The organism is Amycolatopsis sp. A1MSW2902, assembly GCF_017312175.1.
Taxonomy (GTDB): Bacteria; Actinomycetota; Actinomycetes; order Mycobacteriales; family Pseudonocardiaceae; genus Amycolatopsis; species Amycolatopsis nivea.
The window spans coordinates 3,428,157-3,485,827 of record NZ_QJPO01000001.1 but is presented as its reverse complement, the minus strand read 5'-3'; the positions used below and the strand labels follow the sequence as shown (position 1 = coordinate 3,485,827).

The 57,671-nt window shown below is 69.8% G+C and carries 42 protein-coding genes and 1 pseudogene (2 of these 43 cut by a window edge); 21 read left to right on the top strand and 22 right to left on the bottom strand.

The window, feature by feature from the left end:
* Positions 1–2,089 carry the 5' portion of a DUF6541 family protein gene (locus DMP23_RS15960; protein WP_337821517.1) on the bottom strand. The gene continues 14 nt to the left of window position 1, outside the view, so only the first 2,089 of its 2,103 coding nucleotides appear in the window; its start codon is at positions 2,087–2,089; the stop codon falls past the left edge of the window.
* 286 nt (positions 2,090–2,375) lie between these two features.
* A complete protein-coding gene (locus tag DMP23_RS15955) occupies positions 2,376–5,357 on the bottom strand; it encodes an arabinosyltransferase domain-containing protein (protein ID WP_337821516.1) in 2,982 nt (993 codons plus the stop codon).
* Between the two features lie 391 nt (positions 5,358–5,748).
* On the opposite strand from DMP23_RS15955, the gene DMP23_RS15950 reads away from it, so the two are divergent.
* A complete protein-coding gene (locus DMP23_RS15950; protein WP_037805885.1) occupies positions 5,749–7,140 on the top strand; it encodes an amino acid permease in 1,392 nt (463 codons plus the stop codon).
* A gap of 91 nt (positions 7,141–7,231) precedes the next feature.
* Here the strand turns inward: DMP23_RS15950 and DMP23_RS15945 are convergent, their stop codons facing one another.
* Complete coding sequence (locus DMP23_RS15945; protein ID WP_337821515.1) at positions 7,232–7,693, bottom strand: nuclear transport factor 2 family protein; 462 nt, start codon at positions 7,691–7,693, stop codon at positions 7,232–7,234.
* A 13-nt stretch (positions 7,694–7,706) separates the two neighbouring features.
* Entirely contained in the window at positions 7,707–8,615 is a 909-nt protein-coding gene (locus tag DMP23_RS15940) for a pyridoxamine 5'-phosphate oxidase family protein (protein ID WP_337821514.1), read from the bottom strand.
* Between the two features lie 104 nt (positions 8,616–8,719).
* Here DMP23_RS15940 and DMP23_RS15935 point away from each other — a divergent pair, with 104 nt between their 5' ends.
* Positions 8,720–9,283: a CGNR zinc finger domain-containing protein gene (locus DMP23_RS15935; protein WP_337821513.1), complete on the top strand. Its 564-nt coding sequence runs from the start codon at positions 8,720–8,722 to the stop codon at positions 9,281–9,283.
* Positions 9,284–9,287: 4 nt separating this feature from the next.
* Here the strand turns inward: DMP23_RS15935 and DMP23_RS15930 are convergent, their stop codons facing one another.
* Positions 9,288–9,848 (bottom strand): TetR/AcrR family transcriptional regulator, encoded by a 561-nt coding sequence (locus DMP23_RS15930; RefSeq protein ID WP_337821512.1) that lies wholly within the window; start codon positions 9,846–9,848, stop codon positions 9,288–9,290.
* A 36-nt stretch (positions 9,849–9,884) separates the two neighbouring features.
* Between DMP23_RS15930 and DMP23_RS15925 the strand changes: the two are divergent.
* Positions 9,885–10,706: pseudogene (locus tag DMP23_RS15925) on the top strand (DMT family transporter); the annotation flags it as partial.
* A 22-nt stretch (positions 10,707–10,728) separates the two neighbouring features.
* Here DMP23_RS15925 and DMP23_RS15920 read toward each other — a convergent pair.
* Positions 10,729–12,996 (bottom strand): glycoside hydrolase family 15 protein, encoded by a 2,268-nt coding sequence (locus DMP23_RS15920; RefSeq protein WP_443111271.1) that lies wholly within the window; start codon positions 12,994–12,996, stop codon positions 10,729–10,731.
* A 387-nt stretch (positions 12,997–13,383) separates the two neighbouring features.
* Here DMP23_RS15920 and DMP23_RS15915 point away from each other — a divergent pair, with 387 nt between their 5' ends.
* Positions 13,384–13,842, top strand: coding sequence for a single-stranded DNA-binding protein (locus DMP23_RS15915; protein WP_337821510.1), 459 nt, complete (start codon positions 13,384–13,386; stop codon positions 13,840–13,842).
* Positions 13,843–14,340: 498 nt separating this feature from the next.
* Positions 14,341–15,012 (top strand): hypothetical protein, encoded by a 672-nt coding sequence (locus DMP23_RS15910; RefSeq protein WP_337821509.1) that lies wholly within the window; start codon positions 14,341–14,343, stop codon positions 15,010–15,012.
* Positions 15,013–15,016: 4 nt separating this feature from the next.
* Here DMP23_RS15910 and DMP23_RS15905 read toward each other — a convergent pair whose 3' ends face one another.
* The 3 genes from DMP23_RS15905 to cmtR all read right to left on the bottom strand — a co-directional run bounded on the left by DMP23_RS15905 (position 15,017) and on the right by cmtR (position 17,043).
* The gene (locus DMP23_RS15905) at positions 15,017–15,757 is read right to left on the bottom strand and encodes an SDR family oxidoreductase (RefSeq protein WP_337821508.1); all 741 of its coding nucleotides are present in this window, start codon (positions 15,755–15,757) and stop codon (positions 15,017–15,019) included.
* Between the two features lie 285 nt (positions 15,758–16,042).
* A complete protein-coding gene (locus DMP23_RS15900) occupies positions 16,043–16,714 on the bottom strand; it encodes a cation transporter (protein ID WP_337821507.1) in 672 nt (223 codons plus the stop codon).
* On the bottom strand, positions 16,711–17,043 hold the full coding sequence (gene cmtR / locus DMP23_RS15895) for a Cd(II)/Pb(II)-sensing metalloregulatory transcriptional regulator CmtR (RefSeq protein WP_037805875.1): 333 nt from the start codon (positions 17,041–17,043) through the stop codon (positions 16,711–16,713). The genes DMP23_RS15900 and cmtR overlap by 4 nt, the downstream gene beginning before the upstream one ends.
* A gap of 44 nt (positions 17,044–17,087) precedes the next feature.
* On the opposite strand from cmtR, the gene DMP23_RS15890 reads away from it, so the two are divergent.
* Positions 17,088–17,894, top strand: a complete 807-nt coding sequence (locus DMP23_RS15890; protein ID WP_337821506.1) for a helix-turn-helix transcriptional regulator — start codon at positions 17,088–17,090, stop codon at positions 17,892–17,894.
* 46 nt (positions 17,895–17,940) lie between these two features.
* On the opposite strand, the gene gcl is transcribed toward DMP23_RS15890, so the two are convergent.
* From gcl to DMP23_RS15850, 8 genes are all read right to left on the bottom strand, one after another.
* On the bottom strand, positions 17,941–19,635 hold the full coding sequence (gene gcl, locus DMP23_RS15885; RefSeq protein ID WP_134727537.1) for a glyoxylate carboligase: 1,695 nt from the start codon (positions 19,633–19,635) through the stop codon (positions 17,941–17,943).
* Between the two features lie 2 nt (positions 19,636–19,637).
* The gene (locus DMP23_RS15880) at positions 19,638–20,528 is read right to left on the bottom strand and encodes a 2-hydroxy-3-oxopropionate reductase (protein WP_337821505.1); all 891 of its coding nucleotides are present in this window, start codon (positions 20,526–20,528) and stop codon (positions 19,638–19,640) included.
* Positions 20,528–21,352, bottom strand: coding sequence for a hydroxypyruvate isomerase family protein (locus tag DMP23_RS15875; protein ID WP_337821504.1), 825 nt, complete (start codon positions 21,350–21,352; stop codon positions 20,528–20,530). Before DMP23_RS15875 ends, DMP23_RS15880 begins: the two co-directional genes overlap by 1 nt.
* 255 nt (positions 21,353–21,607) lie before the next feature.
* Entirely contained in the window at positions 21,608–22,588 is a 981-nt protein-coding gene (locus DMP23_RS15870; RefSeq protein ID WP_337821503.1) for a 2-dehydropantoate 2-reductase, read from the bottom strand.
* A gap of 602 nt (positions 22,589–23,190) precedes the next feature.
* On the bottom strand, positions 23,191–24,138 hold the full coding sequence (locus tag DMP23_RS15865; RefSeq protein WP_337821502.1) for a sucrase ferredoxin: 948 nt from the start codon (positions 24,136–24,138) through the stop codon (positions 23,191–23,193).
* Between the two features lie 416 nt (positions 24,139–24,554).
* Positions 24,555–25,742 carry a cupin domain-containing protein gene (locus DMP23_RS15860; RefSeq protein ID WP_337821501.1) on the bottom strand — a complete coding sequence of 396 codons (1,188 nt, stop codon included), beginning with the start codon at positions 25,740–25,742 and terminating at the stop codon, positions 24,555–24,557.
* 270 nt (positions 25,743–26,012) lie between these two features.
* Complete coding sequence (locus tag DMP23_RS15855; RefSeq protein ID WP_337821500.1) at positions 26,013–26,375, bottom strand: hypothetical protein; 363 nt, start codon at positions 26,373–26,375, stop codon at positions 26,013–26,015.
* 79 nt (positions 26,376–26,454) lie between these two features.
* Entirely contained in the window at positions 26,455–28,125 is a 1,671-nt protein-coding gene (locus tag DMP23_RS15850) for a transposase family protein (RefSeq protein ID WP_337821499.1), read from the bottom strand.
* 399 nt (positions 28,126–28,524) lie between these two features.
* Between DMP23_RS15850 and DMP23_RS15845 the strand changes: the two genes are divergently transcribed.
* Positions 28,525–29,259, top strand: a complete 735-nt coding sequence (locus DMP23_RS15845; RefSeq protein WP_037805865.1) for a GntR family transcriptional regulator — start codon at positions 28,525–28,527, stop codon at positions 29,257–29,259.
* Positions 29,260–29,372: 113 nt separating this feature from the next.
* Here DMP23_RS15845 and DMP23_RS15840 read toward each other — a convergent pair whose 3' ends face one another.
* The 4 genes from DMP23_RS15840 to DMP23_RS15825 all read right to left on the bottom strand — a co-directional run bounded on the left by DMP23_RS15840 (position 29,373) and on the right by DMP23_RS15825 (position 36,344).
* Positions 29,373–30,767 (bottom strand): MFS transporter, encoded by a 1,395-nt coding sequence (locus DMP23_RS15840; protein WP_037805863.1) that lies wholly within the window; start codon positions 30,765–30,767, stop codon positions 29,373–29,375.
* A 159-nt stretch (positions 30,768–30,926) separates the two neighbouring features.
* A complete protein-coding gene (locus tag DMP23_RS15835) occupies positions 30,927–33,065 on the bottom strand; it encodes an acetate--CoA ligase family protein (RefSeq protein WP_337821498.1) in 2,139 nt (712 codons plus the stop codon).
* A 2-nt stretch (positions 33,066–33,067) separates the two neighbouring features.
* Positions 33,068–34,297: a formyl-CoA transferase gene (frc, locus tag DMP23_RS15830; protein WP_337821497.1), complete on the bottom strand. Its 1,230-nt coding sequence runs from the start codon at positions 34,295–34,297 to the stop codon at positions 33,068–33,070.
* 16 nt (positions 34,298–34,313) lie between these two features.
* Positions 34,314–36,344, bottom strand: a complete 2,031-nt coding sequence (locus DMP23_RS15825; RefSeq protein WP_337821496.1) for a thiamine pyrophosphate-binding protein — start codon at positions 36,342–36,344, stop codon at positions 34,314–34,316.
* A gap of 884 nt (positions 36,345–37,228) precedes the next feature.
* On the opposite strand from DMP23_RS15825, the gene sucC reads away from it, so the two are divergent.
* From sucC to DMP23_RS15810, 3 genes are read left to right on the top strand one after another with little or no spacing between them, the layout of a single operon-like run.
* Positions 37,229–38,389 carry an ADP-forming succinate--CoA ligase subunit beta gene (gene sucC / locus DMP23_RS15820; RefSeq protein ID WP_337821495.1) on the top strand — a complete coding sequence of 387 codons (1,161 nt, stop codon included), beginning with the start codon at positions 37,229–37,231 and terminating at the stop codon, positions 38,387–38,389.
* A 3-nt stretch (positions 38,390–38,392) separates the two neighbouring features.
* A complete protein-coding gene (gene sucD / locus DMP23_RS15815; RefSeq protein WP_037805855.1) occupies positions 38,393–39,280 on the top strand; it encodes a succinate--CoA ligase subunit alpha in 888 nt (295 codons plus the stop codon).
* Between the two features lie 51 nt (positions 39,281–39,331).
* Positions 39,332–40,186: a LysR family transcriptional regulator gene (locus DMP23_RS15810; RefSeq protein ID WP_337821494.1), complete on the top strand. Its 855-nt coding sequence runs from the start codon at positions 39,332–39,334 to the stop codon at positions 40,184–40,186.
* A gap of 16 nt (positions 40,187–40,202) precedes the next feature.
* Here DMP23_RS15810 and DMP23_RS15805 read toward each other — a convergent pair whose 3' ends face one another.
* On the bottom strand, positions 40,203–40,844 hold the full coding sequence (locus tag DMP23_RS15805) for a GntR family transcriptional regulator (RefSeq protein ID WP_337821493.1): 642 nt from the start codon (positions 40,842–40,844) through the stop codon (positions 40,203–40,205).
* A 93-nt stretch (positions 40,845–40,937) separates the two neighbouring features.
* Here DMP23_RS15805 and DMP23_RS15800 point away from each other — a divergent pair, with 93 nt between their 5' ends.
* The 11 genes from DMP23_RS15800 to DMP23_RS15750 all read left to right on the top strand — a co-directional run.
* Positions 40,938–44,273 carry a molybdopterin-dependent oxidoreductase gene (locus DMP23_RS15800; protein ID WP_337821492.1) on the top strand — a complete coding sequence of 1,112 codons (3,336 nt, stop codon included), beginning with the start codon at positions 40,938–40,940 and terminating at the stop codon, positions 44,271–44,273.
* A 72-nt stretch (positions 44,274–44,345) separates the two neighbouring features.
* On the top strand, positions 44,346–45,689 hold the full coding sequence (gene gdhA / locus DMP23_RS15795) for an NADP-specific glutamate dehydrogenase (RefSeq protein ID WP_337821491.1): 1,344 nt from the start codon (positions 44,346–44,348) through the stop codon (positions 45,687–45,689).
* A gap of 576 nt (positions 45,690–46,265) precedes the next feature.
* Positions 46,266–47,099: a helix-turn-helix domain-containing protein gene (locus tag DMP23_RS15790; RefSeq protein ID WP_337821490.1), complete on the top strand. Its 834-nt coding sequence runs from the start codon at positions 46,266–46,268 to the stop codon at positions 47,097–47,099.
* 584 nt (positions 47,100–47,683) lie between these two features.
* Positions 47,684–48,727, top strand: coding sequence for a LuxR C-terminal-related transcriptional regulator (locus DMP23_RS15785; RefSeq protein ID WP_337821489.1), 1,044 nt, complete (start codon positions 47,684–47,686; stop codon positions 48,725–48,727).
* A 52-nt stretch (positions 48,728–48,779) separates the two neighbouring features.
* A complete protein-coding gene (locus tag DMP23_RS15780) occupies positions 48,780–49,829 on the top strand; it encodes a LuxR C-terminal-related transcriptional regulator (RefSeq protein WP_337821488.1) in 1,050 nt (349 codons plus the stop codon).
* 96 nt (positions 49,830–49,925) lie between these two features.
* Positions 49,926–51,101, top strand: coding sequence for a M24 family metallopeptidase (locus tag DMP23_RS15775; protein ID WP_337821487.1), 1,176 nt, complete (start codon positions 49,926–49,928; stop codon positions 51,099–51,101).
* The gene (locus DMP23_RS15770; protein ID WP_337821486.1) at positions 51,098–52,873 is read left to right on the top strand and encodes a hydantoinase B/oxoprolinase family protein; all 1,776 of its coding nucleotides are present in this window, start codon (positions 51,098–51,100) and stop codon (positions 52,871–52,873) included. The genes DMP23_RS15775 and DMP23_RS15770 overlap by 4 nt, the downstream gene beginning before the upstream one ends.
* The gene (locus DMP23_RS15765) at positions 52,873–55,011 is read left to right on the top strand and encodes a hydantoinase/oxoprolinase family protein (protein ID WP_337821485.1); all 2,139 of its coding nucleotides are present in this window, start codon (positions 52,873–52,875) and stop codon (positions 55,009–55,011) included. The genes DMP23_RS15770 and DMP23_RS15765 overlap by 1 nt, the downstream gene beginning before the upstream one ends.
* Positions 55,008–55,796, top strand: coding sequence for an SDR family oxidoreductase (locus DMP23_RS15760; protein WP_337821484.1), 789 nt, complete (start codon positions 55,008–55,010; stop codon positions 55,794–55,796). The genes DMP23_RS15765 and DMP23_RS15760 overlap by 4 nt, the downstream gene beginning before the upstream one ends.
* 22 nt (positions 55,797–55,818) lie before the next feature.
* Entirely contained in the window at positions 55,819–57,306 is a 1,488-nt protein-coding gene (locus tag DMP23_RS15755; RefSeq protein WP_337821483.1) for a glutamine synthetase family protein, read from the top strand.
* 25 nt (positions 57,307–57,331) lie between these two features.
* Positions 57,332–57,671: the 5' portion of a cytosine permease gene (locus tag DMP23_RS15750; RefSeq protein ID WP_337821482.1), read on the top strand. Its footprint extends 1,157 nt past the window's final position; only the first 340 of its 1,497 coding nucleotides appear in the window; it begins with the start codon at positions 57,332–57,334; the stop codon falls past the right edge of the window.

Here is a 57,671-nt window from a genome sequence, read left to right as displayed (position 1 = left end):
CAGCCAGCACGGAGCGATCCAGTTTGTACACCGTGACCGTGCCCGACCGGAACGCCACCGAGAGGCCGGGAAGGCCGTCCAGGTTCTGCAGCCCCGGAGCCAGCTCGAACGTCGGCGCGGTGTACCAGCTGTTCGGCGAACCGGGTCCCGCGCCCATGGTCGGCGCTTTGCTGTCCACGTAGACGTAGCCGATGTTCAGCGACAACACGGTTTTCCGGATGTTCGGGTCGGTCGGATAGTCGCGGAACGAGCGCAGCAGCTCGTACGTCACCGGCTCGAGGGCCGAGCCGAGCGTGACCACGTTGACCACCGGCACCCGGTCCTCGACGTACGCGTACGTCGAGCCGTCGTTGGCGCTGTTCATCAGCCGTTCGCCGGGCTTGATGTGCTCCTCGACGAACTTCGCCGCCCGCTTGTCGTCGTCGTTGACCCGGGTGAACTCCGGCTTCGCGTAGCGGCTGGCGATCACCTCGGCGTTGCGGTGTTCGTAGGGCACCGCGGCGTAGACGACATATCCGGCCATCATGACCGCGAGCAACGCGGCGGAAACCGGACCGGCGAACCGGCGGACGCGACTGAACACCGCCGCGTTCTTCGGCATCCCCGCCAAGCGAATGATTCCGACCGCCACGAATACGACCGCGATAGCCGCCAGCACCGGAATGAACAGGGAAATGTGCGACTGAATGCGCACATACGATTTGTAGAACGGCGATCCGACCATCGAGCCGATGCCCGACCACGGGTGCACCTTGAAATCGACGACGATCGCCAGCCAGGCCAGCCACATCGCGGCGACGCCCCACGCGCGGCGGAGCACCACGACGACCAGCACCCCGATCAGCGCGAGCACACCCGCGCTGAGCTGCGAAAAGATGCCGTGCGGATCGAAATAGCCGCCGTAGGTGAGCTTGAGGTTGGTCGACAGCGCGTCGCCGAACCGGCCCGGCGGGATGTCCGGCGACCAGGTCCCGGTGCGCGTGGCCTGGCTCGCCGAACCCAGCAGCGTGGTCGCCGAGGCGAGCGCGGCCACCAGCCCCGCCGCCAGCAGCACCGGCCACTGCCCGCGCAGGATTTCCCGGCCCCGCTTCGTGAACGCCTCGACGATCCAGAACACCACGACGCTGAGACCGACGGTGGCGGCCACGCTCGGGTGGACCGAGAACACCCCGGCCACCCCGAGGCCCAGCACGAACGCCCGCAGCCAGCGCGAGCCCGGTCCCCATCCGCGGAGCCCGCCCACCGAGATCAGCGCCGCGATCACGCCGGGAGCCATGCTCATCGCGGCCGCGTTCGGCGCGATCCCGCCGTCGTGCAGCAGCTGCACGCCCGGCCGGTACAGCCCGGCCGCGACCAGCGCCGCGACCCCGCCGGCGAGGGCGGTCCAGCCCGATCCGGCGCGCAGCCTGCGGAACACCGCGGCCGCGAGCGCCGCCGAGCCGAGCACGAACACCGGCCCGGTGATCAGGGCGTTCATCACGTTGAAGCCGGTGATCGGCCCGCCGGTCAGCTGGCCCGACAGCGCCGCGGGCAGCGGCAGCCCGGACGGGTAGAACGACACCGGCTGCCCGGTGAGCACGTCGATCGGCAGGAGGTCCCACGGCGCGGCCCGGCCGGTGTCGCTGATGTAGGCCACCAGCACCATGTGGATGATCGTGTCGTGTTCCTGCGGGTACGTGTCCCAGGAGCCGAGGCCGCCGTGCCATTGCTGCAGGGCGAGCGCGATGCCGCCCAGCACCAGCACCGCGGCGCCGAGCTTGGCCGCCAGCAGCCACCGGCCGGTCAGCGCGGGCAGCAGCGAGGTGTCCGGCTCCTCGACCGGCGCGGGCTCGGTGCGGCCGCGGCGCAGCCACGCGATGCCGAAGACGATCGCGGACAGCAGCAGGGTCACCGCGAGCGCGAGCGGAATCCCGAAGGACAGCCCGGGAATGCCGGACGCCAGCCCGGCCAGGCCGTAGACGCCGACGCTGACCGGCGCGGTCAGCGCGGCGAGCCACAGTTTGTCCCGGACGCCGGCGGCGAGTTGCACCAGAAGCCCCGGCACGGCGAGAACGGCCAGCCCCGCCAGCGGGTACAAAAGCAGACTCACGGCGAAGACCACCCAATCTCGTGAAGAACTCGTTGGATTCCACTGGGAACTGCATCTGTACTGAAGACTGGGGCCGCCGGTCGCGCATCGAAGACGGAACTTCCGATATGCCTTCGATTTCGACGTGCTGCCTTCCCGCCGCCGCCGAGAATACGACACCGACCCCGGGATCCCGGGACCGGCCCGGCAGAAGTCGATCGACGGCGGGGCGGGCTCACGGGCGCCCGCGTTCCGCCCGTCCCCGGCTCCGGAATCGCGGCGCTCCGGCCGTCTTCAGGCCGCGGGCCTACCCGCTTCCGCCGCGCGTCGCGTCGAGCACAGCGGTCTGCTTCGCCAGCCCGGATGTCGAGCGGGTGCCGTGTTCGACGGACAGCCCTCGCATCGGTACCGGGTAGTCGTACCGGAACACCGCGACCGGCTCCCGCACTTTGTCGCCGCGAAGGTACGTCGGCACCTCGGTCGCCTTCGCGTCGGCGTACAGCGGCACGTACGGGCCCCCGGCGTCCGCGGCGTAGGAAACGCCGACCAGCGACTGCGCGTCCTGGCCGGGCGCGAACCGGTAGCGGACCGGCTGGACGATGCCGTCCGCCAGCGAGGCCGGGGTGCGGCACGGCAGGACGAACGCGTTGGTCCAGTCCAATGTCACCGGCTCGCCGACGGGGATGACGTTCGTCAGCGGCGCCAGGCGCGGAATCCGGGGCGCGGTGACCGCGACCCAGCCCGCCGCACTCGGGTCCTCGTCCCGCGCGACGACCCGGACCCGTTGCGCCCCCGGAGCCTGCCAGCGGGGATCGAAGCGCGCGTCGAGCCACTTCCCGCTGTTGTCCTCTTTGGCCTTCATCGTCGCCAGCACGGTCCCGTCCGCCTTCGCGAACTCGACCGAAACCTGCGTTTTCCCGTGCGCGGCGCGGGAAATCACCACCGGCGGCGAATCCGGCGACCCGACGTCGGCAGGCAGGTCGTACCACCCGCTGACGAGTGTGCCAGTGCGCGAGGGCGACCCGTGCGAACTCCATGCCGGATGCTCCGGGTCGCTGCCGAACGGGGCCGGCGGCGCGGCGTCCGGCGGGAACCCGGTGTTCGTCGCGAACCCTTCCGCCGAGGCGGGAGAGGACGCTTTGAGCACGCCCGCGCCGATGTCCGGCTCGACGTCCAGCCAATCCTCGACGCCGCAGGAGTTCCCGGCCTTGCCGGCGCTGGCGGCGAGGCCCAGCGAAGCCAGATTCGACCGGCCGACGGAGTAAGTGCCCCAGCGCACCTTCACCGCTTGCGCCTGTCCGACCACTTCGACCGCCACCGTCGCGGCCGCCACCGCGACGATCACCCAGCTCGACCTCGGCAGCCAGCGCGGAGCCCGGCTCGCTCCATCCCGGCGTTTCGCGGTCTGCCAAGCACCGGCGACCACACCGGCGAGCGCGACCGCCAGCCCAGCCCAGAGAGCCAGATCCGCCAGCCGCACACCCTTCACGGTCGGGACAGTGTCGCCCCATCGGACGTCGTAGTCGGACTGCATCCACCACCAGTTCGGCGCGGACCAGGCCAGCCAGGTCGTCACCGCGACCAGGCCCAGGGCCGCCGCCCGTGCCCACACCGAGGACAGCGCTCCGCGTGCGACGGTGTGCACCAGCATCGCGATCATCACCGTGCCGAATCCGGCCAGCGCACCGAAATGGTGCGTCCACTTCGTCGGCGTGAACGCGAGCACGACCAGGCACAGGACACTGATGACGACCATGCGGCGCGCAGGCCCGACAGCCAGTCCCGGGGCGCGGCGCCAGATCAGCAGCACGGCCAGCAATGCCATCGCCAGCAGCATCAGCAGCACCGGCACCCGGCGGTTCAGCGCTCCCTCGACCACCGACGGGTCGAGCAGGGTGACGTACCGGTTGATTTCGCTCTGCCACGGCAGATCCGGCCCGATCTTCTGCCGGACAGCGGTCGACTCCAGCACGGCAGTCAGCGGCTGGTCGTAGAACGCGGTCAGGAGCGCGCTGGCACCGGCGCCGACCACCACCGCGATCGCACCGAGCACGCGCAGGTCGCCGCGCCTGCGCACCAAGCGGACAAGAGGACGCACCCCGGCGATGAACGGCAGGAACGCCGCGATCCCGAGCGGGTTCGTCGTCGCGGTGGCGCCGGCGACCACCAGCCCGATCGCGACCGGCGTCACCGCACTGGCCGCCACGGCGCGCTCGACCAGCGCGAACACCGCCAGCGAGCCGAACACGATCCACGGCTCCGGCCGCAGCCCGACGTCGAAGGCCACGTACCAGGCCAGGAAAAGGGCCGCGGTCGCCCAGCGGGTCCACCGCGTCGGCCGGTTCACCAGCCGCGGCAGCACCACGCGATCGATCAGGAACCAGGACGCCAGCCCCAGCAGCACCGACGGCAGCCGCATCCACACCATGGCCGGCGTGACGCGGCCGAGAAGCGCGTACAGCTCGTAGTACCAGCCCCACGGCGCTTCCGGCGCGTTGAACCAGCGGAAGTAATTGCCGGTGAACCCGCTCGTCTCGCGAGCGCGCAGCATCGTCGAGATGTATCCGTCGTCCACGGTGAGCGCGCCGACGACGGACCAGACTCCGAGCACGCCGGTCACGACGAGGTCCGCCGGCCGCGGCACCCACGCCCGCCGGGGAAGCAGCCGGACCCGGCGGGCGGCGCTCCGGTCGCGCCGGACCAGCAGCACGATCATGCCGAGCAGCGCGAGCAGCGACACCGCGCCGAGCGCGATCTTCGCCGCGCTTGGCGTGCTGACCCACCGGGTGTCGGGTTCGATCTGCGCGGACACCGCGCCGGGGTGCTCGGTGTACAGCCCGGTGACGTTCGGGCGGCCCGTTGTCTTCGCGGTGCCGACAGTGATGCCTTCGCCGTCCGCGTGCACCGTCAACTGGCAATCGGCGCCAGCGGAGCGGTGAAACAGTTCTGTGCCACCGAGTTCTGCTCGGACCGTGCCGTCGACCGCCCGGATCTCCAGCCCGCCCGCGAGAGGCTCCGCGCCCTGCTTGCCTTTCGGCGGCGCGGTCGCGAACAGCAGCCCGTTCGGCTCGGCGCATCGGACCGTCGCGTCGAGTCTGGCCGGGTGATACGGGTACAACGGCAGCGCGGTGTCCTGCGTGCCGTCCCAGCGGTATGTCGTTGTCTCAGTGTTCACCGGCGCGACGGTGAACAGCACCGCGGTCAGCGCGCAGACGAGCCCGAGCCCGATGATGAGCCAACGATGGCCGGCTTGCCCGCTTGCGGCGGCGTCGGAATCTGGGGTCGGCACGGCGCGGAGTTTAGTGTTCCGGCGTATCTCCGCCGTGAAGCGGCCCGGCCCCGCCACGTCGTCGCATGTGAGGCCGGTCTCGGGGCTCCCGTGGCCGGGAGCAACCGAGGCTTCTGTCCACTGTGGAACGGCCGCCGCGCCCCGGCGTCGCCCGTTCGAGCGACTGCCGCGCGCTTTCCGGCCCGAATACCCTCGAGGACGCCCCGGATTACCCGAAAGTCTCCCGGCGGACCGTCCACCGTGGACATCCGCGCAGCTCCAGCGGGATTTCCGGAAGTCAAACGGGTCCTGCCCGGTTTGCCCGGTTCCTCCACGGTGATCTGGAGCACACCTTAAGTCCAGCCTAGGTGTGCTGCGTCACGCGGTCCGCTACCGCTAGCGTCACGCAACCATGGAATCCACAGTGGTCGCCAAAGAGGGCGACAACTACACGAAAGCACTGGGCAACCGCCAGGTGCAGATGATCGCGATCGGCGGGGCGATCGGGGTCGGGCTCTTCCTCGGCGCGGGCGGGCGGCTCCACGAAGCGGGTCCGTCGCTGGTCCTTTCCTACGCGCTGTGCGGCATCGCGGCCTACTTCGTGATGCGGGCGCTCGGCGAACTCGTCATGCACCGGCCCAGCTCCGGCAGTTTCGTGACCTACGCCCGCGAGTTCATCGGCCCGTGGGCCGGGTTCGTCTCCGGCTGGATGTACTGGCTGAACTGGGCGATGACCGGGATCGCGGAGATCACCGCGGTCGCGATCTACGTGCACAAGTGGCTGCCGGACGTCCCGCAGTGGATCACCGCGCTCGTCGCGCTCGGCGTGCTCATGGCGGTCAACCTGCTGAGCGTGAAGCTGTTCGGGGAACTGGAGTTCTGGTTCTCCGTCGTCAAGGTCCTCGCGATCATCGTGTTCCTGGTGACCGCGCTCGGGCTCGTGTTCACCGGCGCGAACATCGGCGGCACCACCGCCGGCGTGCACAACCTGACCGACCACGGCGGGTTCTTCCCGGCGGGCGTCGGCATCGCGCTGATGACGCTGCAGGCGGTCGTGTTCGCCTACTCCGCGATCGAGGTCGTCGGCATCGCGGCCGGCGAGACCAAGGACGCGCGCAAGGTGCTGCCCAAGGCGATCAACGGCGTCGTGTGGCGGATCGGCGTCTTCTACGTCGGTTCGGTGCTGCTGCTGGCGATGCTCATGCCGTGGCCGTTCTACAACGGCGGCGAAAGCCCGTTCGTCACGGTGTTCTCGCGCCTGGGCATCGGCGGCATCGGCGACGTCATGAACGCCGTCGTCCTCACCGCCGCGCTCTCCTCGTGCAACTCGGGCCTGTACTCCACCGGCCGCATCCTCCGCGCGCTCGCCGACGAGGGCGAAGCACCGAAGTTCGTCGGCAAGATGAACTCGCGGCACGTGCCCTACGGCGGGATTCTCTTCACGTCGGTGGCCTACGTGCTCGGCGTGGTGCTGAACTACATCGTGCCCTCGGAGGCGTTCGACATCGCCACCGCGATCGCCTCGCTCGGCGTCGTCGCGACCTGGGCGACCCTGGTGTTCTCGCAGATGCGGATGCGCCAGGCGGCCTTGCGCGGCGAACTGGAACGGCCGAGCTACCGCATGCCCGGCGCGCCCTACACCGGCTGGGCCACGCTCGGATTCCTCGTGCTGGTCGTGGTGCTGATGGGATTCTCCGACGGCGCCGAGAAGATCGCGTTCTACTCGATCCCGGCGATCGTCGTGGTGCTCGCCGTCGGCTGGCGGCTCGTGTCCCGCAAACGGCAGGCGCGCACCGGCGCCTGAGCGGAGCCCGCGTTCCCCCATCCCCGCGAACGCGGCACCGGCCCGGCCGTCCTTCCGATACCCACCGGAGGGACGGCCGGGTTCTTTTCGTTCACCACGACGGGAAGTCGACCCCGCGCTCGGTTTCCGGCCGCGGCCCGAAGATCCGCCGCTCGGACTCCTCGATCCGCCGGTCGTTGATCGACGCCTCGCGCCTGCTCATCAGGCCGTTCTCGGCGAACTCCCACAACTCGTTTCCGTAGCTGCGCCACCATTGCCCGTCCGCGTCCCGGCTCTCGTACTGGAACCGGACCGCGATGCGGTTCTCGCGGAAGCCCCACAGTCCCTTGCGCAGCGCGTAATCCCGCTCGCGCTCCCACTTCGTGGTCAGGAACTCGACGATCGCGGCGCGGCCGACGACGTGCGTGTCGCGGTTGCGCCACACGGAATCCGGCGTGTACGCGAGCGAGACCTTCTCCGGGTCCCGCGTGTTCCACGCGTCCTCGGCGGCCTGGACCTTCTGCAGTGCGGCAGCGAGGTCGAACGGCGGGAACGGGGGCCGCGATTCGGTCATGACAGGGGTCCTTTCACTTGATGAGCTGAGGATTGCGCGGGTACGGCGTGTGCGCGACCTGCCGGGCGACCGGACGGCCGCCGACCACGCGCTGCACCGAGAACCGGACGATCCGGCCGGTGTAGCCGTCGTCGCCCGAGCGACCCGCCTCGCCCCATTCGATCTCGGCGGTGCCGGAGACCTGGAGGATGCGGCCGGTGGCGAAGTCGAAGAAGAGCAGCGCGGCTTCCGGGTTCGCGGTGATGTTGCCGAGACTGTTGAAGAGGTTGTTTCCCGGATAATCGGGCCACCGCACGGCATTTCCCTCGACGCGGACGAATCCGGGCGCGCCGCCGCGATGGGACGCGTCCGCGCCGTGGGCGGGGTTGACGGTGCCGAGGAAGAACGTGTCCGCTTCCTGGATCAGCTGGGTGTCGTCAGCACTCAGCTCGGCGCGTTCCGCCGCCGGCGCCGGCTCGACGTCGTGCGTGAGGGCCCGCTGCTGGATGTACTGCGGGCAATTGCCGTACGCCTGCTCGACCTCCACGATCAGGTGGTCTTTCGCGGCGGTCGAGAGAGTGCCGTTGATCCGGACCCGGCGGCGGGTCGCGAACTCGACGCTGGTCATGCCGAGCAGCTGCCCCGCCGGAAGCCCGTGCAGCGGATCGCCTTCCGGCAACGCGCGGTGGATCGCGAGCGTGGTCGCCGACCTGGTTTCCAAGAACCCGGGCGGGCCGGTGACCGGCGACGTCCACAACCGTCCGTCCACGGCGCGTCCGGTCAGGACCAGGAACGTCCGCTCGGCCAGAAACCCCGCCATTCCCGCGGAAATCCCGGCCGGCTCAGCCATCCGGGACAGCCGCGCGGCCTGGCGTTCGACTCCCGCCTCCCGCTGGACGGCGAGCTCGCCGGAGTGGAACGCCCGCTGGATCGCGTGGCTCATCGCACCCTCCCTTTCTCACGGGTTACACCGTGAGGTTCCGTGAGAAGTTCTAGCAGCCGCTTCTCACGGATGCAACCCATTCCATCCGTGATACCGTCTCGGCCATGGGCATGCTGCCGGACGAGGTCGTGCCGGTCCGCCTGATGGCGACCGTCTGGGCCGACACGAGCGGGCTCCACGACGACCTCCGCACCCGCGAAGACCTCGACGCGTGGCTCGACGACGTCGGCCTCGAGCGCGGCTCGCGGCAATCGTCCGCCGCCGAACTCGCGCTGGCGCGCCGGCTGCGCGATGCCGTCCGCCGCCTCGCCGCGCAGGCGACCGCCGACGACCGGCAGTCCCCCGCCGTCGACCTGGACACCGCGCTCGGCGACCTGAACGACCTCGTGACCCACTTGCCAGTCCCCCAATTGACCTTCACGGCCGGGAAACTGCAGGAGAGTTCCTCGCGCAGCACTTCGCCGGTCGTCACCGGATTAGCCCGCGTGGCACGAGAATCGATCGCGCTGCTAGGCGGGCCGGATGCCGCCAAGCTGCGCGCCTGTTACGCGCCGGGGTGCGTGCTCTACTTCATGAAGACGCATCCGCGCCGCGAATGGTGCTCCGTCGCCTGCGGCAACCGAGCGCGCGCCGCACGGCATTACGAAAAGATCCGATCGACGCGCTGACGGCTCAGCCCAGCAGCATCACCGCCGTTTCCGCGGCGCGCGCGAAGACGTTCTCGCCAACCTGCATGCCCGCCATCACGATCGCGCCTTCGTGCAGCAGCATGATCTGCTCGGCCACCTTGCGCGACTCCGGAACACGCGCCGATTCGACCACTTCGACGAGGACGCCGAGCAGCCACCGTTTGCTCTCGGTCATCACCGCGTACGCCGGATGCGCCGGATCGCTGATCTCCGCGTGCGCGTTGATCATGCTGCAGCCTTTGCCGCCGTATTTCTTCGCCCACGCCTCGGACGCGTCGAACACCGCCACCAGCCGGTCCCGCGGCGTTGTTCCGGCCTTCTCCAGCCACTCGCCAAGGAACTCCCGCCAGCGCGCGTCCCGGGCGGACAAGTACTCCACGACCAGCCGATCCTTCGAGCCGAACCGGTCGTAGAGCGTCTTCTTCGTGACGCCCGCCTTCGCCGCGATGACGTCGACGCCGACCGCGTGGATGCCGCGTTCGTAGAACAGCTCCGACGCGGCGGTCAGCACCGCCTGCGCTTTCGGGGTCCAGTCGATGGCCATGGCCCCAGTGTATACCGATCTGTATAGTCCGGCGGCATGGGTAAACAGATCGGTATAGTCGGAGCGGCGGTCCTGTTCGTGGCGTGCTGGTCGTCCGGGTTCATCGGCGCGAAGCTCGGTGCGGCCGACGCGCCCGTGCCGACCGTGCTGATGTGGCGGTTCCTGCCGCTGGCGCTGCTGCTCGCGCCTTTCCTGCGCCCCGGCTCGATGCGCGAACTGGGCAGGCATGTCCTGATCGGCTTGCTGTCCCAGTCGGGTTATCTGCTCACCGTCTACTGGGCGATCGGCGAAGGAGTCAGCACCGGCACCACCGCGCTCATCGACGGCGTGCAGCCGCTCGTGGCCGCCGCGCTCGCCGGTCCGCTTCTCGGCGTCGCGGCGACCGGACGGCAATGGATCGGGCTCGCGCTGGGTCTCGTCGGGGTGGTCCTGGTCAGCTGGTCGGACGCCGCTTCGCACGCCCCGGCCTGGGCGTACCTGATCCCGTTCGCCGGGATGCTCGGGCTAGTCGCCTCCACCGTGCTCGAACGCCGAGCTCGCGTTCCCGCTCCCCCGTTGCGCGCGCTGGCGGTCCATTGCGCCACCTCGGCGGTCGTATTCACCGTCCTCGCGCTGGCGACCGGGAACGCGGCACCGCCCGCGTCCGGACACTTCTGGTTCGCCCTCGCGTGGTTGATCGTGCTGGCGACCTTCGGCGGGTACGGGTTGTACTGGCTGCTCGTCGGCCGGATCGGCATGACCGCGGTGAACAGCCTGATGTTCCTGATCGCGCCGGTCACGTCGGTGTGGGGCACGGTGCTGTTCGGCGAACCGTTCACCGTGCTGACCGGCGTGGGCCTCGGCTTGGCCCTGGTCGCCGCGGTCGTCGCGAACGGCCGGGTCAGCCGCCGTAGCGTTGCCGGACCACCTCCGGAGTCTCCAGGTTCTTCCCCGCGTCGATGTTCTGCGCGAGCCGGAGGTACTGGCCTTCCGCCCACATCAACGGCGCCGCGCTCCCGGTCGGCCGGCCCAGCCCGAAGCACGCGACGTCGGCGCGATCCCACACCTGCTCGGGAATGAAGTACCCGTCGTTGGCCGCGTCCGCCATCGACTTGAGGTACACCGCCGCCGAACGCCCGTTGGCGAGCTCGTACTCGCCGCGCTCGCCGGACAGGACCGGCCAGAGCCGCCCGAACCGCTGCGGCCCGTTCGCCGGCCAGCCGGTGCACGCCGTGGTGCTCTCGCCGTAGTTGTCGTGCGGGTAGCGGTGGAAGTAGATGTCGCCGTTCGGGGTCGTGACCTGCATGGGCGCGTTGCCGTCGCGGGCCGCCGCCGTCGGGGCCAGCGACTCGGCGACCTCGGGATCGGCCGGTCCGCGGAGCCCGAGCCGGACGAGGTCGAGGAACCCGAAGTCGACCACGTCGTGCTCGTAGAAGCACCCTTCGTCGAAACAGATCTGCCCGGTGTCGTTCGGGTCGGTTCCCTTGTCGATCCGCTCGTAATACGTGTGGCCGCCCCAGTACCCGGCGGTCGTGCGCGTCCAGCTGTCGAGCTGCGCGCGCCACGAGTCCGCAGTGGACTCCCACTGCTGCGCCGCCGCGGTGTCGCCGTTCGCCCGCGCGATCGCCCCGGCCGTCACGAGCCCGGCCACCTCAGCCGCGATCGACGACGGCGACCGGCCGTACTGCTCCTCCCACCGCTCGGTCGTCGCGGGCCCGCTTGTGCGGATGTGCTCCGCCGTGACCTTGACCCGCGCGTACGTCGCCGCGTCGGTGAGCCCGGTCATCCAGGCGAGGACGATCGCGTCGGAATCCTGGTCGAGCTGCTCGCAACAGCCGAGCTGCTGCGGCGTGGCCCCCTGGACCCCGCTCACCGGGCTGTACCGCGGAAACGCGCCGGCCGGGTACATCGTCCCGTCGCCCTGGGTGGGCGCGGAAATCCACTGTGAGGACCACAGGAACTGCGCCATCCGCTTCGCCTGCGCCGCATCGCCCGCCGCGAGCAGCCCGGTCGCCTGCTGGTACAGGTCCCGGCCCCACACGCGGTGGTACCCGTCGTTGAGCACGTCGCCGTTCACGACGTCGCCCCACGGCGTGGCCAGCCCCGCGACGCTCGCGCCGCGATGCGCCTTGTCCTCCGCCGCGTGCAACGCCATCAGCGCGACGTAATACGCCCTGCGCTGCCGCTCGTCGCCCGCCACACTGCCCGGTGCCGCCTTCAGGCTGCCGACATACTCCTCCCACCCGCGCCGATACGCCTGTTCCAGATTGCCGAATCCACTCGCCAACGACCCGTCCGCGGCCGCCGCCGCGCCCTGGGCGTCGCTCCCGTAGCCGAGCGCGACCGAGAACGTCGTGTCCGACCCGACCGGGATCTGTCCACATTGGACTACATTGCCGTGATCAGTGGAATCGAAGCGATTCGCAAGAGTTCGATGTGCCCGCAAGTCTACCAGGCAATCACTCGCGGCGCCGGAATATCCGTTGTCGTGCGCGATGAATCCGGTCGATGCCCGCAACGCCGACGCCACCGTCGTCGTAGCCCCGAACAACTCCTCTGTCCCGCTAGCCGTCAGCCCAGTGCCGTCCCACGCCGCCGTGTCATTCGCCGCACCGCCCGCCATCGAGGGATTCGCGAGCAGGTAAACCTGATACTGACCACCGTCAAGCGACTGAAACCGCGTGCGGGTAAGAAGAGTCGGCCGCCCAGCGTCGGTGACGTACGTCGTGGTGATGCGATAACGCCCGCTCTTCGCGGTGTTCGTGACTGTGTATTCGAGTGCCTTCTCGTCCGGCATCGAAACGACATGCTCCGTCGCGTCGCGTTCGAGGTCCACAAAGGACTTCCCGTCGGTGACGACGTACTGCATGTCCTGCATGTTGGCCACGTCCGCACGCGGATAGAACACCTCCGACGTGACCCCTCCCGCGACGGTGAACCACAACGGACTGGCCGTCCCCGCCGCCGTCCCGAGGGCCGTTTTGTCCCCAGTTGTCCACGATGACGGCCCACCACAGCAATCCCCCGGCGGCTGCGCACTGTTCTGCACCGACGCACCGGACTTCGCCCCGGCTCCCGCTGGCGCGATCCCCTGCCCCACCACCGAAATCCCCACGACCGCGACCACCGCCGCCGCCCGTCCCCACTTCCCACCGACCATGCCGCTCATGCTGCCCCGGTTCCCCGCCCTCGAACAACAGCCGAACGGTGGGAACCCTCCCGCGCCTCCCCGCCGCCGAGAGTCCCACCCGATGGAGTGATCGAGAAGCCCCGAAAACTGTCGTACCCGGATGGTCTCCTAGTTCCCGAAGCGGTGCCCGGTTCCGGGTCCGCACCGACCTGAGGAGCCGTCACCATGACCGGAGCCACCCTTCGCCCAGCCCGTTTCCGCAGCTTCGCCCCGCAGTGCTGCCTTACCCCGTCAAGACCAAGGCAGACGCGCGCGAGACACGCATTTATTCAGCACTGAACGGTTGTTCCCGGCAAACGATGGACGGGAACCGATCCTCAGACCCGTCGCCATGGACTTGGCGACCCGAAACCAAGGAGTGTGATCATGGCTGGAGAAACCGTCATCACAGTGGTCGGAAACCTGACCTCAGACCCGGAACTGCGTTTCACCCCGTCCGGAGCAGCAGTCGCGAATTTCACGGTCGCGTCGACCCCGCGCACCCTCGACCGACAATCCGGCGAATGGAAGGACGGCGAGGCCCTGTTCCTCAGGTGCAGCATATGGCGGCAAGCAGCGGAAAATGTCGCGGAAAGCCTCGTCCGAGGAGCAAGGGTCGTAGTCACCGGACGTTTGGTTCAGCGATCCTTCGAAACAAAGGAAGGCGAGAAACGCACCGTAGTCGAACTGCAGGTAGACGAGATCGGCCCGTCGCTGCGGTACGCGACCGCCAGAGTCACCAAGGTCAGCCGGAGCAACAACGAGACGGGCGGACCAGGCGGGGATGCCTGGGGCGCTGCCCCAGTGTCCGCCGGAGTCGGAGTGACCGCGGAGCCACCCTTCTGACCTCCCGTGTGTCACTGGCCAGCGAGATGGTCGACGCGGCAGCCCGGAATCTCGGCGACTGCTCCCCCGTAACCGGAGCTTGGCCGGAATGCCCAAGAACCGAGCATTCCGGCCAGCCCAGCCCGCGCACGCCGTCGCCCTCACCGACGGTGCCGTCCGCGCTGCCTGCCTGATGCGAACCGAAGGATGCTCCGCTGCACACCGACCGTTGACGCCGGAACCCCCACGCACACCTCGGGCGGCAGCCGCGCCGCCCGAGGGGCACCCCGATGGGCACTGACCGACGTTCGACAGCTGGGTGCCAGCCATCGGTAGCCGAAGGGTGCCCGACCGCCCTTCCGCGGTCGAGCCCCAGCCACCGGCCGCAGCATGCTGCCCGCTCGCAAGCACCGCAATGCAGCAGTGGTCTGGTCCTTTCCCGGAAAGGTCCATACCATTTGCCCAGAAGCCGACTATCGGCCCTGACCGGCCGGGAATCCCGCTGGTAGCTTCCCGGCCATGCCCGCACTTCGCCGGACCAAGGCCGGAACCACAGTCCTCGCCGCGATTTCCGTACTGCTGCTGGCCCCGCTCTCCGCACCAGCCGCCCACGCCGCACAGGCCACACCCGGCGCGCCAGCCTCGCACACGGCGCACACCGCGCACCGCAGCGGCCACGTGCACGACGAATGCAGCACACCCTCGATCAACCGCCTCCAGAAGTGGCTGGCCAGCGGCGAAGGCACGACCGTCCCGCCCACCGGAAGCCTTCTCGTCCCCGAAGGCGAGCGCTACGCGGCGAAAATCGTCTTCCAGAACAACGAATGGCACGTCGCCGTCGTCTGGCTGGGCAACCAGTTCGACGCGCAGGCCGACCTCAGCCATTCCACCGGATTCTGGCTGACCTACAGCGCCGACGACGACTTCTACGTCCAGCTGCGCCCCGCCTCCCATTGGAGCGGCGGCGACAAATGGCTCACCCGCATCCCCTCGACCGGCGGCCAGCTGGTCCGCAAATTCTTCCCCTTCGACCCCGATTCCTGGACCTGGCTTCCCGAACTCGGCCAGCCGCAGTACTCGTTCGCCTCCGCGCTGACCGAAGCCCGCGGCCTGGTCTTCGTCGGCAAAACCCCCAACTCGCTCGACTTCCGCGAACTCCTCATCGACGGCTACCAGCCGCCGTGTCTCTGATCCGTCAGTTCTGCACCGCGGGCCGGACGGTGATGTCGCCGATCTCCACATCGTCCGGCTGCTCGACCGCGAACGCGATCGCCCGCGCCACCGCGGCCGGATCCAGGGCGAATTCCTCGACCCGCCGCCGGATCTGCTCGCGCTCCCCCGGGTCGTCGATCGAATCCGCCAGCTCCGTCCGGACGAACCCGGGCGACACCGACGTCGTCCGGAGCACGCCGTCCGTCGATTCCTGCCGCAGCGCCTCCAGAATCGTCCGCACCGCGTTCTTCGTCCCGGCGTAAACCGCCTGCCCGGGCACGATCTTCAACCCGGACGTCGACACCGTCGTCACCAGATGGCCCCGCCCCTGCCGCCGGAACACCGGCATCGCGGCCGCGATCCCGTTCAGCACCCCGCGCACGTTGACGTCGATCATCGCCGACCATCCGTCGACATCCGCCTCCGCGACCGGCCCCAGCTTGGCGATCCCGGCATTCCCGACCAGCACGTCCAGCCGGCCGAACTCCTCGACCGCCCGCTGCACCAGCCGGTCCAGGTCCGCGCGCTGGGTCACGTCGGTCACGCACGCGACCGCGCGACCGCCTTCGTCGCGGATTTCCTTCGCCAGCGCGTCCAGCCGATCCTCGCGACGCGCCCCCAGAACCACCGCCGCGCCCCGTGCGGCGAGCAATCGAGCGGTCGCCTCGCCGATTCCGCTGCTCGCCCCGGTGATCGCGACGACTTTCCCTGCCACACCTGACATTTCCTACCCCTGCCAACTATACGGACACGTGTCCGGATAGCTTACCGGACACGTGTCCGCATAACGCAAGGGCAGGTGCCGCATCAACATCGGCCGGAGTGCAGTCAAGGAAGCGTGAGCGGCGGCGAAATCCGGGCCCGAACCAGGTCATGCTCTCGATCCGAGACGACCAACCGGAGAAAGGCCAACCGAGGTGAGCGATCTAGTCCCCGCGCTGCTGCTGATCGGCGTATTCGTCGCGCTGGCGATGACCTTGCGCGCCATCCAGCAACGCCTGACCCGCGATCAGCAGCAGTGCTCGCCCCGCCAGGCCTCGAGCCCCTCGCGGACCGCGACCGCCGCGATCACCAATGCCGCGACCGGATCCGCCCAGTACCAGCCGAACAGCGCGTTCACGAGCAGCCCGAACAACAGCACGCCAGAGAGGTAAGTGCAGAGAAGCGTCTGCTTCGAGTCGGCGACCGCGCTCGCCGAGCCGAGTTCCCGCCCGGCCCGGCGTTGCGCGCCGGAAAGCACCGGCATCACGACCAAGGACACCGCCGCGAGCACGATCCCGACCGTCGAATGCGAGGCCTCCTCGCCGAACAGCGACCGCACCGAATCGACCGCGACATAGGCCGCCAGCAGGAAGAACGACACCGCGATCACCCGCAGCGCAGCCCGCTCCCGACGCTCCGGATCCGCGCTGGCGAACTGCCACGCCACTGCCACCGCGGACAGCACCTCGGCCACCGAATCGAGCCCGAACGCGATGAGCGCCGACGACGACGCAATGGTCCCGGCCGACACCGCGACGATCGCTTCGACCACGTTGTACGTGATGGTCCCGGCGACCAGCCACTGCACTCGCCGCCGCAAAACCGCCTGCCGCGCGGCATCCACCACCGGAGGGCCAGCCAGCGACACGGCCTCGCCGCCCACTGAATCCGCGCAACAGTCCCGATCTGGCTCGGTCATCGCGCCGCCTGCGGCTCGTCGGCACACGCGTCCGTCGGCGCGACGGCCAAAACCACCTTCGTCAGCTCCGCCAACGCGTGCGCGAGATGCGGATCAGCGATCGCGTACCGGACCTGCCGGCCCTCGTACGTCGCGAGCACCAGCCCGCACCCGCGCAGGCAGGCGAGATGGTTCGAGACGTTCGACCTGCTCAGCTCCAGTTCCGCGGCCAGCTGCGCCGGGTACGCCACCCCGTCCAGCAGCGCCACGAGAATCCGGCAGCGCGTCGGGTCCGCCAGCGCGCGGCCGAGCCGGGCGAGCGCCAGTTCGCGAGTCTCAGAGGTCAGCACAGGCGCAACAGTACAGCAATCGCTGAATCAAATACACTGACGCGGTGGACAACCTCCTCGGCGACTTCCTCCGCGCCCGGCGAGAGCGGATCTCCCCGGCCGACGTCGGACTGCCGGACAACGGACGACGCCGCGTGCGAGGACTGCGCCGCGAGGAACTCGCGCTGCTGGCGGGAATCAGCGGCGACTACTACATCCGGCTTGAACGGGGCCGCGACCAGAACCCGTCAGCGCAGGTGCTCGACGCGCTAGCCCGGGCACTCGGCCTCGACGAAGCCTCCCGCCAGCACCTGCATCAACTCGCGAGCCCAAACCAACCCGGCCAGCCCGAGCCGCAGGTGCCCGCGAGCATCGCCGAACTGATCTCCACCTGGGCGACGAACCCCGCGTACGTCCAGGACCGGCTCACCAACGTGCTCGCCGCGAACCCCGTCGCCGCAGCGGTTTCGCCGAACTACGCGGTCGGCCGGAACCTGCTCCGCGCGGTCTTCCTCGACCCGGCCGAACGAGAACTCCGCCGCGACTGGGAGCAGATTGCCGCGGACGGCGTCGCGGGCCTGCGCGCCGCACTCGGCCCCAGCATCGCCGACCCCGCGGCAGCCGAACTCATCGCCGACCTCACCGCCAGCAGCGACGAGTTCCGGGACCTCTGGGCCCGGCACGACGTCAAACCGCGCACCGGCCACCTCGTCCGTTTCCGCCACCCAGCGGTCGGAAATCTGGATCTGCACAGCGACAAACTCGACATCCCCGGACCGGTCAGCCTGCAACTGGTGGTCTTCCACGCGACGCCGGGAACCCGCGACGCCGAGGCCCTCGCTTCCCTCGCCGAACTGATTCCCGCGCCCTAGCACCGAAAACCGGGCCGGAGCAAGCCCGCTCCGGCCCGGTTCCCGGTCAGTCGGCCGCTTCGAACTCGCGCACCGCGTCCAGTGCGGCGCCCATCGCGGCGTTGCCCTCGCGTTCGATCATGATCTCGACCAGCACCGGCCGCCGGGTGCGCTCGGCTTCCTTCCGCGCCCATTCGAGCGACGACCGGATCTCGCCCGGGTCCTCGACGCGGGTGCCCGAGCAGCCGTAGGCCTCCATGATCTTCACGTTGTCCGTGCCGTGGTCGTCGTAGTGGATGTCGACCTGGTAATTCATCTCGTACGGCAGCTCGGACTGGCGGATCAGGCCCAGGTACTCGTTGTTGAGCATGACGAGCACGAACCCGACGTCGTACTGCGCGGCGACCGCCAGCTCCTCGACCAGGAACTGGAACGAGTAGTCGCCGACCACGCCGACGACCTCCGCGTCCGGCCGGGCCTTCTTGACGCCGATCGCCGCCGGGATCTCCCAGCCGAGCGGACCTGCCTGGCCGCACACCTGGTAGTGCCGCGGCAGGTGCGCGCGCTGGAACTGCCCGGACCAGATCTGGTACAGCCCGATCGCCGTCACGAAGTACGTCTCGGGGCCGTAGAACTCGTTGAGCTCCTTGAACACCCGCGGCGCCTTGATCGGCGTGCAGTCGAAGTCCTCCTTGCGCGGCAGCTCCGCCTTGAGGTCGCCGAGCCGCTTGACCCACGCGCGGTCCCGCGCCGGGGCGGTGCGCGCGTCGAGCGCCGCCAGCAGCGCTTCCAGGAACTCCCGCGTGTGCGAGACGACGCCGAGGTCCGGGCCGAACACCTTGCCCAGCTGCGTGGGCTCGATGTCGACGTGGATGAACTTCCGGTCGCCGCGGTACACCGACAGCTCGCCGGTGTGCCGGTCGCCGAACCGCGCGCCCAGCGCCAGGACCAGGTCGGACTCCAGGAACGCGGCATTGGCCCAGCGCTGCGACGTCTGGATGCCCGCCATGCCGGCGAACAGCTCGTGGTCCTCCGGGAAACTGCCCTTGCCCATCAGCGTGACGCCGACCGGGACGCCGAGCCGCTCCGCCAGCTGCCGCAACGGTTCGCTCGCCTCGCCGAGGACGACGCCGCCGCCGGCCAGGATCAGCGGGCGTTCGGCGGCGAGCAGCATGTCCAGGGCTCGCTCGACCCGCGCCGGAGCCGGTTTGACCGTGCTGACCGGCAATGCCGAGTCGATCGACGAATCCCACTCGATCATCTGCTTCTGCACGTCGATCGGGAGGTCGATGAGGACCGGGCCGGGCCGTCCGGACCGCGCGATCCGGAACGCCTCGCGGAAGATCCACGGCAGCTGCGCTGCTTCCTTCACCTGGACCGCCCACTTCGTGACCGGGCGCGCGATCTCGACGATGTCGACCGCCTGGAACGCCTCCTGGTGCAGCTTCGTCGTCGCGGCCTGCCCGGTGATGCACAGGATCGGGACGGAATCCGCGTGCGCGGTGTAGAGGCCGGTGATCATGTTGGTGCCGGCCGGACCGGACGTGCCGATCGCGACGCCGACGTTGCCGGTGGTGCGCGCCCAGCCGTCGGCCATGTGCGTCGCGCCCTCTTCGTGGCGGACCACCAGATGGTCGATGCCGCGGCCTTGCATCGCGTCGTACAGCGGCAGGATCGCCGCTCCTGGGCAGCCGAAGGCGACGTCGATCCCTTCGTCGACCAGCACGTCGACGACTGCCTGCATAGCGGGGACCCGGGCCATGGTCAAACCTCCTCGGACGAGCGGCCGGACAGTTCTTCGACGACCTTCAGCAGCGCGGAGTGGTCCAGCGAGCCGTAGCCCATCGCCCGCCCGGCCGCGACCAGCTGCGCGACCAGGCCGGTCAGCGGGAGCGCCACGTCGGACTGCCGGGCCGCGGCCAGCGCGATGCCCATGTCCTTGTGGTGCAGGTCGATCCGGAAGCCCGGCTCGAACTGCCGCGCGACCATCGACTTCCGTTTCAGTTCCAGGATCCGGCTGCCGGCGAGACCGCCCGCGAGGACGTCGAGCCCGGTGCCCGCGTCCACTCCGGACGCTTCCAGCAGCACGATCGCCTCGGCGACCAGCCCGTAGATCCCGCCGACCACCAGCTGGTTGGCCGCCTTCACGACCTGGCCCGCACCGTGCGGGCCGACGTGCACCACGGTCTTGCCGAGCGTGTCGAAAACCGGCTTCGCTGCGGCGTAATCGGCCTCGTCGCCACCGACCATAATGGACAGAGCGGCCTGCTCGGCCCCGGCCTGACCGCCGGACACCGGCGCGTCCAGCACGCGGATTCCCTTGGCCGCACCGGCTTTCGCGACCTCGATCGACGTCTCCGGCCGGATGGTGCTCATGTCGGCCAGCAGCGTGCCGGGCGCGATCGTGTCGAGCACGCCGCCCGGGGCGAGCACGACCTGCTCGACCTGCGGGTGGTTCGGCAGCATGGTGATCACGACCTCGGCCCCGGACACCGCGTCGGCGACATCCTTCGCCGCGCGCCCGCCCGCGGCTTCCAGCTTCGCCAGCGCGTCGGCGTTGAGATCGAACCCGCTCACCTCGTGTCCGGCGGCGGCCAGGTGCGCGGCCATCGGCGTGCCCATCACGCCCAGTCCGATGAACCCGATCCTGCTCATCAGTTTCCCCTTCGCTCGTACGGCAGCCAGGCCAGCGAGTCCACAGTGGAACCGTCCGGTTTGTACTCGATGCCCACCGGTCCGGCGTAGCCCGCCGCCTGCAGCTTTTCCAGATGTCCTTCGAGATCCAGCTCCCCCGTGCCCGGCTGGTGCCGGCCCGGCGCGTCGGCGATCTGCACGTGCCCGGTGCGCGGGGTGTAGCGGGCGATCACGGTGTCGAGGTCGTCGCCGTTGACCGCCAGGTGGTAGAGGTCCGCGAGCAGCCGGACGTTGTGCAGGCCGAGCTCGTCGAGCACCGCGACCGCGTCGGCCGCGGTCTTCAGCGGGTACGCCGGGGTGCCGGAGAGCGGTTCGAGCACCAACTGCGCGCCGATGCCCTCGGCCGCCTTCGCCGCGGTCGCGAGGTGCGTGCGGGCCAGATCGTCCTGTTCGGACGGTGCGGTCCCGTCGATCCGGTTGCCGTACAGCGCGTTGAAGCTGCGGCAGCCGAGCCGTTCGGCGAGCCCGAGCGCGACCGTCAGGCTCGTCGCGAACTCCGCCTCGCGGCCGACCCACGACACGAGCCCGCGCTCGCCCGCGGCCATGTCGCCCGCGTAGAAGTTCAGCCCGGTCAGCTGGACGCCCGCCTGCTCGATCGACCGCGCGAACCGGTCGACGTCGGCGCCCGACGGGTCGGCGCTGTCGAACGGCCACCAGTACTCCACCTTGGTGAAGCCCGCTGCCCGAGCGGCCTGCGCGCGCTCGAGCAGCGGGAGTTCGGTGAACAGGATCGACAGGTTGGCGGTGTAGGGCAGCGAGTGCCGCTCCCCGGCGGGACCGGTCATGAGTACCTCGGCTCCTCACATCTCGATCATTTAATTTCGCTTCGTGGAAGTTTTCTTCCGTAGTTCGAGAATAGCTGGACGCGGAGGCTTCGGTCAACGGGAAGCGGGCAGGTTTCCTCGAGACGCCGGGCGCGCCACGGCGTCGCTCGATCCGGGCGCAGCACCCTTGCCGACCTCTTCGGCGAGCGGCTCTAGCCGCGACCGTCCACAGTGGTCACTCTTTATTCCACAGTGGACGGTCGCGCGATTTCCTTTTCAGCCGACCGGAATCGCCGTCCGATTGAGCAATCCGATCGCGGCGTGCACATGCCGCAACGCGGGAGCCTCGACGCCAGTGAGATCCGCGAGTTCCACGACCGCACCGATGATCGCGTCGATCTCCAGCGGTTTGCCCGCTTCCAGATCCTGCAGCATGGACGTCTTGTGGTGCCCGACGCGCCACGCGCCGTCGATCCGCTTCTCCACCGAGACCTGCGGATCCGCGCCCGCCGCCCTTGCGATCTCCAGGGTTTCGGTCATCATCGCCGCGACGAGCGCGCGGGTTTCGTCGTGCTCGCACATCTGCACCATGGTCGCCCGGGTGAGCGCGGAAAGCGGATTGAACGCGACGTTGCCCATCAGCTTGACCCAGATGTCGTCGCGCAGCCTCGGCTCGACCGGGGCTTTGAGCCCGCCCGCGACCATCGCGTCGGCGAGCTTCCGACAGCGGACGGAACTCTCCCCGGACGGCTCCCCGAGGGAAAACCGCGTCCCCTCGAGATGCCGGATGACGCCCGGTTCCTCGATGACGGTCGAGCAGTAGACGACGCATCCGATCGCCCGCTCGACGTCCAGCACCCGGCTGGTAGCCCCGCCGGGATCGACGGCTTCCACGCGGCGGCCGGCCAGCGGATGACCGGCCAGCCCGTGGAAATACCACCACGGAATGCCGTTCTGCGCCGCGACGAGCGCGGTGTCCTCCCGCAGCAGCGGCTCGAGGAGAGCGCCGCAGTCCGGATACGAATGAGCTTTGAGGCCAAGGAAAACGTAGTCGACCGGCCCGACCTCGCGCGGGTCCGACGTGACATGCGGATGCGCCGTGAAGTCCCCGCGAGGACTCCGGACGCGCACCCCGTCCGCCGCCATCGCCGCGAGATGCGCACCGCGCGCGATGAGGTGGACTTCGGTGCCGCCGCGATGCAGCGCCGCTCCGACGTACGCGCCGATCGCTCCTGCGCCCAGAACCGCCACCCGCATGGTCGCCTCCCGGTCGGTATCCCGCCGATGATAGATTGCATACAGTATCCCGTCTGGTGACTACGGGCCAGGTTTTGGTGATCGGAAGCGCCGATGACGAACGACCGGTCCCGTGCGCCGGGGGTCGGTGCGCCGGGCATGTCCTCCCGCTCCTGCGGAGGACGGTGAAACGTCTTTTGGAGGAATCTGATTCGTCTCGCTGAGCACCGAAGCGCTCCCCTTGCCAAGCACCCCAAGGTTCCCCGCGCTGAACTCCGCAAGATCCCTCTCACCAAGCACCACAACGTTCCCCTCGCGGAACTTTGCAAGGTCCCCCCTCGTCGAGCACCTAACCGGCCCCCTTGCGGAACTCCGCGAGGCCGACCGCGCCCATCGGCGGGGCGAACCTTGCGCCCCCGCTGCGGAGAAGCCCGATTGGGGCTCGTGAGTGGCGATTCCGGTTAGAACCGGCATCGCCACTCACGAGCGCGAACTGCCGGGTGCTGTGGTGTCTTGCGATGCACCCGCTTGAAGTCCGGCAGACCAGCCGCCGCTCGCGGACCGCCAGTCGGTGGCGTGGCCAGCCCTCGAAACCCCCTCGCCGAGCAGCCCAAACACCGAGGTCAGACTTCGCGCACCGACTCCGCCACGAACCCCGATAAGACCAGCCGCGCAGTGCATCGGCTGTGCACAGAGGACGTCGGCACCGTCCGCCGGACCACGACCTCGTAGCGTCGCTCTCCCGCCTCGGCCAGGACACTTCGGACGTCGCCCCGGGATTCCTCGGTCACGGCCAGCACCGCGTCGAGACCGCGCAGGCCGGTGCGTCCGCGGACCTCGATCTCGGCGAACTGCGACCACGCGCTCTCCGCCGACGTCCGGCCACGCAGGTTCTCCAGCCGGACGTTGCCGCTGAGCGCTTCCTTCGCCGCCAGTTCGGCGTCGGGCACCGCGAGGCTGCCGTGGAGGAAACCGTCCGGCACGGTCAGGAGGTTTCCGGCCCAGCGGTCCCCGCCGACGTGGCTGACCTCCCACACCCGCCCGGGATGGTTCTGCGCGAGGCTCGTCGCCAGCGGACGGCCGAAAACGGCGCAGCACATGTCCTTGCTGCCGTGCGTGCAGACCAGGAAGAGCGGACCGGACACCGGTTCCCCGTGCCCGCGACGTCCGGCCGCGACCGCTTCGAGATCGAGATGGGCGAGATCAGCCAGGTCAGCGAGGTCGAGCCGTTCCGTCCAGCGGTCGCCGGGGTGTCCGCTCGCGACGTAGACCGCGCGGGGGGTGCCTGGCGTCCGCGCGTGCCGTCCCGGCTTTCGGATCAGCAGGGGGCGCAGGCCAGCGGCGCGGGCGGCGTCGAGGCGTTCGGCGGGGAACACGGCGGACTGCACGTCTTCGAGCGCGTCCGGGCCCCACGAACCCGGCTGCTCGACCAGCAGCCAGGACGTCATGCGCGCGGCGGTCCCGGCAGGCTCGCCACCGAGCTCCCGGGTGAGCGCGGCGCATCCGGGCGCAGCATTCCGGCCCGGGAAGCAGATCCCCGGGCCCGAGTGCGGCACGTCGGGCTTAGGCATGCCTAAGTATAGCTGACGGTCCGCCAGGTCTTTCGAGGCGACCGTCACTGTCGCGCGACGTCACTCGATCGGGCAATGCGCTGGGAGTCCGAGACCGCGGGCGACCAGCGCTCGCACCGCCAGGTCGCGGCGGCTATGCGGACATGCCATCGCCGGGGCGCGTGACGCCCTCCTTCAAGCCCGTGCAGCCTGGCCTCTCACCAGCCACCCGGGCAGCACCCGCACACCCGACGACGGCGGTGACCGGGGCCGAGCGCCATGGCCTCAGCGATCGCGCCTGGCGAAACCCCGCAGCCCCAGACCGGAAGCCAGCCTCGCACCCCGACGAACCCTGCGACCAGTGCCGAGCGTCGAGGCCTCACAGCACCCAACTCACGCTGCCCCGCACCACCAAGGCACCCCGACAAAGCCCGCAGTCAAGCCCGAGCAACAAGCCCTTGAACCACCAGCTCCTTCAACAGCGCCCGCACAGTCTCCGGTGGCACCCCTGGCGCGGCGTCGACCAGAACCTTGAACGGCTGCGGACCGCACCCGAGCAACGCAGCGAGCACCGGTCGCGCGGCCTCCGCGAAGACCAGCCGTTTCCCCGCACCGACCAGCGCAACCGTCCCGTCGTCGTCCACCAGTGCGGCGCGCGGGACGAGCAGCCGGACCTCGAAGTCGTCGTCCGGCGGCAGCAAGTCCGCCGTCGCCGCCCACGGCAGGCCGATGCGGGTCTGGGCCGGGGCCTGGGCGTTCCGGTCGGCGAGGAAGCGATCGACGACATCGCCCGCGGTCACCTCAGCGAGCCGCCTGCGGAGCGCTTCGGCCCGCTCCGCACGCGCATCCGGACCAGCGAACCGGGGCAGGTCCGCGCGGAACAGTTCGTCGGAGCGCAGCTGGTCAGCCAGCCACGCGACGAGATCCACGCCGGTGGCGGCGTTGAACCCGATCGTCAGGTGCAGCGACTCCTCGCCGACGGCCGACACGTCGTGCCAATGCCCGCGCGGCAGGTAGAGGACATCGCCGTCCTCGAGCAGGAAGTCGTCGTGCGGTTCGCCTTCGGGGCGTTCCGGAAGTTCGACGTCGCGTTGCAGCGGCGAACGCCGGGTGACCCCGTGCAGGCGCCACCGTTTCCGCCCGGAAAGCTGGATGATGAACGCGTCGTGGTCGTCCCAGTGGACGTCGAAGCCGTGCGTGGTGCCCCAGCCCGCGTACAGGTTGACCTGGATCCGCTCGCGCAGGTCGTGTTCGAGTTTGCTCGCCAGTTCGCCGACTTCGCCGACCAGTTCGTTGACCGAGTCGAGCACGAGCGTCGCGCCGGCGCGCAGGTGTTCGGCGAACGGGGCCGGCAGCACGCGCGGGACCAGGCCGTTGCGCCGCGTCGACACCATTTCGGTGTAGGTGTGCGCGGGGACGACGTCGCCGTCGAGCGCGAGCCGCAGCCGGGGGAACTCCAGGCGGTGCTGGCGCAGCACGCGGTCCAGCTCCGGCCACGGCAGCAGCGACGCGAACCGGCCTTTCTCCCCCGGGAACCGCCGCGGCTCCTTGCCGAGGACCTCTGCGAAGAACTGGCCGGCCTCGAGCGGTGCCACGAGGCCGGCCAGTCCGGGAATCTCCGTCATGGAGCGCGACAACGGCTAGTCGTTGCCGTCGTTGTCGGCCACGGCGCCGTTGGCCTTGCCGCGGTCCACCGCGGCGGTCAGCGGTTCCACGCTCAGCAGCAGACCGCTGGCGGCCGTGTCGGTGTCGGTTGTCATGCGTTCTTGAGCCATCCGGACCTCGCAACGTCGACGACTGGGCGCGCCTCACGCTACGGGAGATCGCCGGGACGGACATCGGTCATTTGAGTAATCTTCGCCGGGCCGATGATCACCCTCAGCCCACCCGGCGGCTCACAGATTCTGCCGGTAATCCTCGTCGAGACCCGCTCGGAGCAGCGGTTCGTTCACCCCGGCCCGCACCAGTTCCGCGGCCGCGCCCGCGGTCTCGTTCAGCTTGAGGTGATCGGTCCAGATGGTCGACGACCGCGGCAGGTCGGCGGGATCGACGTGCTTGGCGGAGTCCCACAACCCGGAGTCGCGCAGTGCGTCGTTCCGCGCCAGCCGGACGGTCTCGATCTCCACCTTGAGCACTGCTTTCGGGGTGCGGTTGCGCTCGATCATGGACTCGCGCAGCCCGTCCTCCGTGCTGACGACCGCCTTCCCGGTGATCTCCAAGGTGCGAACGTCGCCGGGAACGACGGCCAAGACAGCCACCTCCGGACGCTCGACGACATTGGGGATTTTTCATCCTGGTTTGTGCTGTTCATGGCGGGTTGACGGGGTGTGGTAGTTGTCAGGCCGGGGTGGGCTGGGCGGTGTCGCGGACGGCTTGTTCGTGCTGGGTGAGGACGAGCAGGGCGCGGACGAGGGTGGTGGCGTGGCGTGGTGCGATGCGGAGTTTGTCGAGGACGCGCCAGGTTTTGAGGGCGGCGAAGCCGCCCTCGACCGCGCAGCGCATCGCGTTGAACACGCTGTTGGCCTGTTTCTGCGGCTCGGTGAGCGGCCGGTTGGTTTCGGCTTTGAACGGGGTGAGCACGATCTGCGCGCAGGGGCCGCCGCAGTCCGGGCAGTGGCGGGTGTCGCGGACGTCTTTGTGCCAGCCCTGGTAGCCCTTGTCCGCGGCGGGGGTCAGGCCGTGGGCGTGGAGGCGGTCGCGCAGCCGGTGGCGGCGGGCGGCGGTGATGTCGGCGGTCCTGCCCGGCAGCACGGCCGAGACCCACAGCAGCCGTCCGTGTTCGTCGGTGAGGCCTTGGACGTTGAGGCCGTGGTGTTTGTGCTTGCCGCTGTAGTTGCGGCGATTGTCTGTGCCGGTGCGGCGGCGGGTGCGGATCAGGGTCCCGTCGGCCAGCACCACCGCCGCGCCGCGGGCGGCCAGCCGCCGCAGCACCCGCCCCAGCCGCGGCGCCCGGGCCGCGAGCAGGTCGATGGCCTCCAGCAGCCAGCGGCGCAGCGTGGCGGCCGACACCGCGTTGGCGCGGGACAGGTCCAGCAGGCGCTGGTCGTGGCGCAGCATCGCCAGCACCAGCACCGCCTGCTCGGCCGGGGACGCCTTGCGCCACCGCGACCCGATCGCCCGGCGGCGGCGGCCGATCAACCCGGCCAGCATCGCGATCGTGGGCGGCGACACCGGCAACACGCTGCGATACGAGGCCAGAACCTGCTGTGAGACAGTGAGAGCGGAGCCCCCGGACGTTTTTTCTCGAGTCACGACTTGATCAACATCCGGGGGCTCCGCCGCGTTCCCGCCCGGCCCACGCCCGCCCCGCAACTCCGTTACAGCACAACCACAACCAGCCCCGTCAACCCCACCTAACCAGCACCAACAAGATGAAAAATCCCCATTGTGGAACGTGTCGGTACGCCGGTTTCCGGGCCGATCAGCGAGCGCGACCGTCGTCGGCCCGATCATCCGGGCCACGCCGGGCGGATCGCCCTTCGGACTGGCGTCGGCGCGCCCGGAGCCGTCCCGCGACGTCACCACCGCGAACGGTGCCGCAGCAAGAAAAGCAGCCGCCGCGGAACCGAGCGCAGTCCCCTCTTCGACGGCGTCCTCCGGCGCTGACCCCGGTCCCCACAGGTTCGAGCGGAGGACTGCTTTGCCGCAGTGCAGGAACGCTTCCTCGACGAGAAGACCGTCTTCGGCGAGGGTTCCGTTGATCCGCAAGGTCTCGCGCCACCCCGGGACGAGCACCAGCAGCGCGGCACCGGCACCCGGCGCGGCCGCCGACGGGACCGGCAGCCGCAGCCGTGACCTGTTCACCGCTGCGGCGAATCCTGGTGTCCCGCCGACCAGTTCGGCCCGCTGTCGTCCTCCGGCGTCGACATAACCGAGCACGGCAGCCGGGCTGTGCGCGAGCAGCGCGAGGCAATGCGGGTCGAGATGGTCGATCGACTTCATCATGACCGGCAGCGGCCGCTCGCCCACGACGCGTTCCAGGTCCGGCACCGCACGGATGATCCCCATGGAGTTAGGTTAGCCTAAGCATCAGATCCCAGCGGACGAGCTTCGCGCATCAGAATCCGTGCCGGTGCCCAGCGCGCACGACGCGGCGACAGCCACGGACCCACTTCCCCGTCGGGAACGGACAACCCCCACGGATCCACCTCCTCGTCGGGAACGGACAACCCCCACGGATCCACCTCCCCGTCGGAAACGGACAACCCCCACGGATCCACTTCCCTGCCGGACACAGACCGGCACCCGCTCCCACCAGCGTCCGATCCCCTCGCCCGGCCCGGCTCGCCACCCGCGCGAGGGAAGATCGCCCACGTGATCCAGAATCCTGGGATTTTGCATACTAAAACCTGTATCCTGAAAACTGAGTTCCTCGAATCCCGCCGCTGATCCCACCCGAGGTGCACCGTGACCGAGTCCGTTTCCCCCCTGCCCGAACGCGGGCCCACCGGCCGCCGGACGGCCAAGGGGTCGCTCTCCGGAAAGAGCGCCAACCGGGTGGAGCGGCCCGCGCCGCTGCGGCAGGTCGTGTACGACGCGCTCGCCGAGCTGATCATCAACCGCACCCTCGAACCCGGGCAGCACCTCGTCGAGGCCGACCTGGCCGAGTACCTGGGCGTCAGCCGCCAGCCGGTGCGCGAGGCGTTGCAGCGCCTGCAAAGCGAGGGCTGGGTCGACCTCCGTCCCGCGCAGGGCGCGTTCGTGCACCTGCCCACCGACGAGGAAGCCGACCAGCTCCTCGGCGTCCGGGCCGTGCTCGAAACCCACTCCGCAAGGCTGGCCGCGGCGTGTGCGACCGACGACGACATCAAGCGCCTCTGGGAGCTGCAGGACGTCGGTATGAAGGCTCTCGCCGCGGACGACAGCGAGCGGCTCGTCGCGGCGAACGCCGACCTGCACGCGTACATCACCGAGCTGACCGGCAACGCCGTCCTGACCGAGCTCATCGGCCTGGTCGACCGCCGGGTGCGCTGGTACTACACGCCGATCGCCCGGCCTCGCGGGCGCGACGCGTGGCAGGAGCACGCGGCGCTGATCGAGGCGATCGCGGCGCACAACGTCGAAAAGGCCGAGAAAATCATGGCTCAGCACACCGAACGCACGCGCCAGGCGTTCCACGAACGGCCCGACGCGGCGGAGTAATCCGCGCGCGCCGGGTCAGCCAGCCGAACGGTCCCCTCGAAGGAAACAAAGCAACCCGGGAGCGACGGGGCGGGTGCCAGCCGTCCCGTCGCTCCCGGGCCCGCAAGGGAAATTCAGTTGCCTGCCGCCGGAGCGGTGCGCGCGATCCGCTCGCCCGCCTTTTCCGGCGAGCCGCGGCCGGAACGTCCCGGCTGCCGCAGGAACAACGTCATCACCGCGGACAGCAGGGCGATGCACCCGGCCAGCACATACGCGCCGGTGTAGCCCCACGCGGCGATCACTCCGGCCGCCAAACCGCCGCCGCCGACACCGCCGACCAGTTTCGCGCTGTAGACGATGCCGTAGTTCGTCGCGTTGTGGTTCTCGCCGAAGTAATCCGGCACCAGCGCGGCGAACAGCGGGTAGAACGCGCCGCTGCCGAATCCGGTCAGCACCGCGAATACCATGAACCAGAACAAACTGTGCGTCTTGCCCGACCACAGCACGCCGAATTGCGCCAATGCCGCGATCACCAGCACCCAGAACAACGTCGCCTTCCGGCCGATCCGGTCGGAAGCCCAGCCGACGATCCCCCGGCCGACGCCGTTCACGATGGCCAGGATTCCCGCCGACGAAGCCGCCACGAAGGCGCCGAACTGGCTTTCCTTGGCGAAATCGACCTGGAAATTGATCCCGAACAGCGAAACCCCGCCGATCACCACGAGGGTGACCCACATCAGCGGCAGCATTCCGGTGCGGATCGCCTCCATCGGCGTGAACTGCCGTACCGCGGGCGGGTTCTTTTCCAGGCTCCGGGCCTTCCCCGCCGCGCTGCCTTTCAGCCAGGCGATCGGGTCGACCTCGGCGGGCCACCAGTTCTTCGGCGGGTCCTTGAAGACGAACCCGCACAGCCCGACCACCACGAGCATGTACAGGCCGATCGCGTCGAGCGTGATCGTCACGTTCTCATGGCCGAGGAAGGCGCTGAACAGGTAAATGAACGGCACCGAACCGTACGCGAACCCGCCGTTCACGAATCCGGTGCGGGCGCCGCGTTTCTCCGGATACCATTTCCCGACCATGTTGATGCAGGTCGCGTACACGAGTCCGGCGCCGATGCCGCCCAGCACCGAATACCCGATGAACGCCACCACCAGATTTCCGCTGTGCGCGATGGAGAAGTATCCGATCCCGGAACACACCGCCCCGGCCAGCATCGCCGTTTTCGCCGACACGATGTTCTTCTCCCGGAGCCGGCCGGCCGGGAAAGCGACCCCGGCCTGGAACACGGCCCAGATGCTGGCCAGCCAGAACGCGTCCGACAACGACCAGCCGTATTTCTCCTCCAGCGTCCCCTCGACGGCTCCCCAGCCGTATTCGAAAACGCTCACCGCCATCATGGCCACCCACGGCAGCCAGACCATCCAGCTGCGGGACCGGCCCATCAGGTCCCGGGGGCTCTCCCCGATCCGGTACGTCCGCCCGTTGTCGTCGACGATCTCCTGGTATGTCGGTTGGGCTGCGGTCATGAGAATTCTCTTTCGTCACCGTTGACTTCGGTTCCCGTGCCGGGCTGTCTCCGTTCCCCCGAGCCGGGACGCGACCCCGCGTCCCGGCGTCCCTTCCTCGCCGCACTCCGCTGACCAGCGGTTAGGTGTCGGGCAACGTACGCCTCCCTCCGGACTTGATCAAGGCAGCAGACCCGCCGAACGCGCCCAGCGGTACTTCGCGCCGAGCACCGCGACCGGCTTCTCGGTCGTGTAGGGATAGGCCACGACGCCGTGCGCGTACAGGTGCTCGCTGGCCTGCTCGACCTCGACATCTCCGGACAGCGACGCCACCACCGGCTTGTGGACGCCCTTCCGCCGGAACTCCTCCACGACGTCCACGACCAGCTCGGCGAACACCATCGGCGGCGTGACGATCGTGTGCCAGTAACCGAGAACCAACGAGTGAATACGATCGTCGGACAGTCCTAACGCGATGGTGTTCCGATAGGTCGACGGCGGCTCGCCGCCGGTGATGTCGACCGGGTTTCCGGCCGCGCCGAACGGCGGGATGTACTCGCGGAACGCGGCGTCCAGGTCGTCCGGGATCCGCATCAGCGTGAGCCCGTTGTCCACACAGGCGTCCGAAAGCAGCACTCCGGAACCGCCCGCGCCGGTGATGATCACGACGTTTTCGCCCTTCGGCGTGGGCAGTTTCGGCACGCCTCGCGCGTATTCGAGCAGGTCGTTGAGCCCTGGTGCGCGAATGACACCGCTTTGCCGCAGGATGTCGTCGTACACGCGGTCATTGCCGGCCAGTGCGCCGGTGTGCGACCCAGCCGCTTTCGCGCCTTCCGACGTCCGTCCCGCCTTCAGCACCACCACTGGCTTCTTCGCGGACACCCGTTTCGCGGTCTCGGCGAACGCGCGCCCGTCCTTGAGGTCTTCCAGGTGCATGGCGACGAGTTCGGTGTTGTCGTCGTGCTCGAAGAAGGTGAGGAGATCGTCTTCGTCGATGTCGGCCTTGTTCCCGACGCCGACGATCGCGGACACGCCCATCCCGGCCGACCGGCTGAAGCCGAGGATCGCCATCCCGATCCCGCCGCTCTGCGAGGACAGCGCGACGCCGCCTTTGACGTCATAGGGGGTGCAAAACGTCGCGGACAGATTCTCCGGCGTGTAGTAATAGCCGTAGATGTTCGGGCCGAGAATCCGCACGCCGTGCTTGCGCGCGATGGCCAGCACCTCGTTCTGCAGCTCGATGTTCCCCGTCTCGCCGAAGCCGGACGGAATCAGGATCGCCCCGGCGACGCCCTTCTCGCCCGCCTCTTCCAGCGCCGCCGGCACGAACTTGGCCGGGATCGCGAAGACGGCCACGTCCACGTCGCCGGGGACGTCCGCGATGCTCGGATACGCCTTGCGATCGAGGATTTCCGCGGCCTTCGGATTGATCGGATAGATCTCGCCCGCGTAGCCGCCGTTGACGAGATTCTTCATCACCGAATTGCCGATCTTCCCGTCCTCGGCGGACGCGCCGATCACCGCGACCGCGGCCGGTTTCATGATCCGGTTCATCGCCGCGAGGATCTCGTCCTGGCTGAACCGCACCGGTTCCGCGGCCGCCGCCGGGTCGACGAGGATCCGCACGTCCACCGCGGTCGCCCCGTCGCCGGTGGCGAGCACCGGGTTGAGGTCGACCTCGGCCAACTGCGGAAAGTCGCTGACCAGCTGCGACAGCCGATGCACGACGTCGGCCAGCGCCGCCTTGTCGACCGCCTCGCTGCCGCGCACTCCATTGAGGATCTCCGCGGCCGCGATACCGTCCACCATGGACAGAGCTTCGTCGGTGCTGGTGGGTGCCAGCCGGAAGGTGACGTCCTTCAGCACCTCGACCAGGACTCCGCCGAGTCCAAACGCGACGATCTTGCCGAAGCTCGGATCGGTGACCGCGCCGATGATCACCTCCTGCCCGCTGGTCAGCATCTGCTGCACCTGGACGCCGGTGATCCGGGCCGAGGCGTCGTAAGCCTTGGCGTTAGCCAGCATCTTGGCGTAGCCGTCGGCGACTTCCTGTTCGCTGCCGAGGCCGACGAGCACGCCGCCAGCTTCGGTCTTGTGCAGGATGTCCGGCGAGACGATCTTCAGCACCACCGGAAGGCCGATTTCCCCGGCCTGTGCCACCGCTTCCTCCGCGGAAGTGGCGAGCCGTTCCTGCGGCGTCGGGATGCCGTATGCCTCGCAAACTGCGCGACCCTCCGGCGCGGTCAACGCGGAGCGGCCTTCCTCGGCTACTCGCTTGAGAATTTCTTCGACCGCCGCGCGGACCGTTTCCGTCGTCATCGTCAGATCACGCCCGCCGTGCGCAGCTGCTCGACATCCGAGGCGCTGTAGCCGAGTTCGCTGAGCACCTCGTCGTTGTGCTCGCCCAGCAACGGAGAACGCTCGACCTCCACCGGCGAATCGGACAGCTTCAACGGGCAGCCGACGGTCTTGAACGCGCCGCGCTCCGGATGCGGCACCTCGACCACCGACCCCAGTTCGGCCAGCGTCTCGTCCTCGATCAGTTCCTTAGTGGACAGAATCGGTCCACAAGGGATGTTACGAGCGTTGAGCAGCTCCATGACCTCCCATTTGGTGCGCTGTTCGGTCCATTCCTCGACCATCGCGAACACTTTGTCCAGTTTGGACAGCCGGGCCTCCGGGGTCGCCCAGTCCGGGTCCTCGGCGAGTTCCGGGCGCCCGATCAGCTCGGTCAGCGGAGCCCAGCCGACCGGCTGGACGATGACGTAGATGTAGTCGTTGGGCCCGCCCGGCGCGCACCGCACCGCCCAGCCCGGCTGGCCGCCGCCGGACGCGTTGCCCGACCGCGGCACCTCGTCGCCGAACCGTTCGTTGGGGTACTCCCCCAGCGGCCCGTGCGCCAGCCGCTGCTGGTCGCGCAGCTTGACCCGGCACAGGTTGAGCACGGCGTCCTGCATCGCGACCTGCACCCGCTGGCCGCGCCCGGTGCTCGTGCGCTGGTACAGCGCCGCCAGAATCGCCGCGACGAGGTGGATGCCGGTGCCCGAATCGCCGATCTGCGCGCCGGTCGCGGTGGGCGGTCCCTGCTCGAAGCCAGTCGTGCTCATCGAGCCGCCCATCGCCTGCGCGATCACTTCGTAGGCCTTGAAATTCGCATACCGGCCCGGGCCGAAACCCTTGATGGACGCGTAGATCAGCCGCTCGTTGATCTCGCGGAGCCGATCCCAGGAGAACCCGAAACGGTCCACGACGCCGGGTCCGAAGTTCTCCACCAGCACGTCCACTGAGGACACCAGCTTGGTGAAGACTTCCTTGCCCTGCTCGCTTTTCATGTTGAGCGTGATGCTGCGCTTGTTGGCGTTCAGCATCGTGAAGTAGAGACTGTCCACTCCGGGCAGATCGCGCAGCTGGCCGCGCGTGATGTCGCCGCGTCCGGGGGTTTCGAGCTTCACGACGTCCGCGCCGAGCCAAGCGAGGATCTGCGTCGACGACGGTCCGGATTGGACGTGGGTCATGTCGAGGACGCGGACGCCCTCCAGTGCCTTTCCCATCTTCGGCTCCTCCCGACTACTTGTACATCGTCTGGTTCATGGTTCCGGGGGCGTAGGCGTCCGGGTCGACCCAGACGTTGATCAGCGACGGCTTGCCGGATTCCCGGGCGCGGCGCAGTGCCGGGGCGATGTCCGCCGGGTCGCGGACCTCCTCGCCGTAGCCGCCGAGCATCCGGGCGAACTGGTCGTAGGGGACGTCGCCAAGGGTGTTGCCGATGCGTTCGCGGGCCAGGCCGTATTTCTGCGCCTGGCCGTAGCGGATCTGGTTCATCGACGAGTTGTTGCCGACGATCCCGACGAACGGCAGATCGAACCGCACGAGCGTCTCGAAATCCCACCCGGTAAGGGAAAACGCCCCGTCACCGAAGAGCGCGACCACCTCTTGGTCCGGCCGCGCGTGTTTCGCGGCCAGCACGAACGGAATCCCGACGCCGAGTGTCCCGAGTGGGCCGGGATCCATCCAGTGCCCCGGCGCCTTCGGCTGCACGACCTGGCCGGAGAAAGTGACGATGTCGCCGCCGTCGCCGATGTAGATCGAATCCTCGGTCAGGAACTCGTTGATCTCGTGCACCAGCCGGTACGGGTGGATCGGATTCGCGTCGGAATGCTGCTGCGGCAACCGCTTCTGCTTGGCTTTTTCTTCGACCGCCCGCAATTCCTCCAGCCACGGCTTGCGGCCCACCGCCCCGTTGTCCACGCGGCCGGAGGCAGCGTCCGCGACCGCGGCGAGGATCTGTCCCGCGTCGCCGACAATGCCGAGGTCGATGTCGCGGTTCTTCCCGACGGTCCGGTAGTCGAGGTCGATCTGCACCACTTTCGCGTCCGGGGAAAGCCTTTTGCCGTAACCCATCCGGAAGTCGAACGGCGTGCCGACGATGACGATCACGTCCGCGTTGTCGAAGGCATAACGGCGAGAAAGCTGGAAATGGTGCGGATCGCCCGGCGGCAGCGTGCCGCGGCCGGCGCCGTTCATGTAGGCCGGGATGTTCAGCGCGCGCACGAGTTCCGTCGCGGGCTCGGTGGCGCGAGTCGTCCAGACTTGGCTGCCGAGCAGAATCGCCGGTTTCTTGGCGTGTACCAGCAAATCCGCGAGCTTTTCGACATCCGCCGGATCGCCCGCGTTGCGCGTGGAGGCGCGATAGCGTCCGGATTGCGGGATGCGCGCGTTCTCCGCCGGCACGCGCGCGTCGAGGACGTCGCGGGGAATCTCCAAAAAGGACGGTCCGGGCGCGCCCGCGAAGGCTTCGCGGAACGCCATCGACACCAGGTCAGCGGCCCGCGCGGTGTGCGGGACGGTGGCGGCGAATTTGGTGATCGGGGTCATCATGTCCACGTGCGGGAGGTCCTGCAGCGAACCCATTTTGTGCTGGCTCAACGCGCCCTGGCCGCCGATCAGCAGCATCGGGCTCTCCGCGCGCAACGCGTTCGCGACACCGGTGACCGCGTCCGTCGTCCCCGGCCCCGCCGTGACCACCGCACACCCCGGGCGGCCGGTGATCCGCGCGTACCCGTCGGCCGCGTGCGCCGCGACCTGCTCGTGGCGGACGTCGATGACGCTGATGCCCTCGTCGACGCAGCCGTCGTAGATGTCGATGATGTGGCCGCCGCAGAGGGTGAAGATGGTGTCCACGCCTTCGGCCTTCAGGGCTTTCGCGACCAGGTGGCCGCCGGAGATCGTTTCCGCTGCTTTCCCGGTGGTGGCTGGGTGCTGACCTGCGGTCTCGCTGGGTTTGCCCGGGGCGCTTCGGCTGGTTTGCCCGTTCTCGCTGGCCTTGGCACCCGCGCTTTGGCGGGTTTCCTTGCTGGCCTTGCTTCCGACGCTCGGGCTGGTTTGCCGGTTTTCGTCTCCGACGCTCGGGCTGCCTTGCGGGTTCTCGTCCCTGGCGCTCGGGCTGGTTTGCTGGTCCTTGTCCCCGGTGCTCGGGCTGGCTGGCCGGTTCTCGCTGGCTTCGCCGACGGGGTTCGCTTCGGCCTTGTCCCCGGTCTGCCCGCTGGCGTTCTCGCCGGTGTGCTGGCCTGCTTGCCGGCCGGTCGTGGTGGGCGACATGCGCAACTCCTCCTGTCCCGCGCCGGACCTCTCTGACCCGCGCGCTCGTCCCGGTCTGCTCGTGCCTCTCCGCGGCCCGCCGGATCTGTCGCCGCAGGTCAGCGGCTCGTCGCCGGAAGACTGTAGATTGCATACCGTATGAGGTAGGCATTAGACTTACTCTTCGAGCCGCCCGCTGTCCAGGGGCATCCGCAGGTTTGTCCGGCCGGCCGACCGGACGATCCGCCACCGGCTTCGACGGGCGGCTCGCCGACTGATTCGCCGGGTCGGCCTGCTGTGCGACACGCGCGGCGGGGCGACTCATCGGCCGGGGTTTGGTGACAAGGCGGGCGTCGTTGCCCGGCCGAGGTGCTCGGTGGCACCGCGGCTAGCCGTCGGGCCGCTCTGCGGAGCTTGCTTTGGCGCGGCGGTTAGCCCGTCGGGTCGCTCGGGCGAGGTGCTCAGTGGCACGGCGGCAAGCCCGTTGGGTCGCTCGGCCGAGGTGCTCGGTGGCACGGCGGCGCTAGCCGGTCGGGTCGCTCAGCCGGCGGGCTGCGGCACGGCGGCAGGGTCGAACGGGTCGTGCCGCGGGTTCGCGCCGGACGGTGCGAACCGGGCGGGCCGGCGGGCTCCGGAATGCCGGAGCCAGACCTTCCGCGTGCTCGCCACACCGGCGGCCAGGCCGGACGTGCCGCGGCCCGCCCGCCACCGAACCGGCGGTCGGGCACCCGGCCGCACCCCAACCTTCATCCGTCCCCCAGCCAACTACCCCATCCCGCCCCAACCATCCAGACCAGCCATCCACGGCCCGGCCAGAAACCGCAGCCGAACCAGCAAGCGCTCCGCAACCACAGAAGCACAAACCCCGAACAACCCGCTCCCCCGCCCGCAAGGAAGGAATTCCGATGGACCTCTTGGAACACCAAGCGCGCGACCTCTTCGCCGCGCACGGCGTGCCGGTTCCCCGTGGCCGCGTGGCCGCGACGCCGGACGAAGCGCGCGCCGCGGCCGTCGAGATCGGCGGGCCGGTTGTCGTCAAGGCGCAAGTCAAGACCGGCGGGCGGGGCAAGGCGGGCGGGGTCAAGCTCGCGGCCCGGCCCGAGGACGCGGCGGCGGTCGCCGACGAGATCCTCGGGATGGACATCAAAGGGCACCGCGTGCATCGCGTCCTCGTGACCGAGGCCAGCGATATCGCCGAGGAGTACTACGTCTCCTATCTCCTCGACCGCGCCGACCGGAGTTACCTCGCGATGGCGTCGGCGGCGGGCGGGATGGACATCGAGGAGGTCGCCGCGACCCGGCCGGAGGCGCTGGTCAAGGTGCCGATCGACATCCGGGTCGGGGTCGATCTCGTCAAAGCGCGCCGGCTCGCGGCGGCGGCACGGCTTCCGGTCGAAGCGGCTGGGGTGCTGGTCCGGTTGTGGGACGTGTTCACCGCCGAGGACGCGACGCTCGTCGAGGTCAATCCGCTCGCCCGCACGCGCGGCGGGGAGATCGTCGCGCTCGACGGGAAGGTCACGCTGGACGGCAACGCCGCGTTCCGGCATCCCGGGCATCGGGCGTTCGCGGAAGCGGACACCGGGGATCCGCTCGAGCAGCAGGCCGCCGAGCAGGGGCTCAACTACGTGAAGCTCGACGGCGACATCGGCGTGATCGGCAACGGCGCCGGGCTCGTGATGTCCACTCTGGATGTAGTGGCTGCCGCGGCGCGGGACGCGGGGGCGGTCGGGCCGGCGAATTTCCTCGACATCGGCGGCGGGGCGTCCGCGGAGATCATGTCGGCCGGGCTCGGCGTGATTCTCGGGGATCCGGACGTGCGCAGTGTGTTCGTGAACGTCTTCGGCGGGATCACGGCGTGCGACGCGGTCGCGGACGGCATCGTGAAAGCGCTGGCGCTGCTGGGCGATCGCGCGACGAAACCGCTGGTGGTCCGGCTCGACGGGAACAACGTCGCGGAAGGAAGGCGGATCCTCGACGAGGCTGCGCATCCGCTGGTGACAGTCGTCGCGACGATGGACGACGCCGCACGCGAAGCGGCCAAGCTCGCGGCCGGGACGGAGGGCTGAACGATGGCGATTTTCCTCGACAGCACCAGCCGGGTCCTCGTTTCCGGCATCACCGGCGCGGAAGGGACGAAGCACACCCGCCGGATGCTGGCCGCGGGCACGAACGTCGTGGGCGGGGTCAATCCGCGCAAGGCCGGGCAGACGGTTTCCCTTGACGGGCACGAGCTCCCGGTCTTCGGCGGCGTCGCTGAGGCGATGGCGGAGACCGGTGCGGATGTAGTGGTCTTGTTCGTGCCCCCGCCGTTCGTGAAGGACGCGGTGCTCGAAGCGGTCGACGCGGGCATCGGGCTCGCGGTGGTGATCACCGAGGGCGTGCCGGTGCACGATTCCGCCGCGTTCTGGGCGCACGCGCGCGACAGCCGCACCCGGATCATCGGACCCAACTGTCCCGGGCTCATCTCCCCCGGGCTGTCGAACGCCGGGATCATTCCCGCCGACATCACCGGCCCAGGACGGATCGGGCTGGTGTCGAAGTCCGGCACGCTCACCTATCAGCTCATGCACGAACTCCGCGACATCGGCTTCTCCAGCTGCATCGGCATCGGCGGCGACCCGGTCATCGGCACCACGCACATCGACGCGGTCGAGGCGTTCGAAAAGGACCCGGACACCGACGTGATCGTGCTGATCGGCGAGATCGGCGGCGACGCGGAGGAGCGCGCGGCGGCGTACGTGCGGGAGAACGTGCGGAAACCGGTCGTCGGGTACGTCGCGGGATTCACCGCTCCCGAAGGCAAAACCATGGGACACGCGGGCGCGATCGTGTCCGGGTCCTCCGGGACGGCGGCGGCCAAGAAGGAAGCACTCGAGGCGGCCGGGATCCGGGTGGGGCGCACCCCGAGCGAAACCGCGCGGCTGGTGCGCGAGGTGCTCGCCGGGACCAGCGCGTAACACGCGTAGTACTACGACCGGAGTGGTTCAAGGACGAACCCAGGAGGACGGATGGACCTGCGGCAGCTGGAAACCGTCGTGGCGGTGGCCGAGAAGGGCGGGTTCACCGCTGCCGCGCGTCGGCTGCATACCGTGCAGTCGACAGTGTCCACTGTGGTCCGTGCGCTCGAACGCGATCTGGGCACCGAACTGTTCGAGCGCACTACCCACCGGGTCGCGCTGACGCCTGCGGGCAAAGCGTTTCTCCCGGCGGCGCGAGCGGCGCTGGAGGCGGCCAGCCACGCTCGGGCCACCGTCGACCGGGCGCGCTGGGAGATCACCGGCGAGGTCCGGATCGGGGTCATGCCCGGGGCGTGGCCGGAACCGCACCGGGCGCTGAGCGCGTTGCGCCGGGACCATCCCGGCGTGCGAGTGCTGGTGCGGACCGCGCCGCCGCATCAGCTCCGCGAGGCGGTCGTGACGTCCACTGTGGACATCATGGTCGCCGTCGCGGGGTGCGCCCCGAGCGACGGATTGGTCAGCCGCCCGGTCCGCCGGGAGGAGATGGTGCTGGTCACCGCGTCCGGCGACGGAGCAGCGGACCGGCCGGTGTCGGCCGCCGAAGCAGCCGGTACCGCAGTGGTCGATTTCGCGCCGGGCTGGGCGATCCGGGAGGCCACCGACCGGACGTTCCAGTCGGCTCGGGTGCGCCGGACCGTCGTGCACGAGGTCACCGACGCGTCCGCCGCGGCGGAACTGGTCCGGCACGACCTCGGCGGCTGCGTACTGCCGGTGTCCGTCGCCGCGCAGTTCCCCGACCTGACCGGCCGCCGGTTCACGCGCGGCGGCCCGACGTGGAACATCACCGCGACCCACCCCGGCGATCCGCGGCCGGCGGTGGCGGCGGTATTGCGGCACCTGACCTGATCCGGCGCGCCCCGGTTCAGCCAGCCGCCCATTCGGCCCTGACGTGCTTCAGATGCGCCCGGACCTGGTCCTCCAGCCGAGTCCAATCCCGCTCCGCGATCGTCGCCAGCATCTCCCGGTGTTCCCGCGCCGAATCCGCCAGCCGGCCGCGCTCGGCGAGCTTTTCCAATCCGTACAACCGCGTCTGGTCGCGCAGCGTGGCGATGGCGTCGATCAGTCGCCCGTTTCCGGCTAGGGCCAGCAAATCGAGGTGGAATCGGCGGTCCGCCTCCAGGAAGCGCGCGACATCCCCCGCCTCGGCTGCGGACTCGATCTCACCGGCCAGCGCGTCCAGCCGGGCGAGGTCGTCCGGACCGGCGGCCGCCCCGGCGGACAGGGTTGCCGGGACCTCCAGCAGCAGCCTCATCTCGTAGATTTCGTCCAGGTCGCGTTCGGTGATCGCGACGACTCGGTAGCCCCGGTTGCGGACGGGTTCCAGCAGGCCCTGGTTGACCAGCGTCAGCAGCGCCTCGCGCACCGGGCTGCTCGACACGCCCAGCCGCGTCGCGAGGGCGGCGGCCGAATAGATGTCGCCGGGACGCAGTTCGCCGGACACCATCGCCTGCCGTACCACTTCGAGCACTTGTTCGCGCAGGTTAGTGCGCTGCAGCTGCGTCACGGGACGCACCTCCGCTTCCCCGGGCTTGACTTCGCCCGCCTAGGTCCAGCAGGGTACAGGAGTAACCGGTAGCCGGTTACTAAGGAGTAACTAATGCCTGAGATCCGGGGTTACTGCACGTTGTGCCGGTCGCGCTGCGGCGCGGTCTACACGGTCGAGAACGGCGCGCTGCGCGGCGTCCGGCCGGATCCGGCACATCCGACCGGTGCCGCGTTGTGCCCGAAGGGCCGCGCCGCGCCGGAGCTCGTGCACTCCCCCGAGAGGCTGCGCCGGCCGTTGCGCCGCACGACGCCGAAGTCCGCTCCGGATCCGCGCTGGCGCGAGATCAGCTGGGACGAAGCGCTGTCCGAGATCGCCGAACGGCTCGGCGGCATCCGCGCGACCAGCGGGGCCGAGGCTGTCGCGTTCTCGGTCACCTCCCCCAGCGGCACGCCGATGTCCGACTCGATCGACTGGGTCGAGCGGTTCATCCGGCTTTTCGGCAGCCCCAATACGCTGTACGCAACCGAAATCTGCAACTGGCACAAGGACTACGCGCACGCGTTCACGTTCGGTTCGGCATTGCCCGCCCCGGATTACGCGGGTACGGAATTCGCGGTGCTGTGGGGGCACAATCCGGCCAAGGCGTGGCTCGCTCAGTCCGCCGCGCTGGCTGAGGCTCGCACGCCGAAGCTGGCCGTCGTCGATCCGCGACGGACGGCCAGCGCGGTGCGTGCTGAGCACTGGCTCCGGGTGCGGCCGGGCACGGACGGCGCGCTCGCGCTCGGCGTCGCGCGGGAGTTGCTCGAACGTCGCGGGCACGACGAGGCTTTCGTGCGGTCGTGGACGAACGCTCCGTTGCTCGTTCGCACTGACACAGGCCGATTTCTCCAAGCGGCGGAAATCGATCCCGGCGCGGCTGGGTTCGCGGTGTGGGACGAGGTCGCCGGACAAGCAGAGCCGTACGACACGAATTATCCAGCACAAGGGCCGGAAAGGTTTGCCCTGCATGGAAAACGCCGGGTGCACACGCTGGCTGGCCCGGTCGACTGCGTGCCCGCGTTCGAGCATTACGCGCAGGCCTGTGCCGCGTGGCCGCTCGATCGGACCGAAGCCGTGACGACCGTCGAAGCCCCGGCGATCGAAGACTTCGCGGCCGACCTTGCCGAGGCGAAGTCCGTGACGTATGCGGCTTGGTCGGGCGTCGGGCAGCACGCGAACGCGACGCAGACCGAGCGCGCGATCGCCACGCTCTACGCGCTCACCGGCAGCTACGACTCCCCCGGCGGCAACGTCGTGCTCCCGAAGCTCGCGGTCGCGCCGGTCACGTCGGCGGACCAGCTCGCGCCTGAGCAGCGGGCGAAAGCCCTTGGCCGGCAAGAGTTCCCGCTCGGTCCGCCGGACCAGGGCTGGGTGACTGCACGGAACTTCTGCCGCGCGGTCCTCGAAGAAAAGCCTTATCCGGTAAGGGCACTGGTGTCCTTCGGCGGGAATCTTCTGCTGTCGCAACCGGATCCGAACCGTACTGCGGATGCGTTGCGGCGCTTGGAGTTCGCGGTGCATCTTGATTTGTTCGAGAACCCGACCGCGCGCTTCGCCGACCTGTTGCTGCCGGTTCAGACGCCGTGGGAGCACGAGGCGGTCAAGGCCGGTTTCGAGATCAGCCAGGCGGCGCAGGAACACGTGCAGCTGCGGCCGAGGATGACCGATCCGGTCGGCGCGTCGCGTTCGGACACTGAGGTCGTGTTCGAGCTGGCCGGACGGCTCGGGATGGGCGCGGACTTCTTCGACGGCCGCATCGAGGACGGCTGGGATCACCAGCTGGCCCCGCTCGGCCTCACTGCCGCCCAGTTGCGCGAACAGCCCGGCGGCGTCGATCTGCCGTTGCAAACTGAATATCGCAAATACGCCGATCTTGCAGAAAATGGGGCGGTGACTGGGTTTGCGACGCCGACTCGCCGGGTCGAGCTCTATTCCGAACGGCTCGCCGAGCACGGCTACCCGGCGGTTCCGACTGCCGAGCCGCCGGTCCCGGACGCTCGGCATCCGCTGGTGCTGACCTGCGCGAAGAACGGATACTTCTGTCACAGCCAGCATCGCGGGATTTCGTCGCTGCGCAAGCGTTCTCCCGAGCCGGCCGTCGACCTGAGCGCGGAAATCGCCGCGGAGCGCGGGATTGAGGACGGGCAGTGGGTCCGCATCACGACGGCCTCGGCAGACGTCCGGATGCGCGCGCGAATCGATCCCGCACTGCACCGCGACGTGGTCGTGGCGGAGTACGGCTGGTGGCAGCCAGCTCCCGACCTCGCGCTGCCCGGTTCGGACCCGCTCGAGGACGGCGGGACCAACTACAACCTGCTCGTCGACGACGACGCCCATGATCCGGTGAGCGGGTCGGTGCCGTTGCGCTCGACGTTCTGCGACGTCCAGCCGGACGAGCCCGAGCCGTGGACCGGGCAGCGGGAGTTCGCGGTCGAGCGGGCGGAACTGGAGACCGAGGACATCCGGTCGGTGCGGCTCAAGCCGGTGGACGGCGGGGCGGTGCCGAAATTCCGCGCCGGGCAGCACATCACCGTCGCGTGGCCGGACGCGCCGAGGCTGACCCGCAGTTACTCGCTGACCGGGTCGGCGAAAGCCGCCGACGGCGGGTACGCGATCGCGGTGCGGCGGGTGCCGGGCGGGCAGTTCTCGCCCGCCGTGCACGACCGGCTAGAGCCCGGCACCCGGTTGCTGGTCACGGCTCCTTCCGGCGGGTTCGCGCTGCCGACTGTCCATTCGCGGCCGATCGTGCTGCTAGCGGCCGGCATCGGGATCACGCCGTTCCTGAGCTACTTGGAGTCCCTCGAACCCGCGTCCGCGCCGGAGATCGTGCTGCACCACGGGAGCCGCGACCGCTCCCGGCACGCGTTCCGCGCGCGCATCGCCGGGTTGGCGGCTCGGCTGCCCTCCGTCCAGATCGTGGACCACTACAGCCGTCCTGGTCCGGAGGAGTCCTGCGATTTCACCGGCCGGATCACCGCCGACCGCGTCGACGCCGAGCTGATCCGGCGGCGGGCCCGGTTCTACCTGTGCGGTCCGGAAAGCATGCTGGACGAGCTGACCTCCGGACTGGTGGAGCGGGGCGTGCCGCGCTTCGACATCTTCACCGAGAAGTTCCACGCCGCGCCCGCGCCGGTCCACATCCCGGACGACGCGAAAGCCACCGTGCGGTTCGCGCGGTCCGGCCGCGAGGCCACCTGGCGGGCGGGCGACGGGGACCTGCTGCGGTTCGCCGAGGCTTCCGGGGTCGCGCTGCCCAGCGGATGCCGGCTCGGGCAGTGCGAGAGCTGCGCCGTGACGGTGCTGGGCGGAACGGTCGCGCACCTGGTCGCGATCGCCGACGATCTGCCCGCTGACCAGTGCCTTTCCTGTCAGGCGATACCCACTGCGGATGTAGTGCTCGATGCGTGAGTCTGGTCACCCCTAACCTCGCAAACCCCGTCTGGGGTGCGAAATCCGGCATTCGGACGGCATCATCGGCGGATGGCTCTCGACCAGACATCGCGCGCAGTGTACGAGGAGATCGTCCGGAAGAACCCGGCCGAGCCGGAGTTCCACCAGGCCGTCTTCGAAGTGCTGGAAGCGATCCGGCCCGCGCTGCAGCGGGATCCGGACCTGCGCGACGCGGCGATGCTGGAGCGGCTGTGCGAGCCGGAGCGGCAGGTGATGTTCCGGGTGGTCTGGACCGACGACGCGGGCGCGGTGCACGTCAACCGCGGCTTCCGGGTCGGGTTCAGCTCGGCGCTCGGGCCGTACAAGGGCGGGCTGCGCTTCCGCGGCGACGTCACGCTCGGCACGGTCAAGTTCCTCGCCTTCGAGCAGGTCTTCAAGAACGCGCTCACCGGCCTCGGCATCGGCGCGGGCAAGGGCGGGTCCGATTTCGACCCGGCCGGCCGCAGCGACGGCGAGATCATGCGGTTCTGCCAGGCGTTCATGACCGAGTTGGTCCGGCACATCGGCCCGGAGACCGACGTCCCGGCGGGCGACATCGGCGTCGGCGGGCGCGAGATCGGGTACCTGTTCGGCCAGTACAAGCGGCTCACCAACCGCTACGACGCGGGCACGATCACCGGCAAGAACCCGTTGCTGGGCGGCATTCCGGCGCGGCCGGAGGCCACCGGATACGGGACGGTGTACTTCCTCGAGGCGATGCTCGGCGCGCGCGACGACTCGTTCTCCGGCCGCACCGCGGTGGTGTCCGGGTCGGGGAACGTCGCCTACCACGCGATCGCGAAGCTTCAGGAGCTCGGCGCGAAGCCGGTCGTGTGCTCGGATTCGGGCGGGTACGTCCACGATCCGCGCGGGATCGACCTGGAGCTGCTGCACGAACTGAAGGTCGCGCGGCGCGGGCGGCTTTCCGAGTACGTCGACCATGTGCCGTCGGCGAAGTACGTCACCGACGGCACGCCCTGGGATGTGCCGTGTGACCTGGCGTTGCCGTGCGCGACGCAGAACGAGCTGGACGAGCAGTCCGCGTTGCGGCTGGTGAAGAACAACGTCCGGGCGGTCGCGGAGGGTGCGAACATGCCGTGCACGCCCGGTTCGCTGCAGATCTTCCGCGAGGCCGGGGTGGCGGTCGGGCCGGGGAAGGCCGCGAATGCCGGCGGGGTCGCGGTGTCCGCGCTGGAAATGCAGCAGAACGCGGCGCGGGAGCGGTGGACGTTCGAGCGCACCGACCGGACGTTGCGGGACATCATGACCGACATTCACCGGACGTGCCTCGAGACGGCCGACGAGCACGGGGTGGCCGGGGATTACGTGAGCGGGGCGAATATCGCGGGGTTCCGGAAGGTGGTCGCGGCGATGGACGTGTGCGGGTACATCTGAGCCGGATCCTGCGGACGGTCTTCGTTCGGCAGGATTTTGTATGCAGTATTTCGTCGGGGGTCTGCCGGTCGACGGTGGGCGGTCTTCGGTCTGGGATCTGCGGTCTGGGATCTACCGTCTGCGGTCTGCCGGTCGACAGTCCGCCGGTCGGCTGTCGTCGGTCGCCTGTCTTCGGTCGCCAGTCCACTGGTCGGCTGTCTCCGGTCGCGTGTCTTCGGTCGACAGTCCACTGGTCGCCTGGCTCCGGTCGCCTGTCTTCGGTCGACAGTCCGCCGGTCGGCTGTCGTCGGTCGGCGGTCTGCCAGTCGGCAGTCTTTGGCCGACAGTCCGCCGGGCGGCAGTTGGCGATCTTCGGTCTTCCGGTCGGCAGTCTGCGCGTCGGCGATGATGGGATGCGCTGTGGGCGGACTCCCCGCGATGCGAATGCCGAGCCGGTGTTGCCGTGCCGAGGAGGAGCGAACCGCCAGCCGGGGAATGCTTGCCACGCTAGGTGGCTATCCGGAAAAACTGCGCCAGAAATAGGGGCACAGTGTGTCCGTGCTTGACGCGCGGCTGGTGGGGCGCTTCGGTACGAGGGTGACTGCGTATGTGGAGCGTCCGCCGGTGCCGGGTCTGAGTGCGGTGGTGCGCACGGTGTGGATCCAGCGCACTGGCGACGTCCCGTATGCGCAGCGGCATCTGCCTGCGGGCGGGGTCGAGATCCACTTCCCGGTCGGTGGTCGTCCGCAGTTGCTCGGGCCGTTGACCGGGCCGCAGGTCGAGGTTATTCCGGCGCAGACGACGGTCGTCGGGGTGCGGTTCCGGCCGGGGGCGGCTCCTCCCCTGCCTGCGGGGCTCGACGAACTCGCTGACCAGTGCGTCGGGCTGGCCGACGTGTGGGGGCGGGTCGTGGATCGGCTGGTGGAGGCCGTGGCGGTCGCTCCGACGCCCGAGGCGGGGCTTGCCGCGTTGCAGGCGCATCTGCTGCGGGAGTACCGGCGGGTCGGCGGCCTGGATCCGCTGATCAGGGAAGCGGTGCGGGTGCTGATGCCGTGGGAGCCGGTCGGCGTGGACGCGGTTGCGGCGCACTTGGCGTTGTCGGCGAGCCAGTTGCGGCGGAGGTGTCTGCATACGGTCGGGACGAGTCCGAAGGTGCTTCAGCGGACATTGCGGTTCCAAGGGTTTCTGGCGCTGGCTCAGTCCGGGGCGGTCGCGACCGGGCGGCGGGGTGCGGACGGGACGGCGGGGCTGGCCGTCGACGCCGGGTACGCCGACCAGGCGCATCTCAGCCGGGAATGTCTCCGGCTGACCGGGGTCACGCCTAGGCAGCTCCTCGGGGGCGATCTCGACCGGTGCGCGTGCGGGCATGATCATTCCGCTTCTTACACGCCGTTTCTCGAGGGCCGCGGGCGGTCGCCGTTGCGCGGGTGAGCGGAGCATGGGCTGCGGGCAATCGCGGCTGGGCGGGATCTCGAGGGACCACCATCGCCCAGGCCCGCCCGCTCCGGACATCGGCCGACCCGCCGCTCGCACATCCGACCCCCGCCGAGCGCAGCCACCCGCTCCCGATGGCAGGCCGGCCCCGACCGCACATCCGACCCCCGCCGAGCCCAGCCACCCGCTCCCGACGACGGGCCGACTCGCCCGCGACCCGCCGCCCGCACATCCGGCGCCGCCAAGCCCAGCCACCCGCTCCCGATGCCGGGCCGACCCCGCCCGCACATCCGACCCCCGCCGAGCCCAGCCACGCACTCCCGACGACGGGCCGACTCGCCCGCGACCCGCCGCCCGCACATCCGGCGCCGCCAAGCCCAGCCATCCGCCCCGACGACGGGCCGACCCGCCCCCAGCCTGCCGTGCCACGAGACCGGCGGCCCGGCCAAGCACCCATTCCACCCGGCTCGACCAGGCGATTCCCTCCTACGAGGGATGCCCGGGATGGTTCACTGTGGCCCCGTTCGCAGGCCGCAACCCCACCGCGCGGGCGGGAAGAACGATCCGGAGGAGGGTCTTGGATGACCGGACCAGCTCGCCCCGGTGTGGCGTCCCCGGCGCTCGTCGCGGTCGTCGACTCGCTGACCGCCGCGGCCAGCGTCGCCGAGTTGCAGGACTGCTACATGCGCGCGGTGCCGCAGTTGCTGTCGTCGCGTTCGTTCGCCATCTACGTGCGCGACCCGCGGAACCGCGCGCCGGTCAGCCGGGCCACCGAAGGGGCCAGCGACGTCTTCCTGTCCCGGTACGAGGAGCTCGGCCGCGAGCGCGACCCCGTCCTGCGGCACTGTCTCACCGCGAACCAGGCGGCGCACAGTTCGCGTCTGATGAGCCAGGACCGCTGGACCGAGCATCCGGTGTACCGCGAAGTCATGTCGCTGCACGGCTGGCGGATGGTGCTGGAGACGCCGATCGTCGCGGGGGCCGAGATCGTCGGCACGCTCAACTTCGCCGATCGCGACGCCGGGGCGCTCTCCTCCGACGAGGACCTGGCCGTCGCGACGGCGCTGGGGCGGGTCGTGGGGCTGGTGCTGAGCGGGCTGCTCCGGCAGGAAACCCTTCTCCGGGAACGCGATCACCTCGAAATGGCGGTCGACGTGTGCGACAACGCACTGGTCCTGACCGACCATCGGGGCGGACAGCGGCGCTTCAACGCGGCGGCGCGGGCCGCGCTGCGCCGGGTCGCGCCGGACGGGCCGACGGAATGGCTGGAGAACGTGATGGCGGCGAACCCCGACGCCAGCACTCAGGTCGCCGAGGCCGGCGGGGTTAGAGCGACGCTGCGCACGGTGCGGGTGCCCAGCCAGCCCGCGCTGTCGGTGACCACACTGGACATCCAGGACGGCCCGGGCGGCGAGATCGCGCTGAGTCCTTCGCTGTCGGCATTGCTGTCGCCTCGCGAACGGGAGGTGGCTCGGCTGGCGGTGTCGGGGCTGCACGACGATCAGATCGCGGCGAAGATCTTTCTCAGCCGCTACACGGTGAAGCAGCATTTGAAGAGCATTTACCGCAAGCTAGGCGTGGATTCCCGCACTGCGCTCGCGCGGCTCGTGCTGCACGGCACGTGATCTCCGGCCGCAGGGGCTAGAATCCGGAAAATCCGGCCGAGAGAACGAAACGATGTCCCAGCGCGGTCCCGACGAACGAACAGCCCGGCTGGTCGTGTCCGCCACCGACGAGCTGTCGGCGGCCACGAGCACGGAAGAGCTGCTCGAGGTCTATCTCCGCGTGGCCCGGTCCGCGCTGCCGACGCGGTCATTCGGCATTTATCTCTTCTCGCCGGCGCGGCACCGGTCCGCGACCGAAGGCGTCAGCGACCTTTTCCTGGCCCGGTACGAGGACGCCGGACGCGAGCAGGATCCGGTCCTGCGCCGGGCCGTGGACACCCGCAGCGCGGCGCACAGCGCGCACCTGATGCCGCCCGAAGACTGGCAGGATCTGCCGTTCTACCAGGACGTCCTCGCGCTGCACGGGATGCGGATGGTGCTCGAGGCCCCGATCGTCGCGGGCGGCCAGGTGCTGGGGACGCTGAACTTCGCCGACCGGGATCCGGGGCTCCTCGCCGGCGAAGCCGAGGTCGCGGTCGCCTCGGCGCTGGGGCGGGTCGTCGGCTCGGCGGTCGCCTCGCTCGAAGCGCGCGACGATCTGCGGCGCGAACGCGACAACGCGTGGGCCGCGCTGGATCTCGCCGCCGTCGCGCTCGTGACGACCGATCTGCGCACCGGGAAGCGGCGGCTCAACGAAGCGGCCCGGCAGCTGCTGCGCGAAGTGTCCGATGAGGACCCCGAATCGTGGCTGGAAGAGACGATGGCCGCGCGGAATCCCCGCGACGGGTTCGCGTGGACGGTGCCGCTTGCCGAGCGAGGACTGCGGCTTTCGCTGCGTTCCCGGCCCGTTCCGGACGACGAGGTCGCGGTCGCGGTGCTGCGGCTCGAACGGGACGCGGCCGGGCTTCCGCCGTCGATCGCGGCACGGCTGACGCCGCGGGAACGCGAAATCGCTGTCCTGGCTGTGGAAGGCCTCAGCGACGACCAGATCGCCGCGCGGGTCCTGCTGAGCCCCTACACGGTGAAACAGCACCTGAAAGCCGTCTACCGCAAGCTCGGAATCGGCTCGCGGCAAGCGCTCACCCGCGTCGTCCTGAGCGCGCCTCCCTCCTACGAGGGGTAACCGGCCCGGCCTCCCGCGAGGGATCGGCCTGACGTCGCCGCGCTCGTAGCTTTTCCCCCAGGCGTGAACGGGTTCACACCGGGAGGGAAACGGCGGATGAGTGCTTCACTGCGGGAACGCGACCGGCGCTGGGAGCGGCTGCACGCCGCGATGGCGGAGGAAGGTCTCGACGTCCTGGTGGTCGCGGGCAGCGATTACCGCGGCCACAAAGGAACTCTCCGGTACGTGGCCGACTACAACCTGGCCCACCGCTACGGGTACTGCGTCGTCTTCGCGGGCGAGGAACCGGTCATGGTGCTGCCGCAGAACCTGTCCGGCGGCAGGCGGCCGCGGTCGGCGTGGGTGTCGGACTACCGGTATCCGCACGAGCTGGGCGACGGACTGGTCGAGGTCCTGAAATCCCGGCCGCGCAACGGGCGGATCGGCATCGTCGGGCTCGGCGAGATCATGAAGGTCCGCGAGTACCTCCGCCTCGCCGCGGAGCTTCCGCGTGCCAAGCTGGTCGACGCGTCCGCGATGTTCGAGCGGGTGCGCGCGGTCAAGAGCGCGGAAGAACTCGCCGGAGCCGGGGAATCGGCCTATATCACCGATCGCTGCTTCGAGCGGCTTCTCGAGATCGCCCGCCCGGGCATCACCGAGCGCGCGGTGGCGGCGGAAATGTATGCCACGGCGGCACTTCTGGGCGGCGAGGATCCGCTGTTCCTCACCATGTACGCCGACGACGAACCATCCGGGCCGTGCCCGACCTTCGGCGCTCCGCGCGACCGGATCCTGCGCGCGCACGACGTGTTCACCTTCTCCTACGAGGTCGTCGGGCCAGCCGGGTACTGGGTCGAACTGTCCAGAATGGTCACTTTCGCGCCGCCTTCCGGTGCGGTGCAACGGGTTTCCGACGCCGTCGCCGCCGGCATGGCCGCCGCGGCCGCCTCGATCGGGCCGGGCGTGGCCACTTCGGACGTTCAGAAGAACGTCATCCGGGCGGTCGAGGAACAAGGCGTCGAATCGTCGTACTGGTCCGGGCACGGGCTCGGGCTCGACGTTCTCGAAGAGCCGTGGGTCGGCCTCGACGTCGTCCAGGACGACAGTTCCGCGGGCGCGGTGCCGGTGCTCGGCGCGGGCATGGTGCTCGCGCTGCACCCGATGCTCTGGGAAGCCGAAACCTCGGCCATGGGCTACATGGCCGACACGCACATCGTCACCGAGCAGGGCTGCCGGACGCTGTCCGAGTTCCCGGTCCAGCTCTACCGATTGGCCGCGGGAGGCCGGAAATGACGACCACCGAAGTAGACCCCATCCTCGCCTCGGTCCTGCAGCGCCGGGTCGACGCGATCGCCAAGGAAATGGCGACAATGCTGATGCGCTCGTCGCGTTCGCCGATCTTCAACGAGATCGGCGACCTGGTGACCGTGCTGTTCGACGCGAAGGGCCGGGCGCTCGCGCAGGCCGAGTTCGCCGCGATCATCGCGTTCGGCGCGCAGCCGCCGCTCGAGTACATCATCGACTACTTCGGCGACGACCTCGCCGAGGGCGACGTGATCCTGCACAACGACGTCTTCACCGGCGGCAACCAGAACGCCGACACCGGCGTGTACCTGCCGATCTTCCACGAGGGCGAACTCGTCGCGTGGGCCGCGGCGAAGGGCCACATGGCCGACATCGGCGGCATGACCGTGGGCGGCTACAACCCGCAGGCGCGCGAGATCTGGCAGGAAGCCCTGCGGATCACCCCGGTCAAGATCCACGCGGGCGGCAAGGTCCGCAAGGACGTGTGGGACTTCGTCGGCGCGAACATCCGGATCGACTTCGTCATGCAGGACATCCAGTCCATGATCGGGGCCTGCCAGGTCGGCCGCCGCCGGCTGCTGCACGTGCTGGAGCGCTACGGGCGGGACACCTTCGACCGGCATCTCGACTACGTCCTCGAAAGCTCCGAACGCCAGGTGCGCGCCGAGATCGCCCGCTGGCCCGACGGGGTTTACCACGGCGAGAGCTGGATGGTGTCCGACGGCGTCGACGCCTCCGCCCGGTACCGCATCGCGTGCGAGGTCCGGATCGAGGGCGACGAGATCACCTTCGACTTCAGCGCCACCGACGACCAGTCCCCCGGCATCGCGAACATGCCGCCCGCGTCGGCGAAAGGCGCGGTGCGGATCGTGTTCCTGATGCTGATCGCCGCGGGCGGCATCGTCATCCCGACGAACCAGGGACTGTTCGCCCCGCTCAGCACCGTTTTCCGGGAGGGCTCGCTGCTGAACCCGCGGTTCCCGGCCGCGACGATCTTCGGCAACCAGATGTGCGACGAAGTCCTCGAAGCGATCATGACCGCGCTGGCGGACGCGTTGCCGGACCGGGTCACCGCGGGCTGGAACCAGTTCATCTGCACCGCGCTCAACGGCGTCGACCCGCGCAGCGGAGGCCCGTTCGTGACGCTGACGGTGTTCCAGCGCAGCGGACCGGGCGCGATGCGCGGAGCCGACGGCTGGGACGCGTTCGGCTTCACCGGCACCGCCGGGCAGATGCGCGCGCCCGACCCGGAGATGTTCGAACTCACGTCGCCGCATTTCCTGGAATACCACGAGTATCTGCCGGATTCGGCGGGCGCGGGCGAATGGCGCGGCGGCCTCGGCACCCGCTCGGCTTGGCGCTGCTACGGCGAGACCGAGGTCGGGGTCACCATCGGCGACGACGTCGAATGCGAAGGGGCCGAAGCCGCGCCGGGCCTGTTCGGCGGGCATCCCGCCGGGCGCAACCGGATCGTCGTGGAGTTCCCGGACGGGACCACGCATCTGTGGGGCTCCAAGGAAATGGTCGCGCTGCCCGCGGGATCGGTCGTGCGCTCGGAGAGCGGCGGCGGGGCGGGATACGGCGATCCGCGGCGGCGTCCGGCGGAGACCGTCTGCCGCGAGGTGCGCGACGGCTTGCTGAGCGCGGAACGGGCTCGGGACGACTACGGCGTCGTGCTCGCCGGCGGACCGGACGGCGGCTGGGCCGTCGACGAGGCGGCCACGGCCGCCCTGCGGAACTCGAACGGAAGGACTCACTGATGAGCGCGGCACGAAGCGGCGAGCTGCGGATCGGGATCGACGTCGGCGGCACCTTCACCGACTTCCTCGTGGTCCACCCGGACGGCAGCCATCTCGCCCACAAGACCAGTTCCGTCCCGTCCGATCCCTCGCGGGCGGTCGTGCAGGGGCTGCGGGAGATCGCGGACCTGCGCGGGCAGTCCGTCGAGGAACTGCTCGGCAGCGTCGGCACGATCGTCCACGGCACGACCGTGACCACCAACGCGCTGCTCACCCGGCGCGGCGCGGCCACCGGATTGCTGACCACCGAAGGATTCCGCGACGTGCTGCCGATGCGCGACGGCACCCGAGAGGAGGCGTACAACAACCGGCTCGAAGCTCCGGTGCCGCTCGTCCCGCGCCACCTCCGGCTTCCCGTGCCCGGCCGGCTCGACCACACGGGCGCCGAGGTGACCGGACTCGATCCGGAAGCCGTGCGGCGCGCGGCGAAGACGTTCCGGGACGCGGGCGTCGAAGCGGTCGCGGTGAGCTTCCTGCACTCGCACGCGAGCCCGGAGCACGAGGACGCCGCCGCCGAGATCCTCGCCGAGGAACTGCCCAGGATCTACGTGACCCGGTCGAGCGCGCTGCTGGCCCAGGTCCGCTACTACGACCGGACCTCGACGGCGGTGCTGAACTCCTACGCGGGACCGATCATCAGCCGCTATCTCGCCGGGCTGACCGAAACGCTGGAGGAAGCCGGGTTCGGCGGCCTGCTCCTGCTGATGCAGTCCAACGGCGGCGTCGCCACCCCCGCCGAACTCGCCCGACGCGCCGCGCTGTCCCTGCTGTCCGGGCCTGCGTCCGGCCCGACCGCCGGGCTGTTCGAGGTCGCCCCGCACGGCTGGGACCGCTGCCTGACCGTCGACATGGGCGGCACCAGTTTCGACGCCGCCGTGGTCAACGACGGCCGCCCGCTGGTGATGACCGACGGCACGATCGACCGCTGGCGGATCGCGCTGCCGATGGTCGACATCCACACCATCGGCGCGGGCGGCGGCAGCATCGCGCGGGTCGACGACGGCGGGATGCTGCGGGTCGGGCCGGAAAGCGCCGGAGCCGTCCCCGGTCCTGCCTGCTACGGCCGGGGCGGCACCCGCGCGACCGTCACCGACGCCGACGTCGCGCTCGGCTACATCGACCCGACCTCGTTCATGGCGGGCGGGATCCCGCTCGACGCGGCGGCGTCCCGGGCCGCGCTGGAACGGGACGTCGCCAAGCCGCTGGGCCTCGACGTGGTCTCCGCCGCGGCCGGCGTCTACGACCTGGTGAACGTGACCATGGCGGCCGGGGTCCAGGCGATCACGGTGCGGCGGGGGCTCGACCCGCGCGACTTCCCGATCGTGGTCGCCGGGGGCGCGGGCCCGGTCCACGCCGCGGCGATCGCGTCGGAACTGGAGATCCCTGTCCTCGTGACGCCGCGGCAGTCCTCCATCTTCTGCGCGGCCGGGATGCTCGCCTGCGATTTCAAGCACGACTACGTACGCAGCATTTCCGGTTCGCTGGCCGAGTTCAGCCTGGACCGGTTGCGCGACATCTGGGCTTCGATGGCCGCCGAGGGACGCGAAACCCTTCGCGGGGAAGGAATTCCCGAAAGCGCCGTCACCTTCGAGCCGTCGCTGGACATGCGGTACGCGGGTCAGTGGTTCGAGATCAACGTGCCGGTCGGCATCGACGGCATGGACGCGCCCGACCGGACGAAGCTGGCCGAGCTTTTCCACGCCCAGCACGACATTCTGTTCGGCTACCGGGCCGAGGACGAGCCGGTCGAGGTGCTCAACGTCCGGTTGACCGCGATCGGCGCGACGCCTCGTCCGCCGCTGGATCTCGGCGCGCTCGACGCGGATCTGACCGAGGACCCGCAGATGGGCGAGCGGGAGATCTGGTCGCCGGCGCGGCGCGCGATGGTGCCCGCCCGGATCATGGACGGCCACCGGATGGCACCGGGTGCGCGGCTGTCCGGACCGGCCGTGGTCGAACTCGGCACCGCTTCCCTGGTGGTGCTGGACGAATACGACCTCGTGGTCGACCCGCGCGGTTCGTTCGTGCTGTATCTCCGCGAACGCGCGCACGAGCTGGCCGACCGGCTGTCCCTCGCCGAAGACCTGGTGCTGCGATGACCGGCTTCGAGGGAACGACCGCTGTCGTCACCGGCGGGGCGACGCTCATCGGCGCGGCGATCGTCCGCGCGTTCGCCGAGGCGGGCGCGCAGGCCGTGGTGCTCGACATCGACGAACCCGGCGGAACCGCGCTGGCCAGCGAACTCGGTGAATCCGTCACGTTCCACCACGTCGACATCACTGACGACGCCGCACTCGGCCGCGTCCGCGACGCGCTCACGGCCGGGCCGGGAAAGGTCGACGCACTGGTCAACCTCGCTTGTTCCTATGTGGACGACGGCAGCAAGTCCACCCGAGCGGACTGGCGACAGAGCCTCGATGTGAACGTCATCGGCACGGCTTTGGTCACCACCACCCTGCTGCCCCTGCTCACCGCCTCGGACCGGCCAGCGGTCGTCAACTTCACCTCGATCTCCGGCCGCGTCGCCCAGGCCGGGCGCTGGCTCTACCCGGCGGGCAAGGCCGCGGTCGCGCAGCTGACCCGGTCGATGGCGCTCGACCTGGCCGCCGACAGCATCCGCGTCAACTCCGTCTGCCCGGGCTGGACCTGGTCCGCGGTGATGGACCGGCTGTCCGGCGGAAACCGGGAGAAGACCGACCGGGTCGCCGCTCCCCTGCATCCGCTCGGGCGCGCCGGCGACCCGGCCGAGATCGCCGCCGCGGTGCTCTTCCTCTGCTCCCCCGCGGCCTCGTTCGTCACCGGCGCCGACCTCGCGGTGGACGGCGGCTATTCGGCGATCGGCCCCGAACGCGGCGAAATCCTCATCCCCCAGCTGGCCGAGTGACCGGCCGACAAGGAGAAACCCAGTGAGCACTTTCGTGGACCGCCACGGCCTGCACAGCCCGGAACAGCGCGCCGCCGAGGAGAAGAACCTCGCCGAGATCGAGGCCGCCGGGGTCGAAATGGTCCGCCTCGTGTGGCCGGACCAGCACGGCCTCCCGCGCGGCAAGTCCGTGACCGTCAAAGCGTACGCGGCGGCGCTGCGCGACGGCATGGAGATCACCATGGCGCCGTTCTTCTTCGACACCGCCAACGCCATCGTGTTCAACCCGTTCAGCCCCGGCGGCGGCTTCGGCGTCCCGGAACTCTCCGGCAGCCCGAACGTGACCATGGTGCCGGACCCGGAGACGTTCGCCGTCCTGCCGCACGTGCCCGAGACCGCGTGGGTCGTGTGCGATCTGTACCTGCGCGACGGGTCGCCGTTCCCCTTCGCTCCCCGCGCGATTCTCCGGCGGCAGCTGGAAAAACTGGCCGAAGCCGGGTTCTCCCTGGTCGCCGGGATCGAACTCGAGTGGTACCTCACCCGCGTGCTCGACCCGATGCTCGAAACCGGCTCGCTCGGCGCGCCCGGGCTGCCCGGCGACCCGCCCAAGGTCGCGCCCGTCGCCCGCGGCTACAACTACCTGCTCGACGGGCACCTCGACGAGATCGACGACGTGCTCCGGCCGATCCGCAAAGCAGTCTCCGCGCTGGGCTTGCCGCTGCGCTCGATCGACGACGAGTGGGCGCCCAGCCAGGTCGAGACGACCTTCGACGTCCAGCAGGGTATGGCCGTCGCCGATTCGGTGCTGTTGTTCCGCAGTGTCGTCAAGCAGGTCGCGCGCCGGCACGGCCACCACGCGACGTTCATGTGCACCCCGGCGATCCCCGGTTTCTACGCCAGCGGCTGGCATCTGCACACCTCGCTGGTCGACGCGGTGAGCGGAGCCAACGCGATGGTGCCCGGCACCGAAGCGGAGGCGCTGTCCGAGACCGGGACGCACTACGTCGGCGGCACGCTCGCGCACGCCGCCGCGGCGTCGGTCTTCACCACCCCGTCGATCAACGGCTACCGGCGACGCCGCCCGCATTCCCTCGCGCCCGACCGCTGCACCTGGGGCCTGGACAACCGCGCCGCGATGATGCGCGTCATCGGCGGACACGGAGATCCGGCGACCCACGTCGAGAACCGGGTCGGCGAGCCGTCAGCGAATCCGTACCTGTATCTCGCCGCGCAAACCGCTTCCGGGCTCGACGGCATCCTCGGCAAACGCAGCCCCGGAGCGCTGTCCGACGACCCCTACGCCTCGGACGCGCCGCAGCTGCCGACGAGCCTGCGGGCAGCGCTGGACGAACTGGACTCGAGCGAGTTCTTCCGCGCGGAGTTCGGCGACAGCTTCGTCGACTACCTCGTGCGCATGAAGCGCAGCGAGGTCGAGCGGTACGAGGCGCACGTCAACGAGCAGCCCGACCCGGCCGCGTATGCCGCCGAGGTCACCGAATGGGAGCACCGCGAGTACTTCGAACTCTTCTGACCCGCCATCGTTTGGAGCGTCGCCAATGTCTGTCGACACACCCGATTCGTCGCCAAGAACTCCCGTCCCCGCCGCCGCGCCGCCGAAGACCGGCCTCGGCGCCGTGATCGAGGACTACGCGCTGGAACGCGTGCCCGAATCCGCCCGCCGCGGCGGCTGGGGCCTGCTGTGGAACACCGCCGGGGCCGGGTCCACCCTCGTCGTGCTGTCGGTCGGCGCGGCCGTGACCCTCATCGCCGGGGTGGGCTGGGGCTTCGCCGTCGGAGCCGCCACCGCCCTGTTCGGCGGCGGGCTCGGCTGGGCGGTCGGCCACGTCAGCCGCGTGCAAGGGACCTCCAGCACGCTGACCGCCCGGTATTACGGGC

Excerpts from the sequence above, each read along its gene's own strand:
- DMP23_RS15950 (WP_037805885.1), top strand. The coding sequence starts at position 5,749 with ATGGAATCCACAGTGGTCGCCAAAGAGGGCGACAACTACACGAAAGCA.
- DMP23_RS15945 (WP_337821515.1), bottom strand. The coding sequence starts at position 7,693 with ATGACCGAATCGCGGCCCCCGTTCCCGCCGTTCGACCTCGCTGCCGCA.
- DMP23_RS15940 (WP_337821514.1), bottom strand. The coding sequence starts at position 8,615 with ATGAGCCACGCGATCCAGCGGGCGTTCCACTCCGGCGAGCTCGCCGTC.
- DMP23_RS15935 (WP_337821513.1), top strand. The coding sequence starts at position 8,720 with ATGGGCATGCTGCCGGACGAGGTCGTGCCGGTCCGCCTGATGGCGACC.
- DMP23_RS15930 (WP_337821512.1), bottom strand. The coding sequence starts at position 9,848 with ATGGCCATCGACTGGACCCCGAAAGCGCAGGCGGTGCTGACCGCCGCG.
- DMP23_RS15920 (WP_443111271.1), bottom strand. The coding sequence starts at position 12,996 with ATGAGCGGCATGGTCGGTGGGAAGTGGGGACGGGCGGCGGCGGTGGTC.
- DMP23_RS15915 (WP_337821510.1), top strand. The coding sequence starts at position 13,384 with ATGGCTGGAGAAACCGTCATCACAGTGGTCGGAAACCTGACCTCAGAC.
- DMP23_RS15910 (WP_337821509.1), top strand. The coding sequence starts at position 14,341 with ATGCCCGCACTTCGCCGGACCAAGGCCGGAACCACAGTCCTCGCCGCG.
- DMP23_RS15905 (WP_337821508.1), bottom strand. The coding sequence starts at position 15,757 with ATGTCAGGTGTGGCAGGGAAAGTCGTCGCGATCACCGGGGCGAGCAGC.
- DMP23_RS15900 (WP_337821507.1), bottom strand. The coding sequence starts at position 16,714 with ATGACCGAGCCAGATCGGGACTGTTGCGCGGATTCAGTGGGCGGCGAG.
- gcl (WP_134727537.1), bottom strand. The coding sequence starts at position 19,635 with ATGGCCCGGGTCCCCGCTATGCAGGCAGTCGTCGACGTGCTGGTCGAC.
- DMP23_RS15880 (WP_337821505.1), bottom strand. The coding sequence starts at position 20,528 with ATGAGCAGGATCGGGTTCATCGGACTGGGCGTGATGGGCACGCCGATG.
- DMP23_RS15875 (WP_337821504.1), bottom strand. The coding sequence starts at position 21,352 with ATGACCGGTCCCGCCGGGGAGCGGCACTCGCTGCCCTACACCGCCAAC.
- DMP23_RS15870 (WP_337821503.1), bottom strand. The coding sequence starts at position 22,588 with ATGCGGGTGGCGGTTCTGGGCGCAGGAGCGATCGGCGCGTACGTCGGA.
- DMP23_RS15865 (WP_337821502.1), bottom strand. The coding sequence starts at position 24,138 with ATGCCTAAGCCCGACGTGCCGCACTCGGGCCCGGGGATCTGCTTCCCG.
- DMP23_RS15860 (WP_337821501.1), bottom strand. The coding sequence starts at position 25,742 with ATGACGGAGATTCCCGGACTGGCCGGCCTCGTGGCACCGCTCGAGGCC.
- DMP23_RS15850 (WP_337821499.1), bottom strand. The coding sequence starts at position 28,125 with ATGGGGATCATCCGTGCGGTGCCGGACCTGGAACGCGTCGTGGGCGAG.
- DMP23_RS15840 (WP_037805863.1), bottom strand. The coding sequence starts at position 30,767 with ATGACCGCAGCCCAACCGACATACCAGGAGATCGTCGACGACAACGGG.
- DMP23_RS15835 (WP_337821498.1), bottom strand. The coding sequence starts at position 33,065 with ATGACGACGGAAACGGTCCGCGCGGCGGTCGAAGAAATTCTCAAGCGA.
- frc (WP_337821497.1), bottom strand. The coding sequence starts at position 34,297 with ATGGGAAAGGCACTGGAGGGCGTCCGCGTCCTCGACATGACCCACGTC.
- DMP23_RS15825 (WP_337821496.1), bottom strand. The coding sequence starts at position 36,344 with ATGTCGCCCACCACGACCGGCCGGCAAGCAGGCCAGCACACCGGCGAG.
- sucC (WP_337821495.1), top strand. The coding sequence starts at position 37,229 with ATGGACCTCTTGGAACACCAAGCGCGCGACCTCTTCGCCGCGCACGGC.
- sucD (WP_037805855.1), top strand. The coding sequence starts at position 38,393 with ATGGCGATTTTCCTCGACAGCACCAGCCGGGTCCTCGTTTCCGGCATC.
- DMP23_RS15810 (WP_337821494.1), top strand. The coding sequence starts at position 39,332 with ATGGACCTGCGGCAGCTGGAAACCGTCGTGGCGGTGGCCGAGAAGGGC.
- DMP23_RS15800 (WP_337821492.1), top strand. The coding sequence starts at position 40,938 with ATGCCTGAGATCCGGGGTTACTGCACGTTGTGCCGGTCGCGCTGCGGC.
- gdhA (WP_337821491.1), top strand. The coding sequence starts at position 44,346 with ATGGCTCTCGACCAGACATCGCGCGCAGTGTACGAGGAGATCGTCCGG.
- DMP23_RS15785 (WP_337821489.1), top strand. The coding sequence starts at position 47,684 with ATGACCGGACCAGCTCGCCCCGGTGTGGCGTCCCCGGCGCTCGTCGCG.
- DMP23_RS15780 (WP_337821488.1), top strand. The coding sequence starts at position 48,780 with ATGTCCCAGCGCGGTCCCGACGAACGAACAGCCCGGCTGGTCGTGTCC.
- DMP23_RS15775 (WP_337821487.1), top strand. The coding sequence starts at position 49,926 with ATGAGTGCTTCACTGCGGGAACGCGACCGGCGCTGGGAGCGGCTGCAC.
- DMP23_RS15770 (WP_337821486.1), top strand. The coding sequence starts at position 51,098 with ATGACGACCACCGAAGTAGACCCCATCCTCGCCTCGGTCCTGCAGCGC.
- DMP23_RS15765 (WP_337821485.1), top strand. The coding sequence starts at position 52,873 with ATGAGCGCGGCACGAAGCGGCGAGCTGCGGATCGGGATCGACGTCGGC.
- DMP23_RS15760 (WP_337821484.1), top strand. The coding sequence starts at position 55,008 with ATGACCGGCTTCGAGGGAACGACCGCTGTCGTCACCGGCGGGGCGACG.